The 44014-nt window shown below is 43.2% G+C and carries 38 protein-coding genes and 2 tRNA genes; 26 read left to right on the top strand and 14 right to left on the bottom strand.

Annotation, left to right across the window (positions count from 1 at the left end):
• Positions 1-169 precede the first annotated feature (169 nt).
• From PLE34_RS15630 to PLE34_RS15640, 3 genes are all read left to right on the top strand, one after another.
• Complete coding sequence (locus tag PLE34_RS15630) at positions 170-3208, top strand: tetratricopeptide repeat protein (protein WP_324558453.1); 3039 nt, start codon at positions 170-172, stop codon at positions 3206-3208.
• A 50-nt stretch (positions 3209-3258) separates the two neighbouring features.
• The gene (locus PLE34_RS15635; protein ID WP_324558455.1) at positions 3259-4926 is read left to right on the top strand and encodes a hypothetical protein; all 1668 of its coding nucleotides are present in this window, start codon (positions 3259-3261) and stop codon (positions 4924-4926) included.
• 101 nt (positions 4927-5027) lie between these two features.
• The gene (locus tag PLE34_RS15640) at positions 5028-5687 is read left to right on the top strand and encodes a hypothetical protein (RefSeq protein ID WP_324558457.1); all 660 of its coding nucleotides are present in this window, start codon (positions 5028-5030) and stop codon (positions 5685-5687) included.
• Positions 5688-5702: 15 nt separating this feature from the next.
• On the opposite strand, the gene PLE34_RS15645 is transcribed toward PLE34_RS15640, so the two are convergent.
• Positions 5703-6359, bottom strand: coding sequence for a hypothetical protein (locus tag PLE34_RS15645; RefSeq protein ID WP_324558458.1), 657 nt, complete (start codon positions 6357-6359; stop codon positions 5703-5705).
• 76 nt (positions 6360-6435) lie between these two features.
• On the opposite strand from PLE34_RS15645, the gene PLE34_RS15650 reads away from it, so the two are divergent.
• Entirely contained in the window at positions 6436-6576 is a 141-nt protein-coding gene (locus PLE34_RS15650; RefSeq protein WP_324558459.1) for a hypothetical protein, read from the top strand.
• Positions 6577-6594: 18 nt separating this feature from the next.
• On the opposite strand, the gene PLE34_RS15655 is transcribed toward PLE34_RS15650, so the two are convergent.
• From PLE34_RS15655 to PLE34_RS15690, 8 genes are all read right to left on the bottom strand, one after another.
• Positions 6595-7242, bottom strand: a complete 648-nt coding sequence (locus PLE34_RS15655; RefSeq protein ID WP_324558460.1) for a hypothetical protein — start codon at positions 7240-7242, stop codon at positions 6595-6597.
• A gap of 152 nt (positions 7243-7394) precedes the next feature.
• On the bottom strand, positions 7395-9116 hold the full coding sequence (locus tag PLE34_RS15660) for a sodium:solute symporter family protein (protein WP_324558461.1): 1722 nt from the start codon (positions 9114-9116) through the stop codon (positions 7395-7397).
• The gene (locus PLE34_RS15665; protein ID WP_324558462.1) at positions 9113-9235 is read right to left on the bottom strand and encodes a hypothetical protein; all 123 of its coding nucleotides are present in this window, start codon (positions 9233-9235) and stop codon (positions 9113-9115) included. The genes PLE34_RS15660 and PLE34_RS15665 overlap by 4 nt, the downstream gene beginning before the upstream one ends.
• Positions 9236-9240: 5 nt before the next feature.
• Positions 9241-9402: a hypothetical protein gene (locus tag PLE34_RS15670; RefSeq protein WP_324558463.1), complete on the bottom strand. Its 162-nt coding sequence runs from the start codon at positions 9400-9402 to the stop codon at positions 9241-9243.
• Positions 9380-11935: a PIG-L family deacetylase gene (locus PLE34_RS15675; protein WP_324558465.1), complete on the bottom strand. Its 2556-nt coding sequence runs from the start codon at positions 11933-11935 to the stop codon at positions 9380-9382. Before PLE34_RS15675 ends, PLE34_RS15670 begins: the two co-directional genes overlap by 23 nt.
• 332 nt (positions 11936-12267) lie before the next feature.
• Positions 12268-12840, bottom strand: coding sequence for a Maf family protein (locus tag PLE34_RS15680; protein ID WP_324558467.1), 573 nt, complete (start codon positions 12838-12840; stop codon positions 12268-12270).
• Positions 12837-13799 carry a geranylgeranylglycerol-phosphate geranylgeranyltransferase gene (locus PLE34_RS15685; protein ID WP_324558468.1) on the bottom strand — a complete coding sequence of 321 codons (963 nt, stop codon included), beginning with the start codon at positions 13797-13799 and terminating at the stop codon, positions 12837-12839. The genes PLE34_RS15680 and PLE34_RS15685 overlap by 4 nt, the downstream gene beginning before the upstream one ends.
• A gap of 52 nt (positions 13800-13851) precedes the next feature.
• A complete protein-coding gene (locus PLE34_RS15690) occupies positions 13852-14634 on the bottom strand; it encodes a Rossmann-like and DUF2520 domain-containing protein (RefSeq protein ID WP_324558469.1) in 783 nt (260 codons plus the stop codon).
• Positions 14635-14694: 60 nt separating this feature from the next.
• Between PLE34_RS15690 and PLE34_RS15695 the strand changes: the two genes are divergently transcribed.
• From PLE34_RS15695 to tsaD, 5 genes are all read left to right on the top strand, one after another.
• Positions 14695-15537 carry an alpha/beta hydrolase gene (locus tag PLE34_RS15695; RefSeq protein ID WP_324558471.1) on the top strand — a complete coding sequence of 281 codons (843 nt, stop codon included), beginning with the start codon at positions 14695-14697 and terminating at the stop codon, positions 15535-15537.
• A 233-nt stretch (positions 15538-15770) separates the two neighbouring features.
• The gene (topA, locus tag PLE34_RS15700) at positions 15771-18113 is read left to right on the top strand and encodes a type I DNA topoisomerase (RefSeq protein ID WP_324558472.1); all 2343 of its coding nucleotides are present in this window, start codon (positions 15771-15773) and stop codon (positions 18111-18113) included.
• A 28-nt stretch (positions 18114-18141) separates the two neighbouring features.
• Positions 18142-19401, top strand: a complete 1260-nt coding sequence (locus PLE34_RS15705; protein ID WP_324558474.1) for an ABC transporter permease — start codon at positions 18142-18144, stop codon at positions 19399-19401.
• Between the two features lie 123 nt (positions 19402-19524).
• The gene (locus PLE34_RS15710; RefSeq protein WP_324558475.1) at positions 19525-19842 is read left to right on the top strand and encodes a hypothetical protein; all 318 of its coding nucleotides are present in this window, start codon (positions 19525-19527) and stop codon (positions 19840-19842) included.
• A 149-nt stretch (positions 19843-19991) separates the two neighbouring features.
• Entirely contained in the window at positions 19992-21053 is a 1062-nt protein-coding gene (gene tsaD, locus PLE34_RS15715) for a tRNA (adenosine(37)-N6)-threonylcarbamoyltransferase complex transferase subunit TsaD (RefSeq protein WP_324558476.1), read from the top strand.
• 80 nt (positions 21054-21133) lie between these two features.
• Here the strand turns inward: tsaD and PLE34_RS15720 are convergent, their stop codons facing one another.
• From PLE34_RS15720 to era, 3 genes are all read right to left on the bottom strand, one after another.
• The gene (locus PLE34_RS15720) at positions 21134-23443 is read right to left on the bottom strand and encodes a T9SS type A sorting domain-containing protein (RefSeq protein ID WP_324558478.1); all 2310 of its coding nucleotides are present in this window, start codon (positions 23441-23443) and stop codon (positions 21134-21136) included.
• A gap of 368 nt (positions 23444-23811) precedes the next feature.
• The gene (der, locus tag PLE34_RS15725; protein ID WP_324558480.1) at positions 23812-25125 is read right to left on the bottom strand and encodes a ribosome biogenesis GTPase Der; all 1314 of its coding nucleotides are present in this window, start codon (positions 25123-25125) and stop codon (positions 23812-23814) included.
• Between the two features lie 228 nt (positions 25126-25353).
• The gene (gene era, locus PLE34_RS15730) at positions 25354-26280 is read right to left on the bottom strand and encodes a GTPase Era (RefSeq protein WP_324558482.1); all 927 of its coding nucleotides are present in this window, start codon (positions 26278-26280) and stop codon (positions 25354-25356) included.
• Positions 26281-26380: 100 nt separating this feature from the next.
• Between era and PLE34_RS15735 the strand changes: the two genes are divergently transcribed.
• The 6 genes from PLE34_RS15735 (at position 26381) to PLE34_RS15760 (ending at position 32828) form a co-directional block, all read left to right on the top strand.
• Positions 26381-26452, top strand: a tRNA-Met gene (locus PLE34_RS15735).
• A gap of 172 nt (positions 26453-26624) precedes the next feature.
• Positions 26625-28031, top strand: a complete 1407-nt coding sequence (lpdA, locus tag PLE34_RS15740; protein ID WP_324558484.1) for a dihydrolipoyl dehydrogenase — start codon at positions 26625-26627, stop codon at positions 28029-28031.
• 189 nt (positions 28032-28220) lie between these two features.
• Positions 28221-29735, top strand: coding sequence for a sensor histidine kinase (locus PLE34_RS15745; protein ID WP_324558486.1), 1515 nt, complete (start codon positions 28221-28223; stop codon positions 29733-29735).
• Positions 29674-30897: a DUF4407 domain-containing protein gene (locus tag PLE34_RS15750; protein ID WP_324558487.1), complete on the top strand. Its 1224-nt coding sequence runs from the start codon at positions 29674-29676 to the stop codon at positions 30895-30897. Before PLE34_RS15745 ends, PLE34_RS15750 begins: the two co-directional genes overlap by 62 nt.
• Positions 30898-31159: 262 nt before the next feature.
• Positions 31160-31852 (top strand): LytR/AlgR family response regulator transcription factor, encoded by a 693-nt coding sequence (locus PLE34_RS15755; protein ID WP_324558489.1) that lies wholly within the window; start codon positions 31160-31162, stop codon positions 31850-31852.
• 262 nt (positions 31853-32114) lie between these two features.
• Entirely contained in the window at positions 32115-32828 is a 714-nt protein-coding gene (locus PLE34_RS15760; RefSeq protein ID WP_324558490.1) for a tRNA1(Val) (adenine(37)-N6)-methyltransferase, read from the top strand.
• 23 nt (positions 32829-32851) lie between these two features.
• Here PLE34_RS15760 and PLE34_RS15765 read toward each other — a convergent pair whose 3' ends face one another.
• A complete protein-coding gene (locus PLE34_RS15765) occupies positions 32852-34051 on the bottom strand; it encodes an NAD(P)-dependent oxidoreductase (protein WP_324558491.1) in 1200 nt (399 codons plus the stop codon).
• 153 nt (positions 34052-34204) lie between these two features.
• On the opposite strand from PLE34_RS15765, the gene PLE34_RS15770 reads away from it, so the two are divergent.
• The 11 genes from PLE34_RS15770 to PLE34_RS15820 all read left to right on the top strand — a co-directional run bounded on the left by PLE34_RS15770 (position 34205) and on the right by PLE34_RS15820 (position 42724).
• Positions 34205-34288 (top strand) — tRNA-Leu (locus PLE34_RS15770).
• Between the two features lie 191 nt (positions 34289-34479).
• Positions 34480-35550, top strand: a complete 1071-nt coding sequence (locus PLE34_RS15775; protein ID WP_324558493.1) for a tyrosine-type recombinase/integrase — start codon at positions 34480-34482, stop codon at positions 35548-35550.
• An 89-nt stretch (positions 35551-35639) separates the two neighbouring features.
• Complete coding sequence (locus PLE34_RS15780) at positions 35640-36329, top strand: hypothetical protein (protein ID WP_324558494.1); 690 nt, start codon at positions 35640-35642, stop codon at positions 36327-36329.
• A gap of 146 nt (positions 36330-36475) precedes the next feature.
• A complete protein-coding gene (locus PLE34_RS15785) occupies positions 36476-36715 on the top strand; it encodes a helix-turn-helix domain-containing protein (RefSeq protein WP_324558496.1) in 240 nt (79 codons plus the stop codon).
• Between the two features lie 6 nt (positions 36716-36721).
• Positions 36722-37111 (top strand): hypothetical protein, encoded by a 390-nt coding sequence (locus PLE34_RS15790; RefSeq protein ID WP_324558497.1) that lies wholly within the window; start codon positions 36722-36724, stop codon positions 37109-37111.
• A complete protein-coding gene (locus tag PLE34_RS15795; RefSeq protein ID WP_324558499.1) occupies positions 37108-38007 on the top strand; it encodes a hypothetical protein in 900 nt (299 codons plus the stop codon). The genes PLE34_RS15790 and PLE34_RS15795 overlap by 4 nt, the downstream gene beginning before the upstream one ends.
• Positions 38008-38125: 118 nt before the next feature.
• The gene (locus PLE34_RS15800) at positions 38126-38431 is read left to right on the top strand and encodes a hypothetical protein (protein ID WP_324558501.1); all 306 of its coding nucleotides are present in this window, start codon (positions 38126-38128) and stop codon (positions 38429-38431) included.
• A complete protein-coding gene (locus PLE34_RS15805) occupies positions 38418-38894 on the top strand; it encodes a hypothetical protein (protein ID WP_324558503.1) in 477 nt (158 codons plus the stop codon). The genes PLE34_RS15800 and PLE34_RS15805 overlap by 14 nt, the downstream gene beginning before the upstream one ends.
• Before the next feature lie 70 nt (positions 38895-38964).
• Entirely contained in the window at positions 38965-39285 is a 321-nt protein-coding gene (locus PLE34_RS15810) for a hypothetical protein (protein WP_324558505.1), read from the top strand.
• 62 nt (positions 39286-39347) lie between these two features.
• Positions 39348-39863: a hypothetical protein gene (locus PLE34_RS15815; protein ID WP_324558506.1), complete on the top strand. Its 516-nt coding sequence runs from the start codon at positions 39348-39350 to the stop codon at positions 39861-39863.
• Positions 39864-40582: 719 nt separating this feature from the next.
• Positions 40583-42724 (top strand): ligand-binding sensor domain-containing protein, encoded by a 2142-nt coding sequence (locus PLE34_RS15820; protein ID WP_324558508.1) that lies wholly within the window; start codon positions 40583-40585, stop codon positions 42722-42724.
• A 332-nt stretch (positions 42725-43056) separates the two neighbouring features.
• On the opposite strand, the gene PLE34_RS15825 is transcribed toward PLE34_RS15820, so the two are convergent.
• Positions 43057-43437 (bottom strand): hypothetical protein, encoded by a 381-nt coding sequence (locus tag PLE34_RS15825; RefSeq protein ID WP_324558510.1) that lies wholly within the window; start codon positions 43435-43437, stop codon positions 43057-43059.
• Positions 43438-44014: the final 577 nt, after the last annotated feature.

Consider the following 44014-nt stretch of genomic DNA (forward strand, 5'->3'; position numbering starts at 1 on the left):
AATAAGAGATACCAACCTTTTATCCACAAGTGTTTTGGAATGGTTATTGCAAAATCTGTTCAGTGTACCTTAGCGTTTGCTTTTACTTTAAGAAATTTGTAACAAAAGAGCATTGAACTTCGTGCAATCTGCAAAACCGCAGCAACGTTGTACGATAATCACCACATGTATGCAAGGACGTTTCATTTATATTACGATGGCGCTGTTATGTATTTCAGCCGCCGCCACCGCGCAGCAAACAAGGATTTATACTGATCCGCAGGCTGGTTTTAATCAGGCCAAAGAATATTTCCAGAAAGAACAATACAGCTTAGCCTACCCGCTTTTTAAGGAAATGAGGAACGGGATGCGTTCTGCAGACCGCAGCAACAACAACATCACCTATGATGATGTACAGTTTTATACCATCGCCTGCGGATTGCAGCAAAATGAAACCTTTGCTGCTGAAGAAGCCAAAGGCTTTATTGTATTAAATTATAACCCCTCCCTTACCCAAAGACTGAGCTTTCATCTTGCGGAATATTATTTCCGTAAAAACGATATGCGGGAAGCGCTGGCCTATTATGAGCAAACCAGCGCAGAAAGCCTGAGCAACAGGCAGGTTGCCGACATGAAATTTCACCAGGGGTATGCCTATTTTACACTGGAAGAATTCAGCAAAGCCTCCCCCCTGCTGGAGTCTATCGCAAAAACAACTTCCGACCCTAATTATAAAGCCGCCAATTATTATTACGGGCTCATTGCCTACGCCAACCGTAACTACCGGGAAGGATTAACCGCTTTCCGGAAAGTGGAAAAAGACGATCCATATAAAAACGTTGTTCCTTTTTATGTAGCCAATATTTACTATGTACAGGGGCAAAAAGAAGAAGCGCTGGCATACGGCGAATCGGCGCTTGGCAAAACGGGCGGCTACTACGATGTTCCGATGAAAGAATTAATCGGCCATGCCTGGTTCGAGAAAGGGGATTATGCAAAGGCGCTGCCTTACTTAGAAGATTATGTAAATAAAACAGAGAAAGTAAACCGCGAAACCCTTTACCAACTGAGCTATTGCTATTACCAGGCAAAGCAGTTGAATAAAGCGGTAGAAGGCTTAAAGCAACTAAGCGGCGGTGAAGATTCGCTGAGCCAGAATGCCATGTATATCCTGGGAGACGCCTACCTTAAATTAGGCGACAAAGCCAATGCCAGGAACGCCTTTTCCTTTTGCGCCGCCAATAATACCAATCCTGCACAACGGGAAGTTTCAAAATTCAATTATGCCAAGCTATCCTATGAGCTGGGCTTCCAGGATATTGCCCTCAACGAGTTTAAAAAATTTTTAGACGAATATCCCAATTCAATCTACCAGAAAGAAGCGGCTGAAATTGCGGCGGCGCTTTTGGCCAACACCAATAATTACCGCGAAGCGCTAAGCATTCTTGAAAAAATACCGTCTCCGGCAGAATCAGTAAAAAGAATGTATCCCAGGGTGCTGTATGGAAGGGCAATGGAGCTGATCAACGACCAGGACCTCAACGCTGCCAAAGCCGTGTTAGATAAGGCCCTAAGGGATCCTTTTAACGCACCGGTATTGCCGCTTATTAATTTTTGGGAGGGCGAAATAGCCTACCGTCAAAACCGCTTAGATGAAGCCATGCTGTTTTATAATGATTATCTCCGCAACCCCTCTTACTCCGGCGGGGAAGTAAGCGTTATTAATGCAAGGTACAACCTGGGCTATTGCTATTACCGCAAAGAAAATTACCGCCAGGCATCAACCTTTTTTGAGCAGGTTTCAAAAAATCCCCCGTTAAATGCCAGGCCCGTTGAGCAGGATGCTTACCTGCGGCTGGCGGATTGTTACTATATGAACAAGGATTTTTCCAAAGCAAGATCCATATATAATGCCATCATCAATTATTCGTGGCCATCGGGAGATTATGCCACTTATCAAAACGCCATGATTGCAGGGGTTAATAGCAGCAATGAGAAGATCAACCTGATGAAAACCATTGAACGCAAATATCCCTCTTCCCTGCTGACGCCTGATGTAAACCTTGAAATTGCGAAAACATATCTCGCGGATGAAAAATACCGCGATGCCGTACCCTATTTAAACAATGTATTGAGTGCGCCGGTAGCGGGTAACCTGAAGCCCGGCGCTCAGCTAAAGTTAGGATTGGCTTATCTTAACCTCAACAACAATACGGAGGCGTTAACCCAGTTCAGGAAACTGGTGGCAGACTATCCCAATACTGTTGAAGCCAACGAAGCTATAGAAAATGTAAAATCCATTTATACCGCCGAAGGCAAAACCGAGGAATATGTTGCTTTTATGAGGAGTGCAGGCCGGTCGGTTACCATTAATGAAGAAGATAACCTCACCTACAGGGCGGCAGAAAACAGGTATATAGATAAGGACTTCAACGGCGCGCTTACCGCTTTAAATAATTATCTTACCAAATTTCCCGACGGGCAAAATGCTTTGGATGCCTGGTTCCTGAGAACCGAGATCTATAACCAGCAGAAAGACTGGAAAAATGCAGTAGCCGGCTATTCGGAAGTATCGGACCGGGGCGCCAGCAAGTATGCGGAAAGAGCCGCGTCGCAAGCCGGCCGTATTTATTATTTTGAACTGCAGGATTATCCAAAAGCAGAACAATATTTTACCACGCTTAAAATGCTGGCAGCCGGCGGCGAAAACAGGCTGGAAGCCATGCGCGGGCTATTACGCAGCCAGTACCAGCAAAAGAAATGGGCAGAAGCCGTGGGTAACGCGCAGGAACTGCTAAAAGAAAAAAACACCGGTGTTGATGATAAAGTGCTGGCTTATATGGTAAGCGCAAGAGCCGACCAGGATAAAGGAGCGTTTACCGAAGCCATCCGGAATTTCAGAAATGTGGTGAGCATCAACAAAGCTTCATTTGCTGCAGAAGCGCGGTACGAGATTGCCAGTTCCTATTATTCCCTTAACGATTTGAAAAATGCCGACAAAGCCGCCTTTGAAACCATCAATAAATCGGGCTCGTATGATTTCTGGATCACCAGGGCTTATATACTGCTTGGAGATATTTATTTTAAAGAAAAGGATTATTTCAATGCAAAAGCCACATTACAAAGTGTGGTTGATAACAGCCGCATAACGGAATTAAAGAACGAAGCGGCTGAAAAGCTGAAGACGGTGATTAATGCCGAAAGAACAGAAAGTAAAATTGCAGGATAAACAGCAGCCACCAATCCTGTATTTACAGATAAAAAAAGATGAAAATGATCATGCAAAACAATAGATACAAACCCTTTGTTTTTTCGGCACTGGCAATTTTATGCTCCCTCGCAGCAGTGCAGGCCCAGGATCCGCTGAAAAAGCAAACCATTGAGATCACTTCTGCCTTTAAGCCTGAAATAAAGGAAGCGGCTAAGATCAATTTTGTTGCGGCGCCGCCGGTACCTGATTCCGCAAAACCAAAATTCAATTACAATATTCCCATTACCAGCCTATCGCTGGTATACCAGCCACTTGCTATCAGCCCATTGGCGCTCAGCATAGATTCTGCCTCCAGGGAATGGGACGCCACCAATTTTGTGAAATTAGGCTATGGTAATCTTCAAACGCCGTTTGCACAGGCCGGGCTGAGCTTTAATAACAGCGATAATGCCAATCTCAGCATCCTGGCGCACTACGTTTCTTCTAAAGGAAAGGTGCCGCAATACCAGGAATATACTGATGCGGGAGCAAGCATATACGGCAGCACCATAACCGCTGCAAAGCAGGAGCTCTACGGTAAGCTTTCTTTTGATAATGATAAGTATTACCTGTATGGTTACGATCATAGTGCATACCAGTTTGATAAGGGCGACCTTTTGCAAAGATTTTTAACCTTTGATGCCAATATTGGCTTCCGCAATACAGAACCTACAGCGTTTGGCTTAAAATATCATCCCGATATTCAACTCTCTTTCTTTAACGACAACCATAACGGGAAGGAATTTAACGCGGTGGCCGATCTGCCGTTAGAAAAAGCCATTAGTGAAGCCCTGAGCATTAAGCTGGGCGTAAATGCAGATTACACACAATATTCATCTAATAATACAGCCCGCACCATCAATAATTCTGTTATAACGATTCCATTTGCCCTGAAGTTCAGAAATGAAAATGTTAATATCCAGGGTGGTGTTATTCCTTCATGGGATAATTCGGCATTTAAACTGCTACCTGATCTTTTGGCCGATTTTAAATTGGGCGGTGAAGGGCTGATCGTTCAATTAGGATGGTTGATGCATTACGACAAGGGCTCTTACAAACGGTTCGCTTCCATAAACCCCTACCTGGCACAACCGGCGCAGTTATTAAATACCCGTGTAAATGAAACCTTTGGTGGTATAAAAGGAACATTTCTGGAGCACTTTTTTTACAATGCCAAAGTAGGCCTCGTACAGTTCTACAATATGCCCCTGTTTGTAAATGATTATGGCGCACCCGGATTTCCTCTTGCCGGAAACCGCTTTTCCATCCGCAATGAAGAAAAGCTGAACGCCTTTCAGATGCACGGAGAAGTGGGTGTGGTGCAGGCAGAAGATTTTTCATTAACAGGCCGTTTTAACTGGCTGCTTTTCAACAAGCAAAAAACGGAACCACAGCCCTGGGGCATTACGCCAAGGGAATTTAGCGCTGCGCTCCGCTGGAGAGTGTTAAAAGACCTTTGGTTTAAGAGCGATCTGTTCTTCTTTGAAGGTGCCAAATACCTGAAAAGCGATGGCGGCGTGGATACGGGCAGGCACCCCGTTGATTTGAGCGCCGGACTGGAATTTAAAATAACCAAACAGTTTAACCTGTGGGCGCAGGCTAATAATGTTTTCAATAACAAGTACCAGCGCTGGAACCAGTATGATGTATATGGCTTTAACATCCTGGGGGGTATTATATATAATTTTTCGAAGTAGATAGTGTTAAATCTCAGGCAAATGATGTGTGCATGTTCCCGTGAAAAGTGAGAGGATAAAATATTATCTTAGTGGCATTGCAATTTGTTTAAAGCATTTTCATGTTTCATATCCTGCATCAATACCTCATACAACATAAGTCGTTAAGCCTGCCGGGGCTTGGCACCCTTGAGCTACAGAACATTCCGGCCATCAGCAATTTTTCGGACCATATGATTGAGCCGCCCATGCAAAAAATTATTTTCGATGATATGCATGATGCGCCTGATAAAGACCTCTTTCAATATGTGGCCGCACGCTTAGAGGTAGAAGAATGGGAAGCCATTAAAAGAGTGAATGATTTTTCGTATGAATTAAAAAACCAGTTGAAGCAGGAGGGAGAAATGGTATGGGACAAAGTAGGCGTGCTGCGTGCCGAACTGGGTAGTAACATTACACTGGAGGCCAAAACCATTACCTACGATTTTATGGAGCCTGTGCCGGCGATACGTATCATCAGAACCAATGCCAACCATACTATTTTAAGGGGCGACACGGAAGTAAGCGAAAACTTTATACGGCGTGACGCAGCTTACCCGGAAGATGAAGCAGTGACCAGCCCGAAGCAAAGATGGTGGATATGGGCCTGCGTTTTAGGCGGTATAGCCTTTTTACTATTGTTCCTGCATTTGTACAAAACAGGATTTACGATCAACAGCCTCCACAATACACAAAAAGTAACGGTAAAAGATGCGCCTGCAACATATGAGCAGGAAAAGTAAGTTTTCTCAATATCCTCAATATCCCGTAGTAATAAATAAATAAGCTACCGCCAGCAAAGAAGCGGCGCCAACGGCGAGCACGATCATTTCCATTTTATTATTATTGCTTAACGCGTGCAGGCCTTCCAACGGGTGAAACTTACGCAGCCATGTATGAACCGGTTGCAGAAACGCGGTTGCAGAATGCCCCCTTTCCGGCTGTTTATGCATATAACCGGCATTATACCCGGATGCAGTTACAGGAGGATCTGCAATTAATTCCTTTTCACGTATTTCCACCTTCACCATATGGGGTTGAACAACAGATTTTATAGTTCTGATACGCATATGCTCTACTGTAGGCTGTAAGGCTACAATATGACTGAGCTGTTTTACAGGCGCTTTCTTTTTAGCAACCGGTTTATCCTGTACCAAAGCCCAATCAGCCCTGTTCCCGGCATCCGGCCTATCAGCCCCCCTGTTTTCTAAATCATCCATGCTACTACCTGGCCCCCGCATTTCTACCGGAGGCGCAAATGCTGACAGTTCACTGATCTCCGATGGATACTTCCACGAAAAGCTCCTTTTTTCAACCCAGATCAGGTCATAGGCCTTTAAGCCCATTACCCTCAATTCATCAAGCGAATAAGGCCCCGATTCGGTATTGTTCCGCAATAACAAATATTCTTTCATGAACATACAATTTTTACCAGAGGTTCAATTTCGAATATTTCAAAGGAACGGATAATAGAAAATCAATAATATGCCCATGGCATGGATATTCAGAGGAGGAGGATTTGAAATGAAACAGGAAGTACCCGGGGAATCAGGTTCAAAGGTATTGGAGTATGATCAAAAATGGTACAGTTTACCGCTAAAAAATGGCAAACTGTACGTTAATATCCTATAGTCTCTGTTTTTCACTTTACTATATTTTAAAATTGAAGCCGGTTGCCGCAAGTGTTATTAAGCCCGTTATTATGGCGCCCAATCCGCTTTTCAAAAGGCTGGGCTTTTTTCGCATGGCACTGTCTTCCACCTGTTCTTCTTTCCTGTTCTTCACTTTCCATATGGTTGTAAAGTTGTTATAATCAGCTTTGTATTCGGGTGTGTCTATTATCTGACCTGCACCCATTACCGGATAAGCATGATCTAATATAGCCTGAGCCGCATCTACCGCTTCCTGCCCGGCATTATTTTCTGCGATCACTTCATCAACCGGCAGCCTGAAGCTTTGCGCCCTTACCAGGTATTCATAGCCGGGAGCTACATCATACAAAACAGCATCGGGTTCCTGAATATATTGAATGTTCACTTTTTTATACTCCATCTCTGCCATATGCGAATCGAAATAAAGGATCTGCTTTTCTTTCCGGTTATTTACTACCGTGGCTTCTGTAAGCTCTACCGGGGATGCATATGCGCAAAACTCTTCCAGTTCCGAAGGATGTTTCCAGGTAATGCTTTCTCCTTCTACCCATAACAGGTCTAATGGCTGAAGCCCGATCTGAAGTAAGCAGGTTTTTGTGTAATATCCCATTTGTTTGTTGTTCCTGAGCAATTGATACGTTTTCATAATTTTAGATTTTTAAACCGGCTTTACAAAGGCAATGGATATACGGATATGATTAACTGGTGTGAAGATACACAGCAATCCCATAGCCGTTCTGCGAAATCGGCCAACACAGCTCATTTTTCGATTAATGGTAAAAAAGAGGCTTTAAATTATTACGCAGCCCGCTTATTGAAGAGGAAAAGCTGCAACAGCCAGCCAATGAGCATAACAGCGAGGGCGCCAATGGCATTAAGCCATAAAAAGCTGAGATTAATGATCTTATGCTCATTCAGCAGGAATAATGTAATCACCAGCGCTTCACCCAGTATGGCCCCCCAGAATACCGCGTTCCCTTTTACAGGCTTGCTATAAAATGCCAGTAAAAATACACCCAGTATCACCCCGTAAAAGAGGGAGCCCAGTATATTTACCGCTTCAATTAAGCTGTTGCCCAAATTATAGGCAAACTGGGCTACTATAATACAAAATATTCCCCAGGCTAACGTATACCACCTTGAAACCCGATAATCGCCCGCTTCATCTAAGTTTTTATTGATAAATTTTTTATGAATATCCACAATAGTACTGGATGCCAGGGAATTAAGCGCTGCGGCTATGCTGCCCCAGGATGAAATAAAAATAACGGCTATCAGCAGCCCAATCAGTCCTTTAGGCAGGTAATCGAGCACAAAACGCAGGAAAATATAATTTGCGTCATTGGAATCCCCTCCCACTTCGGGCTTCACTACCAATCCTTTAAAGGCGGTGCGCAGGCTGTCTCTTTGCCCGTTAATATAGGTAAGCTCCAACCGGTTTTCTGCCGAAATATTTGCCGTTCCGCTTGCGGCAATAGATTGTACCAGTTGCTTTTTCTGCGAATCTACCGCCTGGTAATGATCCTGTATTTCCGCCAGCGATGCCGCATATTTCGAGTTGCTTACTTTTTGCACCTGGGTTTGATTAAAAAACAGGGGAGCATCGTGAAACTGGTAAAAAGCAAAGATCAGCACCCCCAGCATCAGTATCAGGAATTGCATAGGCACTTTAACCAGCCCGTTCATTAACAGGCCCATCCGGCTCTCTCTGATAGATTTTGCCGTAAGATACCGTCCTACCTGGCTTTGGTCGGTTCCGAAATAAGAGAGTGCCAGGAAAAACCCACCAATTATTCCACTCCATAAATTATACTTATCATTCCAGTCGAATCCGCTGCCTTCCCGAACGCCGGTGGTAATTACATTGGTTTTGCCCATCGCGCCGCCTATCTTCAACGCATCAAAAAGACCCACGCCCTCCGGCAGGTATTTTACCACCAGCCAGCCGGCAATGAACATACTGGCAAAAATAATAACGATCTGTAGTTGCTGTGTATAGGCAACCGCTCTTGCCCCTCCTGCTACGGTGTATATGATGAGCAGGCCCCCCATAAAAATATTGGTCCAGTAAATGTTCCAGCCCAACAGGGAAGAAAGGATAATTGCCGGGGCATAAATGCTTATACCTGTAGATAATCCCCGCTGCAACAAAAAGAGAAAGGAAGTGAGCGTTCTTGTTTTTACATCAAAGCGTTTCTCCAGGAACTGGTAGGCCGTGTATAACCGGAAATTATGGAAAATAGGAACAAAGGTTACGCACAGCACGATCATGGCTAAAGGCAATCCAAAATAGTATTGCACGAAGCGCATGCCATCTGTGTACGCCTGTCCGGGCGCCGATAAAAAAGTGATGGCGCTGGCCTGAGTACCCATAATGCTGAACAATACGATATACCAGGGCATTTCACGGTTGCTCAAAAAATAACCGTCAAGATTGCGGGTAGTACGGCTCTTGTATACACCATACAAAATGATAACAGCAAGGGTTATAACCAGTACAAACCAGTCGGGATAACTCATGAAAAAGTTTTCGTGAAATAAGTAAATAATACAATCAGCAACACCAGCACCGCCACCACAATAAAGTACCAGGCATTCCAGCTTTTAAATACAGGCGGACGTTCATTGGATTGTTCCATATTATTTATTTAAGCGACCGGCGCAGCAGCAGCGCCACAATAATACCCATTAATATACCATACCCCACTTTTTTAAAAACCAATGTTACTAAAATGCCCAGGGCTACACCAATAACCACTCCTACTGCCGACCCTTTATTAATGTTATTCTTTTTTTGCTGTGCCATTTGTTTTTTGAAGATTAGGATTAGCCACCAAATTAGCAAATAATCGGTAAGCACCGCCAATACCGGCAGGTAATTGCCGGAAGAAAACCAATCCCGTATAAATAAACCTGCCCTCTCCATACCGGCCTACGATAAGGCTTCCCTGCTGCTCCGCTTCGCCGGGGTCCTTCATGCCCAGTATATTTTTATAGGCTTTATCCGGCGCTTCGGCAAAATAGATACCCCTTTCCTGTACCCATCCATCAAAATCTCTCGGGCTGATCTTATTGGGCCAGTTCAGCACAGGATCCGCGGGCTGCAGAAAATGAACAGCGGCATTTTCGTCAGTTACTCTTCCTCTTGAAATTTCAAACGGATAGGGGCCGATCCTGGCATTGAGCGGACCGCTGAAATTGCGGGTATTATATTGTACCACAAGATTGCCCCCTTTCTTTACATAATCCATCAGGTTATCATATACATTATTAAGCCATTCATTTACATTATAGGCGCGTACGCCAATCACGATAGCGTTAAAGCCATTAAGACTGCCGGCAACAATATCCTTTTGATTCAGGAAGGTAACTTCATATCCCATTTCCTGCAAGGCTTCCGGCACCCTGTCGCCTGCGCCGGTAATGTATCCTACTTTCTTTCCGGCCGTAATAATTTCATCTTCTATTATCTTTACTTTGTTCAAATAAAAATAAGTGATGGCGGGTATGTGGGCGTATTCAATTTTACGGATCGTATAGCTTTGATATCTTTCTTTATAGGGCGCCCTTACATCAGCAAAAAAACGAAGCGATTTTTCCTTTGTTTGCTTTAGTATATCGCTTGTTTTTAAAACATAGCTGATCACATCATTTTTGTGAAGCGATAAGGCTGTATCTGTTAATACGCTGTTCTTTACCAGTTCCTTCCCTTTATATTCATACTGATAGTATTGCGTTTTTGCTTTTTGAAGTGATGCTGATAATGATGTTACATTTAATTTTATAGCGGATGCAGGTTGCTTATTCAGCCGGGTGAAAACAAACTGTGGCGACTCATTCAGGGATAAAGCCGGTACAACGGGAAGGGGTTGGTATACTTCACCGCGAACGGGATCGGTATATTTATAGCGAACGGGCGTGGAAAAAAGGAAGACCTGGTTATCTATTTCTGCCGACAGCGTCATTTCATACGCAGGCGAACTTTCCGGCAAACCGATCAGCGATTGATCATCTACTATAAAATGACCTTCATTTAATCCTTTTTCTAACCAGTAAGGCTGCGATATCCGCATATTAACCGGCACAAAAATGGTTTGGGTATAAGAGATCATCTGGTTAGCAGGCAATGGCGCCGGAAGCTGGTAATTGAAAGGCCTGACCACCATACCCGATACGCGTAATGCTCCCCTGTTAATAACGTTAACGTTTATACGCAATGAATCGCCCGCCGCCACATAAGGAACATCAGCGTTTGCTTCAAAAAACAAACCTGAGCAAGACCGGATCAGTTCCGATAATTCCTTCAGCTTTTGCGTTTGCCAATAGGGAGAAAGCCCGTTGGCTGCTATCAGGTTTTTATACAGGCTCACCAGGTCAGATACAGACATTTCCGGATGATCATACGAAAAACCATTAATTATTCTGTCTGTCCTCTCCGCGAGTTGCAGGCGATCCAATACGCCAAAACCGGCAGTTCTCTCCCAGCCTGTTTCCACCCCGTCCATCAGGTCTTTCACAGGCGCTTCGCCCGCTACAGGCAAAAAATATTCCCATGCCGTTCCCCGCTGGGCGGCTACACCAAAGCCCTGGCTTTTATGCTGGCTGCGGCTTTCGGCCGCTATCTCCCCATACCCTTTTCCTAACAGGGCATTGTACCCGCCAACGTCCATTTTAAACTGATCATCACTTTGGGTATTGTTGCCGCCAAAATTGAAAGTATTCCATACAATGCGCTTTGCCTGCCAGGGCTGAACGCCTTTTTTTAATTGTTCGGGAAACCGTTGCGGATCTGCAGCAGCAATAAAGGCCTCATGCGCCAGCACCGCCGAAGCGGAATGGTGCCCGTGGCCGGCGCGGCTGTCTTCCGGGAAACGGGTAATGATCACATCAGGTTGAAATTTACGGATCACCCAAACCACATCGCCAAGAGTCAGTTCCTTATTCCACTTTTCCAAAGCCTCTTCCGTGCTTTTGGAAAAGCCAAAATCGTAAGCTCTTGTAAAAAACTGTTCCGCTCCGTCAATGCGGCGGGCCGCCAGCAACTCCTGTGTTCTTATTAAACCCAGCTCTGCGCCCTGCTCATCGCCAATTAAATTCTGACCTCCATCCCCGCGGGTAATACTGAGATAGCCCGTGCGGTACAGCTTTTCATTGGCCAGGTAGGCCAGCAGCCTTGTATTTTCATCATCAGGATGCGCAGCGATATATAAAACGCTTCCCAATACATTCAGCTTTTTTAAGCGGAGTAAAATTTCGGAGCTGCTCAGTGAAACGGGTGGTTGGGCCTGTGATACAAAAAAGGTAAAAAGAAATAAAAAAAATACTGTCATTTTCATCATGCTGTTCAACGTTTATCCGGTTACCCGTTGCGCCCGCTATCCTTACTTCAACAGAAATGTAAATGTAACGATTACCCTTTAAAAGGAATGTTATATGGATGGTTAAATCCGAAGCGGGAAACCATAAACCACGGAGACACAGTGGCACAGAGATACAATACAAAGCACCAAGAACCAAATGACAAGAACCAAATAAATTTTAAATCCGAAATCCGAAGCGATAAATCCGAAATTCGAAGAAGGCTGTCAGCAGTCACTGATAAACCGATCTGATAACCGCAAAGCACCAAGAACCAAATCCCAAGAAACAAATAAAATTCAAACAACAAATTTCAAATCCCCATCTCTCTTACTACCCTGCTCACCGGTAAGCCCATCACATTATAAAAATCGCCGTTAATGCGTGCGATGCCCACAACGCCTATCCATTCCTGTATGGCATAGGCTCCGGCTTTATCATAAGGCTTGTAGCGGTCTGTATAAAATACAATTTGTTCGTGGGTTAATTCGTGAAACCACACTTCCGTAATGTCTGCAAATGTTTTTTCTTCCTTACCGTTTATGATAGCCACGCCGGTAATGACCTCGTGCTTTTTGCCCGACAGCAGGTGGAGGATGCGGATGGCATCATCGCGGTCTGCCGGCTTACCAATGATCTTTCCTTCACACACCACTATTGTATCTGCCGCCAGAACCGGAACATGCTGATCGTATCGCCTGTATGTTGCGCAGGCCTGTACGGCCAGCGCCTTTTGCCTGGCAATATGTATGGCCGCTTGTGTTGTTGTTAAGCCCTCCGGAAAGCTTTCATGTGTTGCCACAACAATAATATCAAAATCCACTTCTGCCCATTCGAGCAATTGTTTTCTTCTTGGCGACCCGGAAGCAAGTACTATTTTTTTCATGACTGATATAATTTGAAGAAAATCATAGAGAGAATGCCGGCAAGCATAACAAATTTTACAGTGCCGCTCAGGTAATGATAATCGGTGGCAACAGATGCCAGGTACAACTTTCTCGTGATCCACAGTAATGGAATAATGATCAGCAGCGAGCAATATAAGATACTCCACCACCAGCCTAAGTACATAGCGTAAAACTGTATGGCAAGCAATGTGCCCGTGAGCACCATCAGCCACGCCCCTGTAAACACTTTTGCCACGGGTACGCCCCAGGCAATGGGCATGGTTTTACATCCATACCTTGCATCGCCTTCCATATCCTCCATATCTTTTATTACCTCGCGTATCAGCGAAATAACAAAAGCAAAACCTCCGTATAAAAATGCCAGCCGCATAACGCGCCTGTGCGCCTGTTCATCCATGGCAGCAGGCATTGTCCACCCGGGAATAATATTAGCGGGAAAATAATCAACAAAAAAGAAAACGACCAGCACCACCCATGCAGTAAGCAAAGAAATAATGATATTACCGGAGAGCAGCTTTTTTTTGAAAGTAGTGGAATATACCCATAATAATAATACGCATAGCACATTGGAAAAGCCGATGAGCCAGTTGCGTGTTATAAAAGATATATAAAAACCCATTACTACCCCCGCGGTAGAAAATATCCAATGCCATATAATGGCCCACCGCCGGTGAATATGTTTTTCCACTACTATGCGGCCGGGTTTATTTACCTGGTCTATGCTAAGGTCAAAATAATCATTGATCACATAGCCTCCGGCTGCAATGCTCACAGAAGATGCAACAAGCAAAAGCAACAGGCTGAACTCATCGGCAAAAAAAACATGAGGATGTGCGGCAGGATAAAGAATACAAAAATAAAAGAGAAACTGCGTAACAGCAATGAATATTAGGTTGGGATACCTGATCAATCTTAAAAACGCGCCTGCCAGTTTCATGGCGTGAAGATAAACGCCAGCCGGTTAAATTTGAAATTTGAGATTTGAAATCTCAAATTTCAAATCTCAATCGGTCATAATAGTCCGTAATGCTAACGGATAATTCCAGGTATATTTTTGCAAGCCCGGGGTAAGGCTCCAGCACAGACAGGTGCTTTGCTATGGTATCCTGGTCGTTCCGCATCGCCGGTCCGGTTTGCATCAGCCCCGCAGGATACTGCTCCAGCCTGTGAACCGTTTCATACAGCAGTGGCATCAACAGCGAAAAGTCTATGTTTTCTTTTGTGCAGAAATCCTGGGTAAGCGTATACAGGTAATTAGGAAAATTGTTAACCATAACCGCTCCTGCATGCAGTTTCATTCTTGTAACATCATCCGCATACGCCACTTTCCCGGAGAGCGAAGCAGCAAAAGACCGGATGTGCTGCAGCGTGTCCGGTGAATCCGCATCTATTAAAAAGGGTATCTCCGGAATTGCACTGTTGTCGCTTCGCAGGCTTTGCAAAGGATATAAAACGCCATAGCTTCCTGCCACTGTTTTTAGTACCAGTTTACTAACAGCACCCGCCGTATGTACAACAATACCTTGTTTTATTACCGGCAGCCAGTTGTGTATACCTGCCAGTGCGGAGTCGGAAACCGCTACAATATACAGATCAGCATCACCGGTAATATCAGAAAAATTACCAAAAGCCTGTGCATGCAACAATACACCTAAGGTTTCGGCATGAGCCGGGTTACGGCCCGCAACCTGTATGATATGATGTCCGGACTGTATGATTTTACGTCCCAACACATTGGCTGCGTTACCGGTTCCTACCATTACAATTTTCATTGTTGCAAATTAGCGCTAAACTCCTTTAATTTTGTTGTTTGTTATGGATATTCGCACATCATGAAGCTTTCCCGCAAAATTGTATTTACCTACCTGAGAATCCGTTTACAGCTTACTGCGCTCGTTTCACCGCAAAAAGCGGCTCAAAAAGCCTTCACTTTATTTTGTACGCCGCGCAGGAGCACTCAGCAAACACCATCTGCTATTATAAAAAAGGCCGAACTGATCTCTTTCAATATGAACAACCTGGCTATTCACGGGTACAGGTGGAATCATCCTTCACCAAAAAAAATACTGATAGCGCATGGTTTTGAATCTGCTGCAGGAAATTTTGACGGCTTTGTCCAACCTTTAATAAATAAAGGATATGAAATTATTGCATTTGACGCCCCTGGCCACGGCCGAAGCGACGGAAGAGAGATTACCCTGCCGGTATATGTACAAACGCTGCAATACATAGTAAGCGAATACGGGCCTTTCAATGCTTATATAGCACATTCCTTCGGCGGGCTGGCTATTGCACACCTGCTTGAAACTGTTGCGCACGATGAACAAACCAGGGTGGTGCTGATCGCTCCCGCAACAGAAACCACTACTGCTATAAACGGTTTTTTTCATTTATTGCACCTGAACGGAAACCTAAGAGCGGCATTTGACAGGCTGGCGAGGGACAAAACAGGGGTATCGCCCGAAGAGCTTTCTATACGGCGGGCCGTGCAAAATATAAATGCCCGTATACTATGGCTGCATGACGACCAGGATGATATAACACCTTACCGGGATGCAGAAAAAGTTAAAAATGACCGGCATTCCAACATTCAATTCATCATTTCCAGCGGGTTGGGTCATCGCAAAATATACCGTGATAAGCATACGCTAAACCACATCCTTCACTTTTTATAAATGATGGTTTTTTTTGTTTTTTAATGGTTTACTTTAATATTGCATCAGTTTAATAAAGAAAAACCTGTTGGTAAAGAACTGCCATTTGTTGTATAAAATCCTGATTTAGTGTTTAAAAACAAATGGTTAGCAGTGAAAGAGATGCTTTTACCAGATGGCTTTTGTGCTTTAATAGATGTACATCTGTAGTAACATGTACAATTTTCTTTTAATCATCGAGTTTAAGCAATACCATGGCAAAAAATTTATTGATAGTAGAGTCACCGGCAAAGGCAAAAACCATAGAAAAGATCCTCGGTGAAGATTTTGAGGTGAAAAGTTGTTACGGGCATATACGCGACCTGGAGAAAAATGATATGGGGATTGATATTAATAATCAATTTCAGCCGCGCTATATTGTTCCGGAGGAAAAAGAGAAAGTGGTGAAAGAGCTGAAGGGCCTGGCAAAAAAAAGCGGCGAAGTATGGCTGGCAACGGATGAGGACCGCGAAGGTGAAGCCATAAGCTGGCATTTATGTGAAGTGCTGGGGCTGGATCCTGCAACAACTAAACGGATCGTTTTTCACGAAATAACCAAACCCGCTATCCAGGCGGCCGTTAAATCGCCGCGTACGTTAGATATGAACCTGGTGCACGCCCAGCAGGCGCGCCGTATATTAGACCGGATCGTGGGATTTGAATTGTCGCCGGTGCTCTGGCGTAAGATGAGCATGCGTAATAACCTGAGCGCAGGGCGGGTACAAAGTGTGGCGGTACGTTTAATAGCTGAGCGCGAACGGGAGATCAACGCATTTAAAAGTGTAAGCACTTTCAGGGTAGAAGCTTTATTTGCCGCGAAAGATATCAGCAATAAGCCCGTAACTTTTAAAGCAGAAGGCAACCGCTATTCTGCGGCGGACGATGCGGTAAGCTTTTTGCAAACCTGTGTTGGAGCTCAATATACGGTAAGGGATATACAGGTAAAGCCGGGGAAAAAATCTCCTGCCGCTCCTTTTACTACTTCAACATTACAGCAGGAAGCTTCCCGGAAATTGGGCTACTCGGTAAGTCGCACCATGTTGCTGGCTCAGAAGTTATATGAAAACGGGCATATCAGCTATATGCGTACCGACAGCGTAAACCTCAGTGAAACCGCTGTAAACGATATCTCGGCTAAAATTAAATCGCAGTTTGGCAACGCCTATTTGCAGGTACGTAAATTTAAAAACAAAAATGAATCGGCGCAGGAAGCGCACGAGGCTATTCGTCCTACGGCTATGGAAACGCTTAGCGTTGAAGATACAGATTGCCGTAAGCTGTATGAGCTGATATGGAAACGTACCATGGCAAGCCAAATGGCGGATGCGGAACTGGAAAAAACCATAGCAAAGATCAGTATCTCCACCAATAAAGAAGACCTTACGGCACAGGGAGAAGTGCTGAAGTTTGAAGGGTTTTTAAAAGTATACCGCGAAGACAGGGATGAAGAAGACATCAATGAGGAAGAAACTACGGAAGGTATGCTGCCGCCACTTGAAATAAATCAGCAATTGGAATTTAAGGAAATGAAGGCTGTTGAGCGGTTTTCAAGGCCGGCGCCCCGCTTTACCGAAGCTTCACTGGTAAAAAAATTAGAAGAGCTGGGTATTGGCCGTCCTTCTACCTACGCTCCCACGATCTCTACCATTTTAAAACGCGGGTATGTAGAGAAAAGAGATAAAGAAGGCATTAAAAGAGATTACCGGATCATGCTGCTGAAAGCGGATAAAATAACTAAGCTTACAGAGCAGGAAACAACGGGAGCGGAAAAGTCCAAACTTTTTCCAACCGACCTCGGGCTTGTGGTTACTGATTTTTTGAAACAGTATTTTGACGATATAATGGATTACGGTTTTACAGCCAGGATCGAGGGGGAATTTGATGAAGTGGCACAGGGAAAAATGAAGTGGAACAAAATGCTGGAAGATTTTTACATCCCTTTTAAAAAGGATGTGGACAACACCATTGAAACGGCCGAGCGTATTAAAGGCGAAAGAGAGCTGGGAACAGATGCCGCAAGCGGAAAGCCCGTAATTGCCCGTATGGGAAGGTATGGCCCTATGGTGCAGATCGGCAGCACAGAAGATGAAGAAAAGCCGCGGTTTGCCAAATTAAAAACTACCCAAAGCATCGAAACCATATCGCTGGAAGAAGCCATGGATCTTTTTAGGCTGCCGCGCAACATTGGCCAGTTTGAAGACACGGATGTAACGGTTAGTATCGGAAAGTTCGGGCCCTATATAGCCCACGATAAAAAATTCTATTCCTTAAGCAAAGAATTCGATCCCTACAGCATAACGCTCGAAGAAGCTACCCCTATCATTGTTGAAAAAAGAAAAGCGAAGGAAGAAAGGACGATCAAAGTTTTTGAAAAGGAGAAAATACAGGTTTTGCGCGGACCTTACGGACCTTACCTCAAGCAGGGATTACGTAATTATAAGCTCAGCAAAGAACAACAGGAAAAGGCGGCGGATATAACCATAGAGGAAGCGCTTCAAACCATAGAAACGCTTAAGGCTAATCCACCCAAAAAAGCGCCAAGGAAGAAAAAGGCATAATTCGGGCTAATGTGATTACTTTTGATATATGCTTAAAACACTCCAGATATTAGCTGCCAGTTTCCGGTTAGCCTGGCAGGAATTAAGGAACAATAAACTGCGTACTTTCCTTTCCTTATTTGGAGTAACCATTGGCATTTTTTGTATTATCGGCGTTCTAACTACGGTTGACAGCCTTGAAAGAAATATTAAGGAAGGCATCAACAGCTTAGGCTCTAATACGATCTATATTGATAAATGGGATTATTCCGGGGGCGGGGATGGCGAATACCCCTGGTGGAAATATGTAAAACGCCCTTCGCCCAAATACGACGAAATGCGTTTCATACGCGCTAAAACCGATGCCATAGACAATATGGCTTTTACGCTCCAGGTTCAGGGACAGAATGTAATTCATGATAAAGACATGATTCAAAATGTTGCTTTGTATGGCGTAACAGAAGAATTTAATGCCATTCAGCCTTTTGAAATCCAGTATGGGCGTTATCTCACCTTATCAGATATGGAAAGAGGATCGGCAAACGCTGTAATGGGTTATGAAAATGCCGCTAAGCTTTTCGGTGCTGCTGAAAGGGCGCTGGGTAAAACAATAACTATAAAAAACAAAAGAATAAACGTTGTAGGGATAATTAAAAAGCAGGGCAAAAGCCTGCTGGTAAGTGGCTGGAATTTTGATGATTGTGTTATTTTATCTTACCGTTTCTTCAGAACCATCTTTGAAGAACGCTACTCCAGCCCTAAAATTATGGCGCAGGGAAAACCCAATGTAACTACGGAAGCATTTAGAGATGAACTCCGGGGAACTTTAAGGGCTGTGCACCGCTTAAGTCCCGGAACAGAAGACGATTTTTCCTTAAACGCGGTAAGTGATTTTAGTGATGCCATTACCAGCTTATTTGCGAACGTTAAGCTGGGTGGCTGGCTTATAGGGCTGCTGAGCCTGGTGGTGGGCGCTTTTGGTATTGCCAATATCATGTTTGTAACGGTTAGAGAAAGAACACCAATAATAGGTTTAAAGAAAGCTATCGGCGCCAAAAGCAGGACAATCTTATCGGAGTTTTTATTAGAGTCGGCTTTTATCTGTTTTGTAGGAGGCGCAATAGGGCTGGTACTGGTGTTTTTGATGGCCCAGCTTTTAAGCGGCCCCCTTAATTTTAATGTTTATATTTCCTATAATATACTGGTCCTCGCCATAAGCATTTGCATCGCTATCGGACTTTTAGCAGGAATAATACCGGCTACCATTGCCGCCCGCATGGATCCGGTAGTAGCTATACGGTCTAAATAATCCTTTATACATTAGTCTCTGTCATTCAGCCACCCGGGGATAGTATACGCTTTTAGTATACTACGAGCACTTTTTTTTCGTTATCAGAACAGGACCATTTTAAAACAACCTTAAAATTATCCTATGATAAAATTTTTATACGTAGTGTCCCTTGGCATTACTTCTTTTCTGTTATTTATCTTTTCGAAAGAAAAAGATGATTTCGTTTGTAATAACCAGGCCTCCGGCACCATAGCGCTCATTACGGATTCAACGGGAAGCTACCTGGGCGTAATTACAGACCAGGATAAAATATTACATCCCTCTTCCATGAATGAAGATATTATATTGGCTGCCGGGCAAAAAGTTACCATTTGTTATAATGTAGATTCTTCAAAATATGTGCCGGTGAACGCTTCCGTTCCGGTTAATATAAAGTCAGTAAGCTATCACCCTCAATAAACCAGCGGGTTTCGTTGTTTTTTTCCACAAAGCCACAGGAACACAAAGGAAAAGGTTTTGTGGCGGTATTGTTTTTTTATGATCGTTTTCGTAAGCTTCTTAGTTTTTGAGCAACCCCTTAATAGTTGTATAATCCGTTATTTTTGCACATGCAAAAAAAAGGAACCGGCGGCATTTCCATTCTGGCTATTGAATCATCCTGCGATGAAACTTCAGCAAGCGTTTGTGTTGATGGCAGGATACTTTCCAACCTTATCGCTTCACAAAAGATACACGAACAATATGGCGGTGTAGTACCCGAACTGGCTTCAAGGGCGCATATGCAAAACATAGTGCCGGTTGTGGATGGAGCAATACAAAAAGCAGGGCATGCATTGCAGGCTATTGATGCTATTGCATTTACCCGGTCGCCGGGTTTGATCGGTTCGTTGCTGGTAGGGTCGCAGTTTGCCAAATCGCTGGCGCTGTCATTAAACATACCCCTCATCGCTGTACACCATATGCAGGCGCATGTGCTTTCCAATTTAATTGATGACCCCAAACCTTCCTTTCCGTTTTTATGCTTAACGGTAAGCGGCGGACATACACAGATCGTTCTGTGCAAATCGCCCCTGCAAATGGAAGTCATCGGCGAAACTATAGATGACGCGGCCGGGGAAGCCTTTGATAAATCGGCCAAATTGTTAGGGCTCCCCTATCCCGGCGGTCCCCTGATTGATCTGTATGCAAAAGACGGCGATCCCCGAAGATTCTCGTTTCCGGAGCCGCAGATACCCGCACTCAATTTTAGCTTCAGCGGCGTTAAAACAGCCATCCTGTATTTTTTGCAAAACGCAGGCAAGAGCTATGTTTTTAAAGAAACATTTTCAGCTACGGAAGCCGAAAGGAAGGCATTTATTGATGATAATCTTGCAGATATCTGCGCTTCCATACAGGCCCGTATCGTTTCCATTTTACTGAATAAGCTTAAAAAGGCAGCTATTACAACGGGTGTTAAAAATATTTGTTTGGCCGGGGGCGTATCCGCCAACAGCGGCTTGCGCAAAGCTTTTAAAGAGACGGGAGAAAAGCAGCAATGGAATACCTTCATTCCTGCATTTGAATACTGCACTGATAATGCCGCCATGATTGCCATTACGGGGTATTATAAATACCTGGCAAAAGATTTTGCTGAGCTTTCTGTAACCGCAAATGCAAGGGCAGAATGGTGATGGCGCCTGATGAACCCTTCGGTCTTGTAATAATAAAGCCGGTGAATCATACATCACCGGCCTTTTTAAAACGTATAGCTTTATTGTTTGATTATCTTTTGTACAACTTCACTGTTATGATGTAATACTTTTAGAATGTACATCCCCTTTTTCAGGTCTGAAATATAAAGTTGCTGGTTAGCAGTTACATGTTGCCACCGGCGTACCATTTGCCCGCTGATGCTATACAGGATTACGCTTTCAGCTTTGTCAATACCGTTAAGTATAATATAGGTATTAGCGGGATTTGGCCTGACAGCTAATTTTCCGGCGTTCATCACCTTCACACTTATAATGTCACTATAGGAATATCTTCCGTCCAGATCAACCTGTTTGATGCGGTAATAATTAGTACCATATGCTGGTGAATGATCTGTTGCACTATATGTGTGCCTGCCGGGTATGTTTTGTGAGGCAATTTTCGAGAGCTGCATGAAGTTTTTACCGTCAACGCTTCGTTCTATTTCAAAATGAGCAGTATGCTGCTCATGTGCCGTTTGCCATTGCAGGCACACGTTATCAGAGCAATTGGATGCAGTAAAGTTGAGCCAGGTAAGAGGCAGCACACTTGCTATTTCAATCGTTTCACTATTCAGGGTAAGCCCGGTAGCTATGCTGTTAGTAACCACCACCCAATACGTTCCCGGTTGTGTTAACTGTATGGTGGAGTCGCCGGATATAACCTGGTAAGGCGCATCGTCATTGTCCTTATACCATGTATAGGTATTATTACTTAATGTGCCGCCTGCAGTTACTGAAAGTGTTGCATTATTGTTATTGGTGATGGAGAGTGTTTTCTGTGTATCATAATACACTTCATTCAATTCATTGGGGTCCGGATCAAGGCTTGCAATACACTCCATCCCTTCAAAAGTAAACTGGTTGTTGTTCAGAAAAAGGAAATAGCCATTTACCGAACATACATTGGGGGGAACAGGTCCGCCCAGTTGATTGTGTGAAAAATCAAAAGCCTCAATATTTGTTTGTACCCATGTGTCGGGTAGTTCACCGGAGAGCTGATTGTGAGAGAGTATTATTATATTGAGTGATACAATAGATCCCAAAGAAGCAGGAATCTCATTCTGCAGTTGGTTGTTGTTCAGTTGCAAATTGACCAGACCTGTAAGGTTACCCAAAGAATTGGGAAGGGTTCCGTTTAAATTATTAAACGGCAAAAGAATATCCGTAACCCGCTCATTTGTTACTGTTACACCATACCATGTATTTAAAGGAGCGGTGGTAAGCCAGTTGCTGTTGTTAGTCCAGTTTGCGCCATCGGTACTGTTGTATAAATCAACAAGAGCAAGACTGTCTCTTTCCAACATAGTTAAAATATCTGCAATCGTGATGGTATCCGTATAAAGGGTTAAAGCGGTTGCAATGCTATTATTGATAACGGCCCAGTAAGTACCTGTTTCAGCTAAGGTAAGGGTAGAGTCTGCGTTTTTGGCCTGGTAAGGCGCATCCCCATTGTCTTTATACCAGGTATAGGTATTATTGCCCAATGTGCCGCCTGCGGTTACCGAAAGCACGGGGTTGTTATTGGTGATGGGTAAGGTCTTTTGAACGTCATAATCCCACACTTTTTCGGGAAAAGCGGCTATCAATGATTCGATACCTTCAAACGTAAACTGGTTGTGATCCATATATACTTGCCCAAAGTTTGCACCGAATGAGGCTGGCAGATCGCCACTTAGTTGATTGTGCTCAATATTCAGAAAAGCAGTTGTAAGATTTCCAAAGTCGTCCGGCAGAGGTCCGCTCAATTGATTTTTGGCCACGTCAAACCCATATGTAAAAACATCTCCAAAACCCTGCGGTATTTTACCACTCAATTGGTTGTCTCGTAAATCAATGTAATCGTAAATCTTTGTTTTCGTGAGACTTGCAGGAATTTCTCCGGTAAGCTTATTGCGTTCTAAGATCAACCATTTTAATTTGGGTGAATTTCCGAAGGTAGATGGTATTGGGCCGGTTAACTGGTTAACACCCAATTCCAGACTTTCTAAGTCGGGAAAATTGCCTATGCCTGCCGGAATGACACCCGAGAGTTGATTGCCGCCCATATAGATAGTGATAAGTGCGGTAAGATTTTCAAAAGAAGAAGGAAGGCTTCCAACGAGATGATTATCAAACAGATAAACCTCTGTAACCCGGCCATCTTCAACCGTTATACCATACCAGGTATTCAAAGGTGCGGTAGTAAGCCAGTTGCCGTTATCAATCCAGTTTGCGCCATCGGTACTGTTGTATAAATCCACAAGTGCTGTGCTGTCCTGAACATTTACCTGTGCAAAATTTTTTGCAGAAAACAGGTATAAGGCAAAAACAAAGAGTAGCGTTTTATTCATGGGAATTATTTAGTATGGTTATAAAAGTGCTTCGGATAATATTCTATATGGGCATGTATGCTAACCGGTTCAGTAATTACAAATAGTAAACTTGATACCGTCCGGTTAAAAAGGCAGGATTATAAAATTATAAAATAATTCAGGTCAATTATGCACAATACACTAACGCAAAGCAATGGAATTGCTACAGGTAGGATTTCACGTGAATGGGAACTGGAGTTTAAAAGATAAGAGTAATAAAATATAAATATAGAGAATTATTTTTAATAATCCTGTCATTGGGATTTATAAAGCTTAGAGAAAACACTGCTTATGTATAATTATTACGTTTTGTACCGACACCAATAATTTAATTACGAAAAAGAAATCTATTTCTTCCTGAAAAACACCCGCACCGGTACGCCTTTAAAATCAAAATTCGCCCTTAGTTGATTTTCTAAGTAATTTTTGTAAGGCTGTTTGATATCATCGGGGTAATTACAGAAAAAAGCGAAGCTGGGTACAACAGTAGGCAGTTGTGTTACATATTTTATTTTTACGGAATTACCTCTCACTACCGGCGCACGGTAAGCAGCCACCGCTTTAAGCATTACTTCATTGAGTTTGGAAGTAGGTACCTTACGCCGGCGGTTTTCATATACCTGCAAAGCGGTTTCAATTACTTTAAAAATGCGGAGCTTATCTTTTACGGAAATGAATAATACCGGCACATCGGTAAAGGGAGCTAAACGGTTCTTTAATTCTTTTTCATAATCCCTGGCCGTATGTGTTGCTTTCTCCATCAGGTCCCATTTATTCACCAGCAATACAATGCCTTTTCCTTTCCGCACGGCTAAAGAAAAAATATTGATATCCTGCGCGGTAATGCCTTTGCCGGCATCTAACAGTAACAGGCATACGTCTGCTTCATCCAGCGCCTTTACAGCCCTTATTACGGAATAAAATTCAAGGTCTTCTTCTACCTTATTTTTTCGGCGTATACCGGCGGTATCAATTAATATAAATTCTTTCTGAAATAAATTATAGTGCGTATGAATCGTATCTCTTGTGGTGCCGGCTATATCACTTACTATTGTTCGCTCTTCGCCAACCAGCGCATTCAGCAGCGATGATTTGCCTACATTGGGCTGGCCGATAATGGCAAACTTAGGCAGTGCATCTTTTTCTCCTGCTGCATCATCATCCGTATCCGGGATCAGCTTTACCAGGTCGTCTAACAATTCTCCCGTACCGCTGCCGCTGATGCTGGAAAGAAAGTGAATACGATCAAAGCCCATGCTGTAAAACTCGGTGGCATCCAGCATACGCTCGGGATTATCTACTTTGTTTACCACCAGAAATACCGGTTTTTCCGACTGCCGCAACATATCAGCCATGGCTTCATCGAGCGCGGTAATACCGGTAGCAGCATCGCACATGAATATAACAGCATTGGCTTCATTAATGGCAATGCCTACCTGCTTGCGGATCTCCGTTTCAAAAATATCGGCGCTGCCGGGCACAAAGCCGCCTGTATCAATAAGATTAAAGCTTTTCCCGTTCCATTCCGCCACGCCATACTGCCGGTCGCGGGTAACGCCGCTGATGTTATCTACTATGGCCTTGCGTTCCTCAAGCATCCGGTTAAAGAAAGTGCTTTTGCCAACGTTCGGTCTTCCTGTTATAGCTACTGTAAAACTCATACTTTTTTAATTGGTTTAAGCTGGAGGGTTTAACGAGTATGGTAGAAGGTGTAGGGTGAAAGGTATAGGGTAAACATCTCCTTATATCCATCCCATCTTCCTTATCTTTATCGCTATAAATCTTAAGGTGAAAGTTATTTCCCATCTCTACTTCATACCTCACTCCTTATACCTTATACCTTATACCTTACACCCTATACCCTATACCTCACTACCTTATATCCCATATCAGTACCCGTATTCCTTTAAATGTATATCATTGTCTCTCCATTTGGGACGTACTTTAACAAATAATTCGAGGAACACTTTACTGTCCAGAAATTTTTCTATATCCTGCCGGGCTGTTGTTCCGATTTGCCGGATCATTTTTCCTTTTTCTCCCAGAATAATAGCTTTCTGCGATTCCCGGTGAACAATAATCTCTGCCGTTATTTTAATTAAGCTGATCTTTTCCTTAAATTCCCTTACCACTACGGCAGTATGATAAGGAATTTCATCCTGGAAGAGATCAAATATTTTTTCACGTATCATTTCGCCCACAAAAAAACGGGTAGGCAGGTCCGTCAGGTCATCTCCATCGTAAAAGGGCTCTCCTTCCGGCAAAAACTCCAGTATGTCATGGAGCAACCCGTCTGTATTAATTTTTTTAAGCGCCGAAATAGCGATCGTTTTTTTACAATATGCTTTTGCATTAAAAAAATCCGATACCTGCTTTATCTTGTCTTGCTGCACACGGTCAATCTTATTCAGCACCACAAAAGCGGGAACTTTTAACCTGAGTCCTGAAAAAATGCTGTCTGCTTCTTCAAGATTCTCATTTACGTCAACCAAAAGCAATGCAAGATCTGCATCTTCCAGGCTGTTTTTTACCGAATGCATCATTTTTTCATGCAATTTATACCGGGGTTCTATAATGCCCGGTGTATCGGAAAAAATAACCTGGTAGTTTTCGCTGTTTAAAAAACCTTTGATGCGATGGCGGGTGGTTTGTACTTTAGGCGACACAATAGCCAGCTTCTCTCCTATGAGTGCGTTGAGCAAAGTGCTTTTGCCGGCATTGGGTTTACCAAAGATATTTACAAATCCAACTTTCATCAGCATAAAAATTCCTGCAAAGGTAACAGAAACAAAAATTGTTTGGCTGATTAAATACATACACCTACCTTTGCGCCTCCTTAATACTGAAGCGGATGAGTGAAATGAGATTTTAACAGTATGCAGGGATAGCAGTTCAGAAATTTTATTACCTTAATATCGCGAGGTAGAGCAGCGGTAGCTCGTCGGGCTCATAACCCGAAGGTCGGAAGTTCGATCCTTCCCCTCGCAACAACAGAAGCGTCACTGTAAAAGGTGGCGCTTTTTCTTTATATACCTGTGAAGTTTCATGCCTTTTTGTGGTTTGCCGTTTTGCAAGTATTTTCGCAGCTCAATTCAGGTATCAAAAGGGCGACTCCGTTTTCTGCCTGGATCTCATTCTTTACCAAATACATAATTCTGTTATGGCATACGATGTAATTGTTTTAGGCAGCGGCCCCGGCGGATACCCGGCGGCGATCCGGGCTTCACAGTTGGGATTTAAGGTAGCGATCATTGAAAAAGAAAGTTTGGGCGGCATTTGCCTCAACTGGGGATGCATACCTACCAAAGCGCTGCTGAAAAGCGCGCAGGTATATGAATCTATGAAGCATAGTAAAGATTACGGGCTGGAAGCTACAGATGTTAAACATAATTTTGAGGCCGTTATTAAACGCAGCCGCGGCGTAGCCGATAAAATGAGCAAAGGCGTACAGTTTTTAATGCGGAAGAATAAGATTGATGTGATCATGGGATATGGTAAGCTTAAGGCAAAAGGACAAATTGAGGTAACCGCCGCTGACGGGAAAACACAGTTGGTGGAAGGAAAATATATTGTGATAGCCACAGGGGCACGTTCGCGCCCGTTACCCAGCCTGCCTATTGACGGTAAAAAAATAATTGGTTACCGCGAAGCCATGGTATTGGCCCAACAACCTAAAAGCATGATCGTTGTAGGCAGCGGCGCCATAGGTGTGGAGTTCGCTTATTTCTATAATTCGATCGGCACCAAGGTAACTATTGTTGAGTTTTTACCCAGGATTGTGCCGGTAGAAGATGAAGAAATTTCAAAGGAACTGGAAAAGCAATTCAAAAAGCAGGGCATAACGGTTTATACCGGTAGTGAGGTAACCAGCGCAGATACCAGCGGCAGCGGAGTAAAAGCCAAAGTAAAAACCGCTAATGGCGAAATTACCCTCGAGGCAGATATTATACTGAGCGCTGCAGGCATTGTAGCTAATATTGAGAACATAGGACTTGAACAGTTGGGTATTAAAACAGAGAAAGGAAAAGTTACGGTAGATAAATACCAGCAAACCAATGTAGCGGGCATTTATGCTATTGGCGATTGCAGTCCCGGTCAGGCACTGGCGCATGTTGCCGGCAAAGAAGGAATTGTGGCCGCCGAACACATGGGATATAACGAAAAGAAATACCCGCACCTGCCCGAAACAGTGGATTACAACAATATCCCAGGCTGTACCTATTGCACACCGGAAATTGCCTCTATCGGTTATACCGAAAAAGCGGCAAAAGATGCCGGTTATGAGCTTAAGATAGGAAAGTTTCCGTTTATAGCCTCCGGCAAAGCAAGCGCTGCAGGCGCCACGGATGGTTTTGTTAAGGTAATTTATGATGCCAAATACGGTGAATTCCTGGGCGCACACCTGATCGGCTATAATGTAACAGAGATCATTGCCGAAGTATCGGTTGCCCGTAAATTAGAAACCACCTATCACGAAATACTTAACGCTTCCCACCCGCATCCTACCATGAGCGAGGGTATTAAAGAAGCTACCGCAGCCGCTTACGGAGAAGCGATAGATATATAAATGAGTGGTAAGTAGTAAGTAGTAAGTAGTAGGTAGTAAGTGGTAAGTTGGTAAGGAGAAGATGCGGCCGGTACCCGGCGTAAGGGGGGCAGACCGCATCTTTGCGTTTCGTCACATCAAACCCCGCTTTCATCACATTTTAATAATAGCATAGCTTATCTGCTTTACTATTGCATAAACTTACCGGTTATGCAAATAAAGAAATTAGAGCCCTGGGGAGCAGTGATCATTCTCCTCCTTTATATGTTTGTAAAAGCGTTTGAAAGCGTTAGCCTTTCCTCCGGCGCTTTACTACATAAGTACGGGCAGGAAGCTATCCGCTATCATCTTGTTTTTGATTATTACAAGTATTATCTCATACCGCAGCTTACGCTCGTAGTAGTGGTTGCAGTTGTTCTTTTTGCACTGAATTTTAAAATACTTCCCCGTCAAATAGGGAAAAGTAACTATCCCGCTGTTGCCGCTTCCCTTTTTATATCATTTGTGCTGGTATTCCTGGCAGCATTGATCTGCAATACCTGGCTCCGTTACGCCCTCTATGCCATATACGATACAAAAAGAGGAGCCGATATGCAGGTAATGAAAGAATCATTCGGACAAACCCTGCTAATTTTCCTGTTGTTTGCCGCCTATTACCTGTGCAAAATGCTGGCAGTGTGGTTGCATAAGGAAGCATTAAAAGACAAGCCTGTATATAAAAAAATATTTACTGAAGTTATAATAACAGGTTGGTCGTGGATAATGCTGCTTGGCTTTACTTTAATTTTCAGGGAATATATTTTTCGATGGGTTCCCGGGTTTGTTCTGTTGTTGCTGCCCTTCTATATTGCCCTTTTCTTTTTATGGGTTTATTTTTTTTTACCCCGGTTTGCAGTACACGCCAAAAAAAGAAAATTATTACTTCCCTCTTTGCTTATTATTATTGTTTTTGGCATTCCATTGTTTGTACTGTTCGTTAAGCTTTCCGGCGCAGCCGGAAATGAAGGTGTATTTTTTTCCGTTGTCTTTTTTATTGTAGGCCTGCTATGGGTTACCTGGTTGCTGGCACGCTTCTATTTTGATCAGCAAAAAGAAAAATTAAAAGAGATACAGTTCCTTAAGCAAACGGTTTCTCAAAAAAGCGCCGATATAGATTTCCTGCGTTCCCAAATCAATCCTCATTTTTTATTTAACGTGCTCAATACCATTTACGGCACTGCCCTGCAGGAAAATGCCGACCGTACGGCGGAAGGCGTGCAGAAATTAGGAGACATGATGCGGTTTATGCTGCAGGAGAACCAGGAAGAAAAGATACCTCTGGATAAGGAGATCAATTATTTAACAAATTATATTGACCTGCAGCGGCTCCGCACGCTTACATCGCCTGATATAGCCATAGACCTTACTATAAAGGATAAAGATTGCCGGCATTACATCGCTCCCATGCTGCTCATTCCTTTTGTTGAAAACGCTTTTAAGCATGGCATCAGCCTGAAGGAAAGATCGTGGATAAAAATTAACATATCGTGTGATACTGAAAATCTTTATTTCGATGTTTATAACAGCGTTCATCTTCCAAAAGAAGATGATCCCGAAAAGAACCGTTCCGGCATAGGACTGGAAAATGTAAAGCAGCGTTTATCACTTTTATACCCCCATCAGCATGAACTACATATCAGATCAACAAACACCGAATTCTTCATCCACCTCACCATCCGGTTATAACGCCGAAGTATCTTCATGGGATAAAGTACTGTGGTGGATGGCCGCCGCCGATGCACGGCTGATGAAGGATTGCGGGCCAGACAGGTTCCGGTATACCGTGATAGGCTATACGGTAATGGCTACCTGGATATTTGCTACTTTGGCCTGGGGCTATTTCTTTTCCACTTTATTTGATGATATCCTCCTTATTTTACCGGCGGCGCTCTTTTTTGGATTTGTGATCCTGACCATTGACAGGGGGCTTATTGCCGGTATCAACAGCAACGGCGGAAAAAACCGCTGGCTGTCTTTATCCGTCCGGCTTGTGCTTGCCGTTACCATTGGCTTCTTTTTGTCGCAACCCGTGGTGTTAATGCTTTTTAAAAAAGATGTGGATGCGCACCTGCCAGTGGTAAAAGAAAAGAAAACAGCGGCATATACCCAACAAATACGCCAGGAAAATGCATTGCCATTGCAGGATGCCAGAGCGGAGATTGACCGTATCCGTAATGAACAAAAAGCCAGGGAACAGGAGATCCTTGATCTGAAAAATGCTTATATCCGTGAAACCGACGGTACGGGCGGTTCCGGAAAAATTGGCGAATACACCATAGCCCGGGTAAAGAAAATGGCCTACCTGAAAGCGGAAGAAGATATGATAGTCTGGAAAAGAACGATGCAGGCGCCTTTAGACAGTGCACTGGCGCAGGAAAAGAAAATAGAAAACAACATACAGGCACGTATAGGCGAATTTGAAACAGGTTTGTCAGACGGATTTCTTACCCGTATAGAAACCTTGGACGATCTGATGCTTGCCCATCCTCCGGTAAAATACCGCTACCGGCTGGTGATCATGCTGATTATGCTGATAGAGCTCATGCCCCTGCTCACGAAGCTCATGATGCCTTCGGGATTGTACGAAGAAAAAGTACAGGACGCCGTGCTGCAGAAAAAGCTGGCCTGGCAAAATGAAAGAGCTGCTTTTCATGAAGTGGAAAAAGAATTTTATGAAAAAGCGCTGGCTTCCGACAAGTATTTACAAAATGAAGTTATGGCTGAAATTGATGCGTACCGCCGGAAAGAGGCTGAAAATTATTTTAATCAATGGAAGCAAAATCCCGGCAAAGTAAGGCAGTTCTGGGAACAGTTGAAAAGCAAATTGCTGTATTTTAGCAGGAATTAAACCAGGAAGAAAACTCATCTTTAAGAATTAAAAAAGAAAAGAATTTCCAAAGCCTCCTGCTATTGCTGCGGCATTTCACTACCTTCTTATCATATTTTATGAAACAAATCATAGCCTTATTTATTATTCTTTCCACCTTTACAGCATCCTATGCTCAGCAGGGAGAAATTGTACAAACAGTTGGATGAAGTTTTGTAGTTTTATTCAATAACTCAAAACGAAGATGACGGCAACATTAAATCTTCAGGCTTACATTTTTTAAATGCTGCACACTATCGCCATAGATGATGAACCCATTGCACTGGAAGTGGTTAAATCACTTTCAGCAAAAGTGCCTTTTGTAGACTTACAGGCCTGCTTCACCAATGCCTTTGAAGCGCTGGAATATATACAGCAACAAAAAACCGATCTCGTTTTCTTAGATATTAAAATGCCCGATATCAGTGGTATTGACTGGCTAAAGGCTGTTGCCCGGCCACCCATGATTATTTTTACTACCGCCTACAGTGAACATGCGGTGGAAAGCTTCGAACTGGATGCGGTTGACTATCTTTTAAAGCCATTTTCACTTGCCCGTTTTTTAAAAGCAGCCAATAAGGCCAATGAATTGTACCGGTTAAAATCTTCCGCTTCCGTTCAGGAAATCAATCCTGATCATGTATTTATAAAAAGCGGTTACGAGCAGGTCAGGGTAAACTTTGATGATATTGTATACCTGCAGAGTGCGGGCAATTATGTGCATTTTATTCTTGCTGAAAATAAAATACTTTCCAGGCTTACCATGAATGAAGTAGAGTCCCTGCTTCCTGCTGTTCAATTTACCCGCATTCATCGCTCCTATATTGTTGCCAATAATAAAATTACCCGCATGGATAAATATAATATCCGGATAGATGATATTTGCCTGCCGGTAGGTCCGGGTTACAGTACTGTAATTGAACAAATCGTAAAGTGAGTGACGATGAAGCCCGAAGTTGAAAATTCGAAATCCGGAGAGAAGCATCAAGAACCAAATGACAAGAACCAAATAAAATTCAAATGCCAAATCCGAAGAAGAAAATCCGAAATCCGAAGGAGGACGCCCCTGTAACCTGTACCTTGCGACTTGCAACCATAAATCACAAACTATAAGCCAAAAATAAAATCCGAAGCGAGATGCCATTTCAACCACGCCTGCCGGACGGGCAGGTATTAAATTTCAAATTTCAATTCCGCTAATGTCCAATCCCTTTTTTCAATTCAAACAATTTACTATACACCACGATCAGTGCGCTATGAAAGTTTGTACCGATGCGTGCATACTGGGCTCATGGTTCGCAGGAAAGATACCAAAGGAAAGCAAAGTGCTTGATATTGGCGCGGGCTCAGGACTACTGACCCTGATGCTGGCACAAAAGGTGAAAGCGCAAATTGATGCTATTGAAAAAGATGCGCAGTCTTTTAAACAGATGACGGAAAATATTGAGCGGAGCAAATGGAAAGATACGATCAATGCGTTTATGGGTGATGCCATTACTTATGCGTTCCCGCAGTTATATGATTTTATCATCTGCAATCCACCGTTCTATGAAAATGATCTGAAGTCGGGCAATGAAAAGAAAAACCTGGCCAAACACGATACGGGTTTAACATTAGAAATACTTATAAAAATCATTGATGAAAACCTGGCTGCATCTGGCAGCTTTGGCATTCTTTTGCCCTGGCATCGCACAGAACAATTTGAACAGCTTGCTTTAGATAAAGGATTTCATTTGCATGAAAAGCTCCTGGTGAGACAAACACCGCAGCATGGTTTTTTCCGGAGCATTTTACATTTTACCCGGAGCAGCATCAATACGGGGCAAACCGGGGAACTCATCATCAAACAAAAAGACGGAAACTATAGCAGCGCTTTTACAGCCCTGCTGAAAGATTATTACCTGCATTTATAAAAATGCTTTTTCACTGCAACAGCCTACAGCCCCGCATAGTTTTTCAAATATTCATAAGGCGGAGTAAGTTTTCCTTTATCGGTAATGGTTGCCCTTTCAATCATCGGCGATCCGCCTTTCACCAAGTCTTCCAGTATGTATTTTATTAACTGCTCGCCAAAATAACGGGAGGCGTCACGCGGTAATTCATTGGGCAGGTTGCCTACCGCAACAATATCAACCGAGTCTTCAAGATAGGGTGCCGTTTTCGTAAAGGTTTGCCTGTCTACACCATATACCGGGTCTTCCATAGTTTGGTCGCCGAGGTTAACAGGAACGGAGCCATTGATATCATCCGTAATATCGGCAATGGTTTGTATGATAAACCTGTCGGAACTGATGGCTTCCTTTTCAAACAGGCGGGGCATGTTTTGCTCCCAGTATACGCCGTTCAGTAAAATATCTGTTTGTTCTGCATACGGCAAAAAAGTGCAGGTATACTGCTCCGGGTGATCATGGAAATCAATGCGGCTATAGCTGCCCGTGCGTTTGTGCCGGTACAGCCCGGCTCCTTTTAACTGCGTATATACAGGGTAGGCAAAGCGGCGGCTCAAATATTCATCGGGCTCCACTTCGTGAATACCCACCAGGTTCATGATCTCAAGTATGCCATGCGCCACGCGCCCCGAGCCGGTTACCGCTATCTTTACATTCGGGATACGCAACCCAAAGTAGGTATGAATGAGTTCCCGGAAGCTTCTTTGTTTATAAACCCTTTCCAGGTTATACCATCCTGTGCGTTTACCATAGGCCATTAAACCATTATGTGCGCCTACCACTCCTGCAAAAAAGCCAAAACCAATGATCCGTTGCCCGTCTTCATGCTCAAGGCATTCGTAATCTATCAGCGTTATTTTTTGTTCAATTACCGCATGGAGCATTTGCTGATTCTGTGGCTGCTGTTTTTTGGTGTGTGAAAAGAACAGGTAGGTTTTACCGGGGATAAGCATATCAACAGGTACTTCCTTAATACCGAACAATATATCACAGTTGCTCATATCTTCTTTTACTTCAATGCCTGCGGCCCTGTATTCTTTATCGGTAAAACAACGAAGTGAAGCGCTTTGTACGATAACGCGCACATTATCCGAATGCTTATGTATCCATTTGCACTGGGCCGGCGTTAAAGCCACCCGGTTATCAGCAGGATGCTTGCCTTCTCTTATTAGCCCTATTCTGATCATACCCGTAAATATAAATGGTAAAAAGAAGCTATGCTATCAATTTTATCTTACAACGAAAATTGGTAAAAAAATTATTGCTATTCGTAGCGGAATATGTAATATTGCAACCCTTAATAAAGCATCCCTTATTTAAGGATTTTCTAATTGTCTGTCGCCCGGATGGCGGAATTGGTAGACGCGCCAGACTCAAAATCTGGTATTGGCAACAATGTGCAGGTTCGATTCCTGTTCCGGGCACACAACCGCATTTTACATGCGGTTTTTTTATGCCCTAAAATCACTGCCAGTAAAGGGTTTCAGCGTATTGTTATTTCTTATCACTTCCTTTGTTTTGATGTTTTTTTCACAAATTCTGTTACCCCGTTGTTACTTGGGTAACAAAAAATATCAAATAATTCATACCTTAGTGGAAACAAAAGGAAAACAATATGAGCGTAACACTAAGAAAACGCAAAAACGCAAATGGTACGACAACCCTTCGCCTTGACGTTTACCATAATTGTAAAAGATGGGTTGAAACACTAAAGCATCTACAACTATGCAAGGCAACCACTATAGCCGACCGGGAAGCGAATAAAGAAAAGTACAGACTGGCAGAAAGCATTGCTGTTGCCCGGGCCGCTGAACTGGAAGCCAATAATTACAATACGGTTTCTGATGCAGGAAGAAAAACCATAATAACAGACTGGATGCAAACCTACATTGACGGATATACGAAAAAAGATAAACGCAATATGCAGGGAGCATTGAAGCGGTTTATCAACTTTTTGCAGAAAGAAAATAAAGCCGGGTTAACGTTCGGGCAGATTACACCACTACTGATTGAGGATTTCATGGATTATTTACAAAACCAAAGTGAAGGTGAAGGAGCAAGTTCATATTATAGCCGATATAAAAAAATGATGAAATACGCATACCGTAGGCGCTTAATGAAAGAGAATGTACTGGACTTGGTGGAAAAGAAACTAAGGTGCAAAGCTGCAAGAAAGGACATTCTTACCCTTGACGAATTAAAGATACTGGCAGCTACACCAACAGAGAGCGGCGAAGTAAAAAGAGCGTTTCTGTTTTCATGCGTTACCGGGTTACGGTGGATTGATGTTAACAACATCAAATGGAACAACGTTAACCTATCTGAAAAAAGCATAATCCTAAAGCAGAGCAAGACAGGTGAAGAAGTTAGCGTACCGCTCAATGATACCGCTATAAAGCTATTAGGAAAGCCAGGGAAGCCGGTTAACGATGTATTTGCCTTACCTACTGCCAACGGTGCAAATAAGACTGTAAAGGCATGGGTGAAGCGTGGAGGCATAGAAAAAAAAATCACATGGCATAATGCCCGGCATTCGTTCGGTACAAACCTAATATACAATGATGTTGACGTATTAACAGCCTCAAAGCTGTTAGGGCATACCAGCATGAAGCATACACAACGGTATGTGGATACTGCCAATGAAATGAAACAAAAAGCTACTGATAAAGTAAATATTGAATTATGAACCCTATCACAACTGAAACCGGATCGTTTGAAACCCACATAAGAAAAAGGTACACCGCCTATATCTACCTTATAAACGGTAGTGCAGAATTGTTTGAGCAGGAAATTACGGAAGCGTTTGAATACATGACGCCAAGCCTGTTTAATCAGCACTTAGTTGAGTTGGCAGGAATAATAAACTTACCGGAACATGCTATAGAAGGCGTACGCATTACATTACAGGAACTATCCGAATTACAGCGTATGAAAGGCAATCTGGTAAATTATCAATCAACAATATTTCCGGATGTTTTCGCAAAGGCTGAATTGTGTTTATACATGGGTGAATTACCCCGTCCGATAAATACAGATGTGCTATTTGACAGCATACAAATTGACATAGCACAGGTAAAACAAAGAATGGATTATTTGTTTCATGCAAAGCAGTTATCCAAAGCGAACAAAGATGCATTACCGCCGCCAGCATTAGAGCTGTCTAAAATCTTTGTCGGTGAAAGTGAGTTTTCCCTTTGTTTAAATGTGCTGGAAGATGTAGAAGTTACAAGAAATGGCAACTGTATTTTAAAGGGAAGAGGGGGAAATTTGTTCGGTGTTGTTGTGGCGGTTAATGAAGCACCGGGACTGCTAAAACAAAAATTTAGCAATAGAAACGACTTATTGCAATACTTCAATAGGTTTTTGGAAACCTCATTTAAAGAAGTGGATACAAGATCACAATCCTACCAAGAAAGCTATGACGCTGCAAGACGTTATATCAAAAATAATCCTATAAAAAAATAACACTAAACATACCGCCGTTACTTCGCCGTTACTTCGCCGTTACTTCGCCGTTATCTTCCGCTGCTTTCTTTTTACTTCTTATCATCTTTGTTTCGACATCAACAAAGCGCTTTGTTTTTTTAAAACATTTTTCAAAACAAAAAAAAATGGAAAGCAAAAAAGTACTCACCATAGATGAGGCGTGCGCCTATTTAGGGTACAAAAAAAGCTACCTGTACAAGCTAACTATGTCCGGCATTATCCCATTCAGCAAGCCGAACGGCAAGAAACTTTTTTTTGAAAAAATAAAGTTGGAAGCATGGATGTTAAGTAACGCCAACCCCGGCAGCAATGAACGGGGAAAAGTAGCAGCAACCTACGTTACCAGCGAAAAAAAAAGGAGGTAAAGCACTATGAGTACATTACCTCCGACGACATTCGATCCTAATAAATATCCTCGCGAAGATAACGAAAAGCCAGCGTTTACAGCGGAAATATTTGCAGAAAAAAAACATAACACTGCCGCCACCAGCCGGGAAAGCTTTTCCGCATACACAGCAAGCGGGAAGCGTTCAACAGAGCGGGAAAAAGCGCTGGCAGCCATTGGCGAATGGCAGCCCCTAACCAGCAGGAAACTTGCCGAATTAATGCAGGTGGAACGCTGCCACGTTACACGTTGCATTTACGACCTGATGCAGGCGGGAAGGGTACGCATTAGCCACGTAGCCAAATGCCAGGTAACCGGCAAGCGGGTACAGCATTACTGTTTAACGGGCTGGCAGCCGTCTTTATTCAATCAATGATGGCGGTAATGGTAGATAATATAACGCTGACGCTGGAAACCAAACCGCCGCCACAGCTTCATAAAGCCAAAGGACAGCCGTTTGAGTACAAAGGACAGGTATACTGCCCAAAGTACCGTAACGGGCAGTTATGCAGCTATGAGGCGCAAATAAAAAACCTTCGGCTTTACGTTTATCCTGAACGCATTTATTTGACAAATAGCCTGCATAAATTCCATAAGGGTAATAACTATTCAGATTTTACTAAAAGCGAATTGCGGGCAGCTATTGAAGCAATAAGCGATATAACCGGGATCCGATGGGAGCAAGCAGAAATAAAAAAGCTGGAATATGGCTGTAATATTCCGGGCAATGGTGCAGGCATTAGCGCAACATTGCAGGCGTATAAAGGTAAAGATTACCTGCCTATGGCAAAGAACGGTAAAGCATACGGCAAAGCCCTGGACGCCACCAAATACACGCTGAAAGGTTATGATAAGCAGTATCAGGTGCAACAGGTGGATAAGTTACCATTGAGTACACCATTATTCCGCTGGGAAGTTGTGGCGAAGCAAGGGCAGTATTTGCAAAGAATACTAAATATCGAAAAACTCACCTGTAAGAAGGTATTGAGCCGGGAAAGTTTAAGCATCTTAGGGAATGATGCTACTATCAAATTTGAACAAAGTTTAAAAAAACAGAGTATGAATTTACATCTATTGACAGCCGAACAAAAAAAGATCATTGCCGTAATGAATAGCCCGGAAATAAGAGCAGATTTTAAAAACCACCACAAGGAAGCCTATAAAAAATATAACCGGATTTACAGGCAGATAATGCAGGATAAAAGCATTTGCCCGGACGCTAATACCGGGCAGGTTATAAGAGCAAAATTTGACGAATTAATAGCGAACTAAAAAAGTGGCGTGTTCAGCTTGTAATATAGTTGAAAATAGGGGTATGATCGTACCCAAACCAAATAAAGGAATTGAGTAAGTAAACCGAATAAACCGAACCCATAAAATAGGGCAAAATATGGCAGGGAATAAAACATCATTTAAGAAAGGTCAGGGAGGCAGGAAGCCGGGCGCACCAAACAAAGCCACTAAAGATTTAAGGCAATGGATTAACAGTTTCATTGACAGCCAAACAGAGCAAATACAAAAGGACTGGAAGCAACTGGAACCAAAGGATAGGATAATATTGTTTGAGAGGTTACTCAAATACTCCCTGCCCACACTACAGGCAACCAGTTTAACAACGGATTTTGAAAAAATGACAGATCAACAACTGGATCAGATAATTGATGAACTTAAAAAACAAAGTGATGAGAACATTTAAAAACAGAGCGGAAAAAATTGATTTTCTGAAAAATATGAAAAATGGTAAAATAAGAATGGGCCCAAAACCAATACTTTTTGTGAGACGGGAAAAGAGCCTTTATGAACCTGCCAGCCCGGAATTTATAGAGGTTAGGGGAGCGCTTTGTCCTGCTATCCCGGACGATGCAAAGTTTATTGATACCCGTACTGAAGAGTTTTTGACCTATACCCAAATTACTGCCTTGCTGGAAGAAAAATATAAAGGTTACGGGGTATGGTATCAAATTGACGATCCTACCTACTGCCGTTATGCTGCCGTTTTTTCCATTCATTTTGAAAAGGATAGCGGAGGCGTGTATCAGTATCAATGGTTACCCGAACAGGGACGGCAGGCGGTAATGATTGAAAAGTTTACAGATATAATCCAACAACAAAAATGCTACGCTGAAATAAGAGAACAAAAAGAAAAATCATGCAATTAACAACAGATCAAAAACGAAAAATTCATCATTCAGAATAAACTCTTTTTTTCAACTATAAAAACAATAAAAAATGGTACTAAGCATCGACAATGAGTTAGGCAGCAAAAGAAAATTAATGTATGGCGCACAGTTACATGCCGCTCTACGCATACAAGAAGATTACCGTACATGGATGGACAAACATTTGAAAGGAAAGCAGGAAGCATACGACTACTTCAGGGTACAGACCGGGGAAAATCCAATTACCAAAGAAAAATTATTTACAGAGTATTTCCCGGTTGAGACTGCTCAGGAGATTTGCCAGACGGTTCAGACGGATGCAAGCAAAAGCGTATTGAGGGAGATTAATCATGCCTTAAAGCAAGGTCTAAGCACGTTCACCGTGTATTAGAAATTTAAAAGTTCCCTTGCTACCTGGCAGGGGAACATTTTGAAAACTAAAAAATAAAAAATATGAGTACAGAAGCAAGATACTACAGCGAAATGGAACCTTCATTGGACTTCATTAAAAAGCATTTCAGGAAACAAAAAGACATCAATTATGCCCGCCCCTTCCTGGGTATGGTGCAAATCTTCACCGATTTCACAAGGAAAAGCACCCACCCTTCCCGCTTTTGGGATGCATTGATCCATGAGGGGTACAGGTACGAGAAAGGGGAACGTGACTTTTTCCTGAACGTTGATGAAAGCGTATTGCAGGAAATGGAAAGCTATTACACAGACACCGTGCAGGTGAAAATAAGATTTTCCAAACCTCTTGACCGGCGGGAAAACCTGAAAGAACTTATTAATGGTATACCATGCAGTCCGAACGAATATCATTTTGTATTTAACCGTCCGGGGAATTATGTTATACGATTTTTAACTGACGCCACCGGTTCCGTCACAGAGGTGAAGCAGTTCACGTATGAAGAAGGCTTTAAATTAATGCATGGTGCAAACTTTGTACCGGAGAACAAGGCTCTTTAGTGCCATAAAGCCTTATGTTTCTTGTCCCCGGCTGTTTCTACAGTTGGGGTTTTTTATTGTTCATTACGTAATGAAGATGTAAAGGGCGGTCATATTTGACCAGGGTACGATTTCAAATCCGACCCCTTCGCCATGATGGTGAACCCCGGATATTTATGACCGGGTGACATGATAAAGGAAAATGTACTATCTTAATGTTTTAATTAGGTTAGCAACAGCCACCCGGTAATAAGTGAATTTATTGCCGGGTTTTTTATGGGTAAAAGTGAGTGTTATTACAATTTATGTTACTCTGTTGTTACTTCATACCTAATGAATAGGTATTAATATATTGATAATTAATTAGTTGTAAGCATAGGTATTATTCCTGTTCCGGGCACACTTTACACCCTGTAGTCATTGACTTACAGGGTTTTTTAGAGCCTGTTACAAGAGAAAGTGTTATTAAAAAAAGGCTTTCTCAAAGGCTGCAACGCTTCCATGTCCTTCTGCCTGAACAACATTCATTTTTTGTTTTTCTTCCCGACGGGGTCTTCACAGTCAGGCAACTGTGTGGAGAGCAGACCCCGGCGAATCGTTCAGCACCAGGGTTTCATAGCTAGCTCACAACGGCTGGTGATGAAGACCCCGCGCGAATTAAGAAATAGTCATCGCTCCATAGTATAAAGCGCCCTCCAATGCGCTCTCATTATTAATAAAAGCAACTATAAAAAGAAGATATGATCAAACGCTTTACTTTATCATTCCTGATCAGCATATGCCTCTTCAACAACATACCCGCACAAATCAGTCAAAACAGTTTTTACCAAAAAGTACAAACCAATATTGTGTTACCGCCGGAAGCAGGCAAAAATATTATCCGCCTTTTTCATTCCGCCAACGGAATAATTGCCGTTAGTAATAATGGAGTATTCCGGTATAGCAATGGCAAATGGTTGGGCAAAGCCGTTAATGATTATTGGCGCCTGGCAACTACCGATGCACAAAACAATCTCTGGCTGGCTTCACAAAAAACAATTCAGAACGAAGCGGGAAAAATCATTCCCCTGCCCGGCGAAGCCGGGCGCGATACCTTACAATGCCTTTATTGGGAAAATAACCAAACCTTACACCTGGGTACTACCGGTGGACTATACACGTGGAATGGCGGTTGGACGCCACAGCCTCAACTAAAAGATATTTCCGTTAACGACATTATTGCCGATGCACAGCAACGCCTGTGGGTAGCTACCAATAATGGCTTGTGGCGCCGTGAGGGCGGCAAATGGACCAATCTTGATGAAACCCTGATGGCAGAAGGGAACCACCGCACCTATTTTGCGCTCGCTGCCTGTAACAAAGGAGCAGATATCATTTTCAGCTCCCCGCTATCGGTGGGTTGCATTGCCGCCAACGGCGATCATTGGGTGTGGAAATCAACCGATGGATTGCCTTACGGACCTGTAACCCGTATTTGCACTGATGAAAAGGAATTTTGGCTGGGAACCCGTAAAGGCGCCATACAAAAGGATACAGCCTGGCATTACTATAACGGGAGGAGGTGGCTGCCAGCCTCAAAAGTGAACGATATGCTTATACTGCAGCCGGGGAAAGTATGGATCGCTACGCCGGAAGGTATCAGTGAAATACGAAACGAACAAACAACGCTCGTGCGAAAAGCCGATCATTATGAAGCCGTTATTGACAAACGTCACAACCGCTGCGGGCTCATCAATATTTCAAAACTGGCAGTGCCCGGCAATATTGCTACCAGCTTTACTGAAAACGAAGACAATGATGGTTTATGGACTTCCTGCTACCTGGCCGCGCAATGTTTCCGTTATGCAGTTACCAAAGAAGCACACGCGAAAGAAAAAGCCATTCGTACTTTTGAAGCCCTGGAACGGCTGGAAACCATTACAGGTATACCAGGCTATCCCGCACGTTCATACGCGAAGGCAGAAGATAAAGTTGTTCAATCGCGATCGCCACATCCCAAACGCTGGCATTTTTCTAAAGATGGCAAATGGCAATGGCTCGATGATACGAGCTCTGATGAAATTACAGGTCACCTGTTTACCCTTTCATTGTTTTACGAACTTGTTGCCGATACCATGCAAAAGCTCCGTGTAAAACAACTGGTGGACCGAATTGTTTCACATATTGTTGATAACGATCTTCACCTTATTGATTTTGATGGCAAGCCAACCCGCTGGGGCATCTGGCATCCTGATTCCCTGAATCATTCTCCTAACTGGATGTATGAACGGGGACTGAACTCACTGCAGATACTTTCATTTTTAAAAACTGCCCTGCATTATACCGGCAATCCAAAATTTGAAAAAGCCTATCGTATCCTGGTGGATAAACACGGGTACGCAAACAATGCGGTACAGGCAAAAATATTTGGACCGTTTGAAACCAGCCATTCCGACGATATACTCAACTTTTTCCCTTACTATGGATTGCTTAAGTATTCCGGCAATGATCCTCACCATACCCGGTTTATTCAAAGTCTGGAACGCAGTTGGCGCAATGTACGCAACGATCGCATGCCGGTGTGGAATGTTATTGCCAGTGCATTATTGGGTAAAAACTGCGATCTTGATATAGCATTGGAAGAATTGCAGCAATACCCGCCTGACCTTATAGATTGGACCATGGAAAACAGCCACCGCTGGGATCTGCAGAAAGACCCGCTTACAGACCGGGGACGAAAGCAGCAGGCCGTACATCCTGTACCCACACCTGAAAGTGGTGTATCGCGCTGGAATACCAACCCTAAAAGGCTGGATACAGGCCGTGGCGGTGAAACCGAAGAAACAGGCACTTATTATTTGTTTGCTTACTGGATGGGGAGATATTATGGATTTTGGGAGTAGTAGTGATGCAAAGCGCGTATTTCCGGATTTTTCATCTGTTGATGCTCCGGCCGCCGCCGCTGGCATACCCTGTTTTGGCATAAGGCATAAGGAGTAAGGTATAGGGTTGAGAAGTTTATGTACTTAGCTGTGGTACTGCTATTAAGCTTTTGTTGCCACGCTCGCTTGTACTGTAACAACACTATGAAGCTTTGCCACGCTTCGGTTGTTGGTGAAAACACCAAACAACGGCGCGGCTGCCGGGAACACCAACGCGGACAAAAATATTGGATGTTATCTACATTACTACTTTCATTTATTCTATTCAGATATAAACATCCCACTTGCACTTGTTAAGGGTTCTCACTTATACTGTCGGATGATTCGGTCATATTGTCTAACAAAAAGCTCCTACAAGAATCAAACAAATACATATTAAACACCCTATTAAATTCAAGAACACTATCCTTTACTTCTTTTGGCAAAGAATTAAAATAACTTCCAGAAAGCCCGCTAGCCGAATAAATTTTGAAAAATTTGTTTTCGAGGTTTAACTTGCTATCACAAATAATTCTAGCATTATAGGCATCCGATTTTTCTCTGTTCTCCTTTAGGCAATTACAGTACTTCTTTGCCCAGTATCGAGCATCAAAGTCTTCTTCTTTTACATTTTTTATACAACTGCCGCAGAAAACTAGTATAACAACAATACTACGGCAAATTTTAATCTCCATATGGGGTGCATTTAAATTGTCCCGCACTGGCGCAGGTTTGGTAGTATTGCTTTGTGTTTAGCCAGACCTGTGCTTTGCTGTTACTACATCTTTATCAATATACGCTTACTATTTCTAATAATCCTTTTTTGTTTTTCGTATAATAATCTGTTGCACTACTATATTTCCAATTTTTCTTCCCGACGGGGTCTTCACAGTCAGGCAACTGTGTGGAGAGCAGACCCCGGGGAATCGTTCAGCACCAGGGTTTCATAGCTAGCCCACAACGGCTGGTGATGAAAACCCCGGCGCGAATTATAAGAACAAATAGCGTGGTTGGCAAACCCTACCCATCCGACTTGTTTGGGTGGGTAACCGAAGCGTGGCAGAAGCTGCATAGCGTTGTTGTTGTACAAGCGTGCGACGCAACAGGAGCGCAATAGCAGCACCACAGCTAAGTACATACACCTCCCAACCCTATACCCTATACCCTACGCCCTATACCCTACTCCTTATGCCTCGCAGCTTTTACAGCTCACCAAGTTTTCTTCCCGACGGGGTCTTCACAGTCAGGCAACTGTGTGGAGAGCAGACCCCG

This window comes from Agriterribacter sp. (assembly GCF_035445465.1).
Taxonomy (GTDB): domain Bacteria; phylum Bacteroidota; class Bacteroidia; order Chitinophagales; family Chitinophagaceae; genus Agriterribacter.

Coding starts and splice junctions, on each gene's coding strand:
- PLE34_RS15630 (WP_324558453.1), top strand. CDS start 170: ATGCAAGGACGTTTCATTTATATTACGATGGCGCTGTTATGTATTTCA.
- PLE34_RS15635 (WP_324558455.1), top strand. CDS start 3,259: ATGCAAAACAATAGATACAAACCCTTTGTTTTTTCGGCACTGGCAATT.
- PLE34_RS15640 (WP_324558457.1), top strand. CDS start 5,028: ATGTTTCATATCCTGCATCAATACCTCATACAACATAAGTCGTTAAGC.
- PLE34_RS15645 (WP_324558458.1), bottom strand. CDS start 6,359: ATGAAAGAATATTTGTTATTGCGGAACAATACCGAATCGGGGCCTTAT.
- PLE34_RS15650 (WP_324558459.1), top strand. CDS start 6,436: ATGGCATGGATATTCAGAGGAGGAGGATTTGAAATGAAACAGGAAGTA.
- PLE34_RS15655 (WP_324558460.1), bottom strand. CDS start 7,242: ATGAAAACGTATCAATTGCTCAGGAACAACAAACAAATGGGATATTAC.
- PLE34_RS15660 (WP_324558461.1), bottom strand. CDS start 9,116: ATGAGTTATCCCGACTGGTTTGTACTGGTTATAACCCTTGCTGTTATC.
- PLE34_RS15665 (WP_324558462.1), bottom strand. CDS start 9,235: ATGGAACAATCCAATGAACGTCCGCCTGTATTTAAAAGCTGGAATGCC.
- PLE34_RS15670 (WP_324558463.1), bottom strand. CDS start 9,402: ATGGCACAGCAAAAAAAGAATAACATTAATAAAGGGTCGGCAGTAGGA.
- PLE34_RS15675 (WP_324558465.1), bottom strand. CDS start 11,935: ATGATGAAAATGACAGTATTTTTTTTATTTCTTTTTACCTTTTTTGTA.
- PLE34_RS15680 (WP_324558467.1), bottom strand. CDS start 12,840: ATGAAAAAAATAGTACTTGCTTCCGGGTCGCCAAGAAGAAAACAATTG.
- PLE34_RS15685 (WP_324558468.1), bottom strand. CDS start 13,799: ATGAAACTGGCAGGCGCGTTTTTAAGATTGATCAGGTATCCCAACCTA.
- PLE34_RS15690 (WP_324558469.1), bottom strand. CDS start 14,634: ATGAAAATTGTAATGGTAGGAACCGGTAACGCAGCCAATGTGTTGGGA.
- PLE34_RS15695 (WP_324558471.1), top strand. CDS start 14,695: ATGAAGCTTTCCCGCAAAATTGTATTTACCTACCTGAGAATCCGTTTA.
- topA (WP_324558472.1), top strand. CDS start 15,771: ATGGCAAAAAATTTATTGATAGTAGAGTCACCGGCAAAGGCAAAAACC.
- PLE34_RS15705 (WP_324558474.1), top strand. CDS start 18,142: ATGCTTAAAACACTCCAGATATTAGCTGCCAGTTTCCGGTTAGCCTGG.
- PLE34_RS15710 (WP_324558475.1), top strand. CDS start 19,525: ATGATAAAATTTTTATACGTAGTGTCCCTTGGCATTACTTCTTTTCTG.
- tsaD (WP_324558476.1), top strand. CDS start 19,992: ATGCAAAAAAAAGGAACCGGCGGCATTTCCATTCTGGCTATTGAATCA.
- PLE34_RS15720 (WP_324558478.1), bottom strand. CDS start 23,443: ATGAATAAAACGCTACTCTTTGTTTTTGCCTTATACCTGTTTTCTGCA.
- der (WP_324558480.1), bottom strand. CDS start 25,125: ATGAGTTTTACAGTAGCTATAACAGGAAGACCGAACGTTGGCAAAAGC.
- era (WP_324558482.1), bottom strand. CDS start 26,280: ATGTATTTAATCAGCCAAACAATTTTTGTTTCTGTTACCTTTGCAGGA.
- lpdA (WP_324558484.1), top strand. CDS start 26,625: ATGGCATACGATGTAATTGTTTTAGGCAGCGGCCCCGGCGGATACCCG.
- PLE34_RS15745 (WP_324558486.1), top strand. CDS start 28,221: ATGCAAATAAAGAAATTAGAGCCCTGGGGAGCAGTGATCATTCTCCTC.
- PLE34_RS15750 (WP_324558487.1), top strand. CDS start 29,674: ATGAACTACATATCAGATCAACAAACACCGAATTCTTCATCCACCTCA.
- PLE34_RS15755 (WP_324558489.1), top strand. CDS start 31,160: ATGCTGCACACTATCGCCATAGATGATGAACCCATTGCACTGGAAGTG.
- PLE34_RS15760 (WP_324558490.1), top strand. CDS start 32,115: ATGTCCAATCCCTTTTTTCAATTCAAACAATTTACTATACACCACGAT.
- PLE34_RS15765 (WP_324558491.1), bottom strand. CDS start 34,051: ATGATCAGAATAGGGCTAATAAGAGAAGGCAAGCATCCTGCTGATAAC.
- PLE34_RS15775 (WP_324558493.1), top strand. CDS start 34,480: ATGAGCGTAACACTAAGAAAACGCAAAAACGCAAATGGTACGACAACC.
- PLE34_RS15785 (WP_324558496.1), top strand. CDS start 36,476: ATGGAAAGCAAAAAAGTACTCACCATAGATGAGGCGTGCGCCTATTTA.
- PLE34_RS15790 (WP_324558497.1), top strand. CDS start 36,722: ATGAGTACATTACCTCCGACGACATTCGATCCTAATAAATATCCTCGC.
- PLE34_RS15795 (WP_324558499.1), top strand. CDS start 37,108: ATGATGGCGGTAATGGTAGATAATATAACGCTGACGCTGGAAACCAAA.
- PLE34_RS15800 (WP_324558501.1), top strand. CDS start 38,126: ATGGCAGGGAATAAAACATCATTTAAGAAAGGTCAGGGAGGCAGGAAG.
- PLE34_RS15805 (WP_324558503.1), top strand. CDS start 38,418: ATGAGAACATTTAAAAACAGAGCGGAAAAAATTGATTTTCTGAAAAAT.
- PLE34_RS15810 (WP_324558505.1), top strand. CDS start 38,965: ATGGTACTAAGCATCGACAATGAGTTAGGCAGCAAAAGAAAATTAATG.
- PLE34_RS15815 (WP_324558506.1), top strand. CDS start 39,348: ATGAGTACAGAAGCAAGATACTACAGCGAAATGGAACCTTCATTGGAC.
- PLE34_RS15820 (WP_324558508.1), top strand. CDS start 40,583: ATGATCAAACGCTTTACTTTATCATTCCTGATCAGCATATGCCTCTTC.
- PLE34_RS15825 (WP_324558510.1), bottom strand. CDS start 43,437: ATGGAGATTAAAATTTGCCGTAGTATTGTTGTTATACTAGTTTTCTGC.